This is a genomic window from Methyloversatilis discipulorum (assembly GCF_000527135.1).
Classification (GTDB): Bacteria; Pseudomonadota; Gammaproteobacteria; order Burkholderiales; family Rhodocyclaceae; genus Methyloversatilis; species Methyloversatilis discipulorum.
In genome coordinates this window covers 685,888-743,558 of sequence record NZ_AZUP01000001.1, presented here as the reverse complement: position 1 = coordinate 743,558, position 57,671 = coordinate 685,888, and the positions used below count along the sequence as shown (strand labels likewise).

Sequence of the window (57,671 nt, the reverse complement as noted above, 5' to 3'; positions counted from 1 at the left end):
ACGCGCCGCGCATCCGAGACAGCAGGCTCGCGCAGTTGCGCCCGGCCGTAGACACCCAGAGAGAGACCTCCAATGACAACCGTGCTCCGTCACACCCCGATCGCCCTCGCGCTTGCGCTGATGGGCCAGGCCGCACTGGCCGCTCCGCCCATCCTCGCTCCGACCGTGGTCATCACCGGTACTCGCGTCGAGCAGAATTCGTTCGACCTGCCGATGGCCATCGATTCGATCGACGCCGCAACCATCCAGGAACAGCGCGCGACGGTGAACCTGTCCGAGGTGATCAACCGCGTGCCGGGCGTGGCCGCTGCGGGCAAGGAGAACTACACGCAGGAACAGTCGCTGACAATCCGCGGCTTCGGCGCGCGTTCCCAGTTCGGCGTGCGCGGCGTCAAGCTGTTTGCCGACGGCATCCCGGCCAGCACGCCGGACGGCCAGGGCGGTACCGGTCTGTTCGATCTGGCATCGGCCAGCCGCATCGAAGTGCTGCGCGGCCCGTTCTCTGCGCTGTACGGCAACCACTCGGGTGGTGTGGTACAGGTGTTCACGGAAGATGGTCCTGACCGGTTCACGATCACACCGAGCTTTCAGGCGGGCAGCTATGGTACGACTCGCTATGGCCTGAAGTTCGGCGACACCGTCGGCAACTTTAACTACACGGCCAGCGTTTCGCGATTCGACACAGACGGCTATCGCGACTACAGCCGCTCGCAGAAGGAACAGGCCAACTTCAAGGGGCGCGTTCAACTGAACGATCAAAGCTCGCTCACCATGGTCGGCAACTATATGCGCCAGGAAGGCCAGGATCCGCTCGGACTGACATTGGACCAATTGAACTCCGATCGCCGCCAGCAGGGCCAGGCCGCGCTGTCGGGGGCGAATGGTCTGCGCACCGCTGAGTTCTTTGGCGCGCGCCGTACGCTCGAAAACACGCAGGGCGGCTTCGTTTTCGAAACGGCCCTCAGTCAGCGGGACAGCCTGCGAGCGATGTTCTTCCTCGGCAATCGGAACAACGCGCAGTACCTCGCGCTGAATGCCGTCACGCAGAGCAACGCCACTGCGGCTGGCGGCCTGTCAACGTTTGATCGCAACTATTGGGGAACCAATATTCGCTGGACACGCCGACTCGACACTGTGACGCTTACGACCGGTGCGGAGTACGAGCGCGCCAACGAGGATCGCCGCGGGTACCGCAATGGCAGCACGATTGCTAATGACAACGCCTCTACAAGTAGCAACTATGGCTTCCGGGGCGCACTAAAGCGTGATGAGCGCAACGTCGCCGAACAGACCGCCGCGTTCTTCCAGGGCGAATGGGCCGTACAGCCGGACTTCTCGCTCTCCGGCGGCATTCGCTACACGCGTGTGGATTTCAGCACCGATGACAATTTCATCTGCGCCAGTAACTGTTCAGGCGCAGCAGGTGGAGCGCAGCTCGCGCGCGCCAACGGCGACGACAGCGGTTCGACACATCACGGCGCCTGGACGACCGCTTTTGGCGCGTTGTGGAAGGTGAGTCCGGCAACCAATCTGTACGCCAACCTCGGTCGCAGCTTCGAAGCGCCAACGCTGATCGAGCTCGCCTATCGCCCCGATGGCGGCAGTGGCCTGAATCTCGGTCTCAAGCCGTCCACCAGCATGCAGTACGAGATCGGCGTGAAGACCTTCCTGAACGACAGAACTCGCCTTGATGCTGCCGTGTTCTACATCGACACGGAGGACGAAGTCGTCGTAGGTACCAATAGCGGCGGCCGCGTGTCGTATCAGAACGCAGGAGACACCAGCCGCAAGGGCATCGAGCTGGCGATTGATTCGCGCATCACGCAGTCGATCGGCGCGTATGCGTCACTGACCCTGCTGGATGCCAAGTTCGAGGACAGTTTCCGTACCTGCGGTGCCCCGCCCTGCACCACGCCGAACATACTGGTGGCGGAAGGCAACAAGCTCGCCAGTGTGGCGAACAAAAGCCTGTATGGCGAAGTGACCTATCGCCATGCAGCGAGCGGCTTCCTCGGCGCCGTCGAATATCGCGCCACCGGACGCATGTTCGCCGATGACACGAACGAAGCGCGCGCCGGCGGTTATGGCATTGCCAGCCTTCGCGGCGGCTTCACGCAGAAAAGCAGCAACTGGACCTTCAACCAGTTCGCACGCATCGACAATCTGTTCGACAAGGAATATGTCGGTTCGATCTACGTCAACGACGCGAATGGCCGCTACTACGCCCCCGCCGCCGAACGCACCTGGTTGATCGGCCTGTCCGCGTCCTACTCGATGTAAGTCGCCGCCAGCCGGGGCAGCACGCGCAGCGCGTTCGCCCCGGTCGCGGCGACCAGTTCTTCGGTCGCGATGCCCCGGACGCCGGCGATCACCTGTGCGATGCGCGGGAGATTGGCCGGTTCGTTGCGTTCACCGGCGGCGAATTCCGGCGGGATATCCGGTGCGTCGGTTTCGAGCACGATGGATTCAAGCGGCAGTTCGGTCACGAGGCGACGAAGGTTCAGTGCGCGCTGCCAGGTGACCGCGCCACCAAAGCCGAGCGCGAATCCGAGCTTGATGAATTCGTCGGCCTGCTGACGGCTGCCGTTGAAGGCATGGGCGATGCCGCCCGGCCCGTTGCGGCCGAATACGGCACGCAAGTGCTTGAGTATCCGGTCCTGACTGCGCCTGACGTGCAGCAGCACCGGCAGGCCGCGCTCGCGCGCAAGCTTGAGCTGGGCGACGAAGTACCACTCCTGCAGTTCGGGATCGATGTCGGTGACGAAGAAATCGAGGCCGATTTCGCCGACAGCAAGGACGTCGTGCGCATCCAGTTCCATGGCCAGCCGGTCCAGGTCGTCAGGCTGCGCCGCCGGCACGAAGAGCGGGTGGATGCCGAGCGCGAAGCGCATGTCCGTCTGCCCCTCGCACAGCGCCCTCACCCGCCCGAAACTGTCACGATCGACCGCCGGCAGCACCATGCAGCCGACGCCGGCACTGCGTGCGCGCGCGATCATGTCGACGCGGTCGGCGTCGAATTCGAAGGCATCGAGATGACAGTGGGTGTCGACGAGCATGATCGTTTCCGGGGTCGGAAGCGCACAGCATAGCGCCGCTTCGGGGCCGCACAGAACGACGAAGGGCCGGTGGCGCACGATTGCACCACCGGCCCCGGCGTCGCGTCATCGACGCACTCAGCGCTTTTTCTTGCCCATTTCGTTACCGATGGCGCCGCCGACGATGGCACCACCCACCGTACCGACCGTGCTGCCACCGGTCAGTACCGAGCCGGCTACACCGCCGGCAGCGGCGCCGATCATCGCGTTGCTCTCGCTGCGGCTCATACCGGCACAGCCAGTCGTCAGTGCAGCCAGCACGGCCACGATGGATACGGTCTTCAGGGTGTGGATAGGCGTTTTCATCGCGTGTCTCCGCAGTCATTGATCGGTCAGCGCGCGGCATTGGTCGCTCGCGGCTTGATCTGAAGTCTAGGGAGAGGCGCTCCATCCCGCGGTAGGCCGGCAGCGAAGCGCGTTGTCGGTGGAATCCGACGGCTGGCGGGCGGTGTGCGCGGCGGAGGTCAAGCCGGCGGAGCGCAACGGCCGTGTCGCGGTCAGAAGACCGCTCCCACAATGGGAGCGCGCTCGATCAGCGACCTGAGGAAGGCCCGGTTTCTGTGGGAGGGGTCTTCTGACCCCGACAGCAGCCTGTATCGAAGCCGGCGGAGCGCAACGGCCGCATCGCGGCCAAGGCCGCTCCCACAGGGAGATCCACGACCGGAGCCGGTTGCTCCTGCATTGGTGCCCGGAGCGGGGATCGAACCCGCACGACTTGCGTCGAGGGATTTTAAGTCCCTTGTGTCTACCAGTTTCACCATCCGGGCGGACGGAACGGCGGCGAGTATGCCACCGATGTGACGAAAATCAGCCGGCGCGCACGACCGGCGCTGCACTGCGATCACCGACGCGACCGACCACGGCGGCGGCATCGAAGCCGTGACGACGGAAGGTGGCGAGCACTGCGTCGAGCGCATCCGGCATGCAGGACACGAGCAGGCCGCCGCTGGTCTGCGGGTCGGTAAGCAGCGCGCGGTCTTCCGGCGCGAAGCCGTCGGCCAGCACGACGCGTTCGCCGTAGCCTGCCCAGTTGCGGCTCGACGCACCGGTGACGAAGCCCTGCGCGGCGAGTTCGCGCGTGCCGGCATGCAGCGGCACTGCCGACCAGTCGATGATCACGTCGCAGCCCGAGCCGCGCGACAGTTCGAGCGCGTGGCCGGCGAGGCCAAAGCCGGTCACGTCGGTCAGCGCGTGCACGCCGGGCAGCGCCGCCAGATCCGGCCCCGGCGTATTGAGCTTGGTCGTGCTGGCAATCATCCGTGCATAGCCGGCGTCGTCGAGCGCGCCCTTCTTCAGCGCGGCCGACATGACGCCGACGCCGAGCGGCTTGCCCAGCACCAGCACATCGCCCGGCTGTGCGTCGGCATTGCGGCGGATGCGCTCCGGGTGGGCGATGCCGAGTGCCACCAGTCCGTAGATCGCCTCTACCGAATCGATGGTGTGGCCGCCCGCGACGACGATGCCGGCATCGCGGCAGACCGAGGCACCACCTTCCAGGATGCGGCCTATGGTGGTCGTCGACAGCACGTTGATCGGCATGCCGACCAGCGCCAGCGCGAGGATGGGCCGGCCGCCCATCGCATAGACGTCGCTGATCGCATTGGTCGCGGCGATGCGGCCGAAGTCGAACGGATCGTCGACGATGGGCATGAAGAAATCGGTGGTCGCGATCAGCGCCTGTTCGTCGTTGAGGCGATAGACCGCCGCGTCGTCCGACGTTTCGATGCCCACCATCAGTTCCGGCGGCACCGGCATCGCCGCCGTGTGCTTCAGGATGTCCGACAGCACGCCGGGCGCAATCTTGCAGCCACAGCCGCCGCCGTGCGAGAGGGAAGTCAGTCGGGGTTCGCTGTTCGCTGCCTGCGCTTCGTTCATCTGTCGATCCAGTTCTTGCGGGGTTGTCATGCGGTCGCGGCGTCGCGGCGCGGGCCGAAGGATGCCAGACATCCATCGACCAGCGCAGCCAGCGCCGCACTTTCTCGTTCCGGCGCGAACAGTGGCGCACGCGCGGCGCACTGGCGGTCGAGCCGGGCCAGCCAGCCGGCGTCGTCACGTGCGCGGGCGATGCAGGCGGCCAGCGCCGCAGCGGCGTCCACCTCGAAATAGCCGTCGTAGCCCTCGCCGAGCAGGCCGACGTTGCCATCGATGCGCGACGCGATCACCGGCACGCCGCAGCGCACCGCCTCGATCACCGTGTGCGCGCCGCCTTCCATGCGACTCGGATGCACCAGCACGCTGGCGCGTGCCAGCCGGCGCAGCGTCTCGCCGTGCGCCAGGCCGCCCAGCCAGCGGTAATGCGGGCACTCCTGCATCAGCGCGCGCGCCTGTTCGCCGAGCACGGGATCCAGCGCACCGCCGATGTGGTCGACGCGGATGTCGGCGCGCGCGCGCAACTTGCGCACCGCGTCGAACAGGGTATCAGGCGCCTTCTCGGTGCGCAGGTGACCTATCATCAGCACGCGCAGGTGACGCGTCGGCGGCACGCCGCGACGGCGTGCGGGCGTTGATTGCAGGACCATGCTGCAGCGTGCGCGCAGCGTCGGTGGCAGCGCACGAGCACCCAGCGCGTTCAGCGTGATCAGCTGATCGGCCATCATCAGCGAGTGCCGTGCCGACGCGTCGAAGTCGATGTCACGGTAGAGGTCGGTACCGGTCAGCGCGAGCAGCAGCGGACGCGACGGATGGGCCTGCCGCCAGGCGGCCACGGCGGCGGCCGAACGACGGGCGTGCAGCGCGATCATCAGCGCCTCGTCGCCGTCCTGCCAGCCGGACGTCAGCCGCACCTCGTAGCGCGGGCGCAGCATGGCGGCCCAGCGACGGGCGGTGCGCCAGTTGCCGTTGTTGGCGTCGGCCAGCGCTGGCGTAACGATGACGATGGATGGACGGGACATGGACGTGTGTTCGATGGAGGCCTCAGATCAATCGGCGGGCGCCCGCCGCGGCGACCGCGGGGCTCTCGCGGCAGCGCTGCGCGCGAGCCGCGACGACACGCTGGCCCGTTTCGCCGACTATCGGCGCGCCTGCCCGACACTGCGCATTCCGTTCCACGAAACGCTGAATCCGCCGCTGTGGGAGCTGGGCCATATCGGATGGTTCCAGGAATGGTGGACGCTGCGCAATCCGCTTTATCTGAAGGGCGTGCGTGCCGACCCCGATGTCGCGCGCACGCCGCCGCTGCGGGCGAACGCCGACGCGCTGTACGACTCCAGCCACGTGCCCCACGCCAGCCGCCCCACCCTGCCGCTGCCGGACGCCGACGCGACGCTGGACGACCTCGCGCGACAACTGGAGGGCACGCTTTTGCTGCTGGCCGGCGTACCGGACGACAGCGACGACGCGCTCTATTTCTTCCGCCTGTCGCTGCTGCACGAGGACATGCACCACGAAGCCGCGCTCTACATGGCGCAGCAGCTCGACATCGCGGTCGATGACGCACGCTGGCAGCCGGCAGCCATCGGCGCACGCGACACGCTGTCGCTGCCGGCGGCCCGCCATCTGCTGGGCAGCAGCGGAGACGGCTTCGCCTTCGACAACGAACTGGGCGCGCACGACGTGAGCGTGCCGGCGCTGGACATCGACAGTGCGGTGGTGAACTGGCGCGACTATCTTCCGTTCGTGGACGCCGGCGGCTACGACGACCCGCGCTGGTGGAGCAGCGAAGGCTGGCGCTGGCGCACGGCGCGGGGGCGCACGCAGCCGCGCTATCTGAGACGCGCCGGCAGCGGCTGGGAACGCCGGGTGTATGGCCACTGGCAGACGCTGGACGCGGACACCGCGGCCTGCCATCTGAGCGCCTACGAAGCTGAAGCCTGGTGCCGCTGGGCCGGTCGCCGGCTGCCGACCGAAGCAGAGTGGGAGCGTGCGGCACTGAGCGCGGCGGACCGCTTCTGCTGGGGCGCCGTATGGGAATGGACGGCCAGCGACTTCCTGCCCTACCCCGGCTTCACGCCCCACCCCTACCGCGACTACTCGGCGCCGTGGTTCGGCGACCGCCGCGTGCTGCGCGGCGCCTCCTTCATGACGCAGCCGCGCATGCGCCACCTGCGCTACCGCAATTTCTTCCAGCCCGAGCGCAACGACGTGCCGGCCGGCTTCCGTAGCTGCGCGATCGACTGAACGGCCTCTCATCAGGCGCACGCGAGGAAGACGGCGAAGCCGTCGCGCGTGTCGGTCCAGCAGGTGATGTCATCGAAACCGGCTTCGCGCAGCAAGGCGTCGAAGCGCTCGCGCGTCCATTTCCATGAGTGCTCGGTCAGGATGCGCTCGCCAACGGCAAAGCGGCGCTCGCCGCCCGGCCAGCGCACGGTGAGCGACTGGCGCGCCTCCAGGTGCATTTCAATGCGCGAATTTGCAGGGTCGAAGAAGGCGACGTGACGCCAGTCGGCGATGCTGAAATCGGTGCCGGCGATGCGGTTCAGGTGACGCAGCAGATTGAGGTTGAAGGCGGCGGTGACGCCCAGCGCGTCGTCGTAAGCGGCGTCCAGCACCGCCTTGTCCTTGACCAGATCGACGCCGATCAGCAGCGCGCCGCCGCGGGCAGCCGCACGCGTCTCGCGCAGCAGACGCAGCGCTTCGTCCGGCGCGAAGTTGCCGATGCTTGAGCCAGGAAAGAAGACCAGCGCCGGACCTTCGTACAGCGTCGCCGGCAGCGCGAGGGCGGCGGAAAAGTCGAGGCCGACACCCACCATGTCCATGTCGGGATGGGCGCGCTGCAGGCATTCGATCGAGTGCTTGAGGAAGTCGACCGATATGTCGACCGCGACGTAGCGACGTGGCGCGAATTGCGGAAACAGCTTCGCCGCCTTGGCGCAGTTGCCTGCGCCGAGGTCGATCAGGTCATGGGCGGGCCCCACGTACGCGCACAAGCGCGCCGCCATGTCGGCGGCGTGGGCGTCAAAAATGGCGGCCTCGGTGCGCGTCGGGTAGTACTCGTCCAGTTCGGTGATCGCTTCGAACAGCCGCGAACCCAGCGCGTCGTAGAAATACTTTGGCGACACCCGCGCCACCGGCGCCTGCAGACCGGCCCACAGCGCCGGCATCTGCCGCGCGTCGTCGACCGCTTGCAGCTGGATGAAACGCGGCGTGCGCACCATGGTCCATTCCCCTCGTATTCTGTGTACTGCGCGGGCGGCCGATTGCCCGCAGTGGATCCCGCCGGCGCGACCGGCCACCTGCCAAGGATGATACGTGCCCGCCAGACCGCGTACCGGCCTGCTGTTCGCCTACGACTGGGATCGCATCGGCTTCGCCCGTTCGGGCGCGGACCACGCCTTCGACCACGCCGGCTTCGATCTGTTTTCGTTTCCATCCAATCTGCGGCTGATCGGCTTCGATCTCGAACGCTTCGCCGAGCGCACCGCGGCGCGCGGCCGGCGGCGCGACTGGTCGGCGGTGATCTCGCATCACGAAGCTTTCGGCGCGCTGGCGGCGGCGCTGGTGGCCGAGCGGCTCGGGCTGCCCTGTGCGCCGCCCGAAGCCATTCTGGCCGCACAGCACAAGCTGCACGCGCGGCGCGTGCTGGAGGCGGTCGCGCCAGAGGCCTGCCTGCGCTTCGCCGCGTTGGACATGGTGTGCGGCGACGACGTGCCGGCACGGCTGCCGGCCGGCTTTGCCTACCCGGTCTACGCAAAGCCGATCAAGGCGGCCTTTTCGGTGCTGGCGCGCGAGGTCGACAGCCGCGATGCGCTGCAGGCGCACACCCGTTTTGATCTTGCCGAGCGCCGGATCATCCGCCGCCTGATCGAACCGTTCGACCGCGTCTGTCGCGCACGGCTGCCCGAGGCCGGCAGTGCGCATCGCATGCTGCTGGAGGAGCCGGTCGATCCGGCGACGCCGCAGTTCAATCTCGACGGCTGGGTGTTCGACGGGCAGGTTCATGCACTGGGCGTGGTCGACGCCATCATGCATCCGGGTACCCAGGCCTTCATGCGCTGGGAACTGCCCAGCCGGCTGCCGGCGTCGGTACAGGCGCGCGCGCTCGACGTGGCGCGCCGCTTCCTCGGCGCCATCGGCTACGACCACGGCTTCTTCAATCTCGAATTCTTCTACGACGACGCGCGTGACCGGCTCACCGTGATCGAGTGCAATCCGCGTCTGGCGTCGCAGTTTTCCGACCTCTACCTGCGCGTGCACGGCATCGATGCGCACGCCTGGTCGCTGGCGCTGGCGCACGGCGAGGACCCGCGTCTGCTGCGTCGCGAGGCACCACGAGCCCGCGTCGCGGCCAGCCTGGTCTATCGCGCCTTCGATGAGGACGAGGTGCCGGCGATGCCGGACGCGGCGCTGTGCGCGCGCTTCGCCGAGGCCTTTCCGGATGCGCTGCTGTTCGCTTTCGGCCGGCGCGGCCGGGCCTTGCGGCGCGATCTGAAATGGACCGGCAGTCACCGCTACGGCATCGTTCATCTGGATGCGGCCGATGCCGCCGGGCTGCGTGCTCGCGCAGAGACGGCCAGCGACCTGCTTGGCTGGCGCGCCCCCTACCGCGACAAGGCCGCGCCAGTCGTGCCCGCCGCGCTCGACGTCGCCTGAGCCGTCACCCTTCCGTGCGTCGTTGCAGCGCCGAGTTGCGCGGTCGGCAGATCGCCAAAGGCGCGCAGCATCACGGCGGTCAGGTCGTGCAGTCCTCCGACGGGCGTGCGCGGCGGCGCCAGCCCCGGCTGGAAGCCCTGAGCGACGAAGCGCGCCAGCAGTTCCGGGTCGCGCGACACGATGTGCACCGGCACGTCCCATGACGCGCCTTCGCCGCTGACACCGGCCACCGGCTGGTGGTCGCCGGCCAGCACGTACAGCGTGTCGCGCGCCGGCGCCCGTCGCAGGTGGTCGCCCAGCCAGCGCAAGGTGTATTCGATGGTGCCGATGTAGTCCGGGAACATGTTCAGCCAGTCCGGCCTCGTCGCCAGCGCGCGCGCCGCATCGGCCGGATCGAAGGGCGTGTCGCCGAGCAGGCGGTCGATGTCGGGCTGGAAAGGCGGCACCGGCGAGAACGGCAGATGGCTGGTGATGGTCGGGAAGAACACGAAGCGCGGGGGCTCGCCAGGCGTGCGCGGATGCAGCTGTTCGAAGCGTTCGGCCGAATACTGATCAGGAATCTTCCAGTAGCCCATGTCGGGTCCCGGGTAGCGCAGGTCGCGGCCGTCGATGAACACGTCGTAGCCGTAGAACACACGCTCCGGCCACTCCCAGAACAGCGCCGGATAGAAGCCGTAAGTGCGGTAGCCGTTGCGGCGGAACAGCGTGATCAGCGTCGGTCGCTCGGTAGTGACCAGCAGGTCGTGCCGACGCGGGTCGCTCAGATCGAGACCGGACAGCATGCCCAGCTGGGCGAGGTCGGACGCGCCGCCGAAGGTGGGCGAGCGCATGAAGGCCGACACCACCTGCCAGCCACCGGCGGCGAGGTCCTGCGCCAGACGGTCGCGCGCTGGCTGCAGCTGACGCGCCGCCTCGGCATTGTCATAGACCACCGCGCCGTAGGATTCGAGCGGCATCAGATAGACGTCGCGGCCGCGCAGCGCGCTCAGCGCGCGGCCGGGCGGCAACGCCAGCGCGTCGTCCAGCGCCGGCATCTGCGGCAGCGCGCGCGCCACCGCCTCCGGCGACATCAGCGTGGAAAGCAAAGTGGCCTGCCGCCAGTAGGTCGGCGTGATCGGCCGCGACACGACCGGCCAGGTTGCCTCGACGCCGGCCAGATTGGCCGCCACCAGCAGCGTCGCCAGTACGGTCGCGACGCGCGACCAGCGGTGACGCAGCGCGTACGGAACGGCGCGGTGCGCGATCTGCCCGACCAGCGCGCGCGCGCCACGCCACAGCGCCCAGCCGAGCAGCGCTGTCCCAACCAGCGCACCGACGCTCACCCACCAGGGCAGGCCCTGCGCGGTCACCCAGAGGAAGCGCGGCACCTGCTGGCCGTCCCAGAACAGATTGACCGGCCGGCCGAACAGACCGGGCACGGTCACGTCGGCGTAGCGGCCGATCGCGAACAGCAGGAACAGCGCGGTAAAGACCGTGAGTGCGCGGGCCGGCAGGCGGCCATAGCGGGCAACCACCACCATCAGCGCCAGCCACAGCCCGACGAATTCGGGCGACAGCCGATGATCCGGCACGATGAAGGGCGTGGGCCACAGATTGTTGGCGCTGAGCAGCGCGTTGCCGAGCAGCAGCGCAGCCAGCGCGGCGATGGCCTGCTTCGGGCCCGACGCGGGTCGGTCGGTCATTCCGGCAGGCGGCCGCGGGCCAGATAGCCCATGCCGTACTGGGTGGGCGTGATCGACCAGTCGACCAGATGCGGCGCGATGCGGTCCCACGGCGTGCGCAGGTCGCCCGGCGCGCCGTTGTAGCCGTGGTTCTTCAGATAGACCCAGAGATTGAGCGGCGCCAGCCAGCCCGGGAAATACTTGATGCCGGCGATCGCCACCACGGCACCCGGTCGTGCGCAGGCCAGCAGGCTGTCGACCGCGCTGCGCGAACGCAGGATGTCGTGGGTGTAGTGGAACAGCAGCGCGTCCACCGGATGCGGCAGGCGCAGGCCCTGGGCTGCGGTTTCGAACAGATCGACGTTGTCCCAGCCGGCTTCGCTCACGCGCTGGCGCGCCTGCGCCAGCATTTCGGGGCTCTGGTCGAAGCCATAGACCCGCCCGGCGTCACCGACCGCTGCTCGCAGCAGCGGCAGGCTGAGGCCGGTGCCGCAGCCGACGTCGAGTACCGACTGACCGGGCTGCAGACCGAGCATCGCGACCGCGCGTTCGCGGATCGGCCAGGTCGGCCCGCAGGTGGCGTCGTAGCCGGCGGCGCGCTTGCGGTACTTCTCGATCGACGCGGCGCGGACCGCGTCATCGTCGTCTGCAGAAGGCTGGGCGCTCATCGCGGCTCCGGCGTCGGTGGGAGGAGGGGCCGGGCGTGTCGAGCGCGCCCGGCCTGTCGCTCAGCTCAGACGTCCGGCGCGGCGCAGGGTTTCGACGATCTGCTCGACCATCTCTTCGGCCGCCCCCGCCGCCAGTGCCAAGCGGGTGCCGCTGGCGTCCAGCGCGGCCTGCGCGGCAGCGGCGTCGATCTTCAGTTCGACGTGCTCGCCAGCCGGCAGTGCGGCGACCAGGCTGTCCGGCTGCGCCGAGTCAGCGTCGATCACCACCACCAGACCGGCGTCGAGCAGGATGCCGGCGATGCGCGGCAGATCTGCAGTGGCAGCTGGCAGCGTGATGGTGTGGCGGCCGAGCGACATCAGCTTCTGTTCCAGCTTGTCGGCGGCGATGCCCTCGCCGGCCCACAGCAGCAGCGGTGACTGCTGCTTCAGTGCGGCGCGCGCGGCTCGGCCGGCTTCCAGACGGGTCCAGCTCAGGTCGCGCGGACGGCTGCGGGCGGCGTGCAGCAGACCGGCGCCGACCGTGTTGTTGGTGAGCCGGTCGATCAGGATGAAGCTGCCGGTGTCGCGCACCGATTCGTAGGCGTCGAAAGCGAGCAGACGGTCGGTCAGCAGCGACACGCGGCCGATCTCGTTCAGACCGAGCGCCGTCGCCGGCGAGCGCTCCAGCGTGTTGACGTTCACCCGGTGCTCGACCGCATTGACCGTTGCCCCGACCGTGCGCGTCGCGCACTTCATCAGATAGCTGCGGCCGGTGGCCATCGCCTCGTCGCTCATCCAGACCAGCGTCGCGTCGAAGCTGTCACCGATCAGCGCCGGCGTGTCGGCGGCGACGATCACGTCGCCGCGCGAACAGTCGATCTCGTCGGCGAAGGTGACGGTGACCGACTGGCCAGCCACCGCTTCTTTCATGTCCTGCGTCGACAGCACGATGCGCTCGACCGTGGTGTCGCGGCCGGACGGCTGCACGCGCACGCGGTCGCCCGGGCGCACGGTGCCGGAGGCGATCTGGCCGGAGAAGCCGCGGAAGTCGAGATTGGGGCGGTTCACCCACTGCACCGGCAGGCGGAACGGCCGCGCCTGCAGGTCATCCTCGATCTGCACGGTTTCCAGGTGGTCCATCAGCGCCGGACCGGCATACCACGGCGTGGCAGCGCTCTTCTCGATGATGTTGTCGCCCTTCAGCGCCGACATCGGGATGCACAGGATGTCGGAGAGACCGATCTGCGCTGCGAACTCGCGGTAGTCCTTCTCGATGCGCTCGTAAACGTCCTTCGAGTAGCCGACCAGATCCATCTTGTTGATGGCGACGACGACGCGCTTGATGCCGATCAGCGACACCAGGAAGCTGTGGCGGCGGGTCTGCGTCTGCACGCCGTGGCGCGCGTCGACCAGGATGATGGCGAGGTCAGCGGTCGAGGCGCCGGTGACCATGTTGCGTGTGTACTGCTCGTGGCCCGGCGTGTCGGCGACGATGAACTTGCGCCGGTCGGTCGAGAAGAAGCGGTAGGCGACGTCGATCGTGATGCCCTGCTCGCGCTCTGCGGCCAGGCCGTCGACCAGCAGCGCGAAGTCGAGGTCGCCGCCCTGGGTGCCCACCTTCTTAGAGTCGGCTTCGAGCGCGGCCAGCTGGTCCTCGAACAGCATTTTCGATTCGTACAGCAGGCGGCCGATCAGCGTGCTCTTGCCGTCGTCGACGCTGCCGCAGGTGATGAAGCGCAGCAGGCTCTTGTGCTCGTGCTGGCGCAGATAGGCCTCGATGTCCTGCGCGATGAGGTCGGAAACGTGTGCCATCAGAAATACCCTTCCTGCTTCTTCTTTTCCATCGAACCGGCGGAATCGTGGTCGATCACGCGGCCCTGGCGCTCCGACGTCGTGGTCAGCAGCATTTCCTGAATGATGTCGGTCAGCGTGGCGGCGGTCGATTCGACCGCGCCGGTCAGCGGGTAGCAGCCCAGCGTGCGGAAGCGAACGCTCTTCATCTGCGGCGTTTCGCCCGGGCGCAGCGGCATGCGCTCGTCGTCCACCATGATGAGCGTGCCGTCGCGCTCGACCACCGGTCGCGGTGCCGCGAAGTACAGCGGCACGATGGGGATGTTCTCCAGGTGGATGTATTGCCAGATGTCGAGCTCGGTCCAGTTCGAGATCGGGAACACGCGGATCGATTCGCCCGGATGCTTGCGCGCGTTGTACAGCTTCCACAGTTCCGGCCGCTGGCTCTTCGGGTCCCACCGGTGCTGCGCGGTGCGGAAGGAGAAGATGCGCTCCTTGGCGCGCGACTTTTCCTCGTCGCGGCGGGCGCCACCGAAAGCGGCGTCGAACTTGTACTTGTCCAGCGCCTGCTTCAGGCCTTCGGTCTTCCACATGTCGGTGTGCAGCGCCGAACCGTGGTCGAACGGATTGATGTTGCGTGCCTTGGCGTCCGGATTGATGTGCACCAGCAGGTCCATGCCGAGCTTGCGCGCCATCGCGTCGCGGAACTCGTACATCGCCTTGAACTTCCAGGTGGTGTCGACGTGCAGCAGCGGAAAGGGCGGGACCGACGGATAGAAGGCCTTGGCGGCGAGGTGCAGCATGACGGCGCTGTCCTTGCCGACCGAATAGAGCATGACCGGGTTTTCGGCCTCGGCCACCACTTCGCGCATGATGTGGATGCTCTCGGCTTCCAGCCGTTGCAGGTGCGTCAATGTACTCATCGTGTTGGGGAACCGGAAGGTGCGGAAATAGCGGGCCGCACGGCGTCGGACAGGCCGCCCGTGCGAAAGGGACGGGATTTTACCGCGCCGCGGGGGTTCCCGGCGAATGCCGTGCAGCGCCGCCGCCGGCAAGCGCCGTAATGATCCGGATTGCGCTGCGCGGCGCGGCGTTCAGGCGCTCTGCGAACGGCTGCGCGCAATCATGCCGCGGCGGTCGGGAAAATTGATCACGACCGACCGGTGACGCCGGTCGGCAAACAGCACGTTGCCGCTGCTCAATGCCTCGGTCAGCGCCGGCGCCTGCTGCACCACCGAATCGCAAGCCAGATCGACCAGCTCGTTCTGCACCTGCGACAGGATGTGGTACGACTGCCGCGCGTGCTCCGCCATCTCTTCGAGCAAGGCGCCGTAAAGCTGCGGCAACTGCCACAGCGCGGACATTGCCTCGGCGACCGTCTGCGGCTGCTCGATGGCCCGCATCTGGGTGGTCAACGCAGAACTGACCGACTCGGCCTGCAGCTTGAGCAGGCGTTCACCGCCGTCGGCAAGGATGTTGACCAGACGCTGCGGCACGTCTGCAGTCACGGTCTCCTGAGCGTCGTACGCAATCTTCACTGTAACCCCCTGACTCGATCTGCCGTGCTGCCATGAAGCGGGACTTCCCCCGGCAGCACCCACTGCGCACATCATAGGCCGCTCGCGTCCGGATGCATAACCTCGCGCACCGAGCGGGCGGTGCCGAGCAGATCGCCCAGCGTGTGCAGCAGCAGTTCAGCCGGCACCGGCTTGTAGAGCACGGGCAGTCCGCTGTACCGCGCCTGCTGCACGCGATCGGGTGCGGTGTCACCGGTGATCAGTACTGCGGGCACCGCACGCTGGAGTGCGGCTCGCAGGCTGGCGACGACCGAAACGCCGTCCTCGTCGTTGCGCAGACGGAAATCGCACACGACGACGTCGATGCGCGCGCCCTCCTCCGCTTCCAGCCGGCAAGCGATGTCGGTCGCCGTGGCCGCACCGTCTGCCAGATGAACCTCGACGCCCGCGGTGCGCAGCACGGCCGCGGTCGAGGCACGGACCGCCTCTTCGTCATCGATCACCAGCACGCGGGCCGACTGCAGCACCGGCCATGCACGCGCTGGCGCCTGTTGCGGGGGTGCGGGTTCCGCCACCGGCAGAGCTGCGGGCGCCAGGACGCGGAAAACGGTGCCCCGGCCCGGTCGGGAATCGACCTCGACCTGCAGCTGCAGCAGCGCCGCCAACCGGCGCACGATGGCAAGCCCCATGCCCAGCCCTTGCGCACGATCGCGCTCGCGGTTGCCGACCTGGTAGAACTCCTCGAATACGCGCGGCAACTCGGCCGCCTCGATGCCGCGACCGCTGTCCCACACCTCGATCGACACCTGTCCGCCGCGCCGCCGCGCGCCGATCACGACACCACCCCGGGCGGTGAACTTCAGCGCGTTGTGCACCAGATTGCCGAGCAGCCGTTCGAGCAGTTGCGGATCGGTACGCACCCAGTGCCGTCGTGCGCGCAGTCGCAGGGCGAGGCCGCGCCCCTCGGCTTCAGCGGCAAAACTGCGGTCGAGCGCGCGGAACACGTCGGCCAGCGCCACCGGGCGCATGCGTGCCTGCACCACACCGGCATCCAGTCGCGACACGTCGAGCATTTCGTTGAACGACGATTCGAGCGCAGTCACGCAGGACATCAGGTTGCGGGCCAGCGCCTCCTCCGGCCCGCCTCGCAGCCGCGCCGCCAGCGCGCTGCCGAACAGCCCGAGCGAATGCAGCGGCTGCCGCAGGTCGTGGCTGGCGGCAGCAAAGAAACGCGTGCGCTCGGCACTCGCACGCTCGGCAATATCGATCTGCTCGCGCAGCCGTCGCGCCAGCGCCTCCTTCTCGTAGCGGCTGCGCAGCGCCTCGGTCAGCAGGCGGTGCTGCTGCAGCCCGAAGGCGAGGTTCACGTACAGATAGATCAGCGCTGCCGCGCCCATGAACAGGTGCACCGCATCGCCCTGCCACAGCATGCGGCTCGACAGGCCAACGATGGCGGGAATCGGGAAACTCAGCAGCGCCCGCCGGTGCGGCGCCAACGAAGCGATCGAGCCGGTGCTCATGCCGAGGATGACCAGCATCATCAGCGCGCTCACCAGAGGATCGTTCTCGGGCAGGAACATCCACGGCGCCAGTCCCCAGATCGTCGCATTGACGACCAGCGCATTGCTGTAGTCGATGCCAGCCTGCCGTGGGTCACGCGCCGCGTCGGGCGCGCGCAGGTAGCGCTGGTAACCGAGGTAACGCCACAGCTGACACCCGTGCAGCAGAACCGCCCATAGCAGCGCACCGCGATGCCCGGTCTGATACCAGGCGAACATCCAGAAACCAAGCCCGATGAAGAAGGCACCGATCGCCGCGCTGCGGCTGGTGCGCATCATCGAATCGACCTGTTCGCGCAGGATGCGCGCCTCGACCTCGGGTGAGGACAGTGCGCCCGCGTCCATCAATGCGGTCGCCTGCTGCGGCATCAGCGGAACAGGCTGATCAGATGCAGACGGGAGTGGGCGTCGAGCTTGAGCATGACGGACGACACTGAATTCTTGACCGTCCCGAGCGCCAGCCCGAGGGCATCGGCGATCTGCTGGTTGCTGTTGCCGGCGAGTACCAGTTCAAGCACGCGCAACTGCGTCGGATTGAGGGACTCGGTGCCCGGTGTCACGTCATAGTCCGCATTCGGCTGACGGCACACGTGCGGCAAAGCGCCGCCTCGCAGCAGCGTGAGCACCATGTCGAGGATGTCCGCCGAGCGGGCGCTTTTCGGCACATAACCAAGCGCGCCCAAGGCCCGCGCCTGCTCGATGACGACCGGGTCCTCGGTCGCCGAGAAGACGGCCACACGTGCCTCGGGCGCCTCGGCCAGAAAGCGTCTCAGCCCCTGCAGGCCCAGGCTGTCGGGCAGCTTCAGATCGAGCAGGACCAGATCGGGACGATGAGCCGCAAAAGCGGCCAGCGCGCCGCTCAGCGTGCCGGCATCGAGCCAGTCGACCTCGCCCAGTCCTGTCGCCTGCGCACAGGCACGCAACCCGACGCGGGTCATTTCATGGTCGTCGACGACGAGAACGGTGTGCTTCATCCGGGCCGGCCCCCTGTCTGCCGGAGGCCGTGACCGACAGACCGCAATGACGGATTCACGTGCGCATCATGCAATATCGATGAGGTTCGAGTGTGCGAGGCCGACCGCCGCGCGTCAATGCGGAGGCAGAAAAAGAAAAAGCCGATTGCAGGGCAATCGGCTTTTCCGGATGTGTCGGTGGTGGAGAGGAGGAGGATCGAACTCCCGACCTTCGCATTGCGAACGCGACGCTCTCCCAGCTGAGCTACCCCCCCAACGGCTGCGGATTATAGGGCCTCGGATGCCGCTTGTGAAGGAACATCGATCAGAATCGCGCGGTCGCAGCATCACGATCGGAACGGACTCCAGACACGATGAAAAAGGAAATCGACGGAATGGATCGCAGGCGCTTCATCGGTGGCAGCGCCGCCGGGGCACTGCTGGTGGCGTCACCGCTGTGGCTGTCTGGCTGCGCGACAGCGCGGCAGTACGAGCAGGCCGAGCACATGGCGGCGCAGCTCGCGACCGGCGACGAGTGGGAGTACGAAGAACTGAATGGCTACAACCGCGAACGTCAGGCCGGGATACGCTACGTCGTCGAGCAGGCGGACCCGCCACGGCTGCGCGTGGAGGTCGATGGCAAGCCGCTGAGCAGCCTGCGCAGCGGTCAGTTCGAAGAATATGCGGCGCCCTGGGTGGTCAGCCGCGACACCGTGTATGACCGCGACAACCGCTACGAGGCGCCGCTGCCGGTGCTGCCGGCGCTGCTCGAACCCAGCGTGCGCGAGTCGTGGCAGTCGATGGTGACCACCGATCCGAAAGAGCGGCCGCGCCGCTGGCACGTGCAGATCGACACGCTCGGCTACGAGCGCGTGACCGTACCGGCGGGTGAATTCGAAGCCTTGCGCGTGCGTCGGCTGATCAAGTTCGAACATCCGGATTTCTTCCGCACGCAGTCGGAACGCGTCGAACACCTGTGGTTCGTGCCGGAGGTGAAACGCTGGGTGAAGCGCGAGTGGCGCGGCCAGTACATGCCCAAGCTGCGCAGCCGGCATCCGCTGCTGCGTGAGGACTGGATCGTGTGGGAGCTGACCCGCTTTACTGTGGCGTAATGCCAGCGCCGGCGAGCGCGCGTCCGAGGCGGTCGTTGACTGCGGCCCACTCTGGCGTTTCCGGAATGGCTTCAATCACGATCATCGAACCTCCGACCGCATCCGCCTCGCGCATCGCGGCGTAGAGACCCCGCGCGTAACCGGCCGGTTCGGCCGGCAGCATGAACCAGCGATGCGGGCAATCGGACAGCGGCGGCTGACTGTGTGCGATCACCGCGCAATGTCGCCCGCTGTGACGGAAGGCGTTCAGGAAGTCGCGAAGCCGTGCCGGCGCGATCTTGCGCATCGCGCTGCGCGGCGCGTAATGCGCGGCGAGCGCACCCGACACCCGCGGTGAGTTCTCATCGCCCTTGCCCGCGGGCATGCGACCGATCACGTCCGCGATCTGCCCGGCACTGATGGCACCCGGCCTGAGGATGCGCGGCGTGTCTCCGGACAGGTCGAGTATGGTCGATTCGATGCCGACCTCGCACGGCCCGCCGTCGAGCACCGTGACCGAGTCACCGAACTCGTCGCGCACATGCTGCGCCGTGGTCGGGCTGATGCGACCGAAGCGGTTGGCCGACGGCGCCGCCACGCCGCCGCCGAAGGCGCGCAGCAGCTTGAGCGCGACCGGATGCCCCGGCACGCGCAGCCCGACCGTGTCCTGACCGCCGGTCACCTCGAGCGGCACGTCGTCTTCGCGCTTCAGGATGAGGGTCAGCGGTCCGGGCCAGAAGGCTTTCGCCAGCGCGATCGCCTCGCGCGGAATGTCGCGCGCCCAGACGGTCATCTGTTCGGCGTCGGGCAGATGCACGATGAGCGGATGGTCGGCCGGCCGCCCCTTGGCTTCGAAGATGCGGCGAACCGCCGCCGGGTTCATCGCGTCGGCACCCAGCCCGTAGACGGTTTCCGTCGGCAGCGCGACCAGTTCGCCGGCGCGCAGCCGGCGCGCAGCGTCAGCGATATCGGCGTCCGACGCGCTCATCGGGTCAGCCGGCGATGCCGATGGCGCCGCGCGCGTTCATCGCGGTGTCGATGACCGGATCGCCGCTCTCGCCCAACACCGTGAAGTGGCCCATCTTGCGGCCGGGGCGTGCGTGATGCTTCTGATAGAGGTGCAGCTTGAGCCCCGGATGGCGCAGCAGGCGCGACCAGTCGGGTTCGTGCGCGTGGTGGGCGTCCTGCTGATACCACAGGTCACCGAGCAGATTCACCATGACCGCGCGCGAATGCTGACGCGCGTCGCCCAGCGGCAGGCCGCACAGGATGCGCACCTGTTGTTCGAATTGATTGGTGACACAAGCATCGATCGTGTAATGGCCGCTGTTGTGCGGCCGCGGCGCCATTTCATTGACCATCAAACGGCCACCGGCGATGAAGAACTCGACGCCGAGCACGCCGACGTAGCCCAGTTCGGCCGCAATGCCGGCCGCCATTTCGGTCGCCTCGGCCGCCAGGGCACCGCTGATCCGCGCAGGCGCAATGGTCACGTCGAGAATGCCGTTGCTGTGACTGTTCTCGGCCACCGGAAACGGCGCGACACGGCCGGCAGCGTCGCGGGCCAGCACCACCGACACCTCGAGCTCGAGCGCCAGCATCTGCTCCAGCACGCAGGCTTCGCGCTTGAAGCTTTCGAAGGCCGCCTTCGCCTCCGCCACATTGCTCACCCTCGCCTGCCCCTTGCCGTCGTAACCGAAGCGCGCCACCTTGAGCACCGCGGGGAACAGCGACGGATCGGCCGCCTCGATGTCGGCCGCGCTGCGGATCGCCGCGAAGGGGCCGACCGAGAAACCGCGGTCGGACAGGAAGGTCTTTTCCGCAATGCGGTTCTGCGCGATCGACACGCAGGCCGCGTTGGGTCGGGTCGGGATGAATTTGGACAGGTGATCCAGCGTATCCGCCGGCACGTTCTCGAACTCGGTGGTCACCGCAGCGCAGGTCTGCGCCAGTCGCTCCAGCGCCTGCATGTCGTCGTAGGCGGCGCACAGATGCTCGTCGGCCGCCTTGCCGGCCGGGCTGTTGCGGTCCGGGTCGAGCACGACGACGCGATAGCCCATTTCATGCGCGGCGAGCACGAAGAAGCGGCCGAGTTGGCCGCCACCGAGCATGCCGAGGGTTGCGGGAGGGAGAATCATCAGCAAAGGCTCCGAAAGATCCGGCTCAACTTCTCGTGACCGCGGACGGATGCGGATGTGGCGGATGAACGCGGATTAAAACCTGAAAATGGATGCAGCGGACGGCAGACGCAGCGACGGCGGTCAGCCTTCGAGCTTCATGTCCAGCACGGTCTGCGCCTGCCGGGCGCGGAAGTCTTCGAGCGCCTGCGCAAGCGATGCATCTTCGCCCGCCAGCAAGGCCACCGCAAACAGTCCGGCGTTGGCTGCACCGGCCTCGCCGATGGCGAAGGTGGCGACCGGAATGCCCTTGGGCATCTGCACGATGGACAGCAGCGAATCCATGCCATTGAGCGCCCGCGACTGCACCGGCACGCCGAGCACCGGCACCGTGGTCTTGGCCGCCAGCATGCCCGGCAGATGGGCAGCGCCACCGGCACCGGCGATGATGGCGCGCAGACCGCGGTTGCGCGCCTCTTCTGCGTACGAGAACAGCAGGTCGGGCGTGCGGTGCGCCGACACGACGCGCGCCTCGAACGGCACGCCGAACTGTTCCAGCATGGCGCAGGCGGCGCGCATGGTGTCCCAGTCCGAGTTCGATCCCATCACGACGCCAACCAGCGGCGTGCGGGCGTGGTCTTCAGCACTCATCGGCTTCATCCTCCGCCGGCCTCGTCGGCCCGGAAAAAGGCGCGGATTCTACACCCGTGCGCAAGTGATTTGACCGATACGGATAAATTGGCGCGTAAAAGCCCGGCGTGAGGCAGGAGGAAATGGCTCATCGGCATCGTCACACCCGTTGGTGCAGCCACGCTGCCGACGCCCTGCCCTGAAGCCCCTGGCTACGCTGCGGGCGCGTCAGCGTGCCTTTCGCTGGGCGGAGACCGACCCTCCGGCGGGACGCAAGGCCTCAGGTCGTTTCGCTGGCTGTCGCTCGCGTCGGTCCAGCGCACCGGAAACTGCCGCCCGGAGCAGCTTCTGGAACGAGAGGCACTCGCTGTGGCTCGGCGCCGGACAGACGGCCGCGTGACGCAGCCCTTCGATCATGGATTTCAGTCGTCGAACCAGCTTTTCAAGTTCGTCCGCCTTTGCGACGAGCAGGTCACGGTCGATGTCGGCCTTGCCGTCCGGCGTGAACATGAGACGGATCTCGTCAAGCGAAAAGCCGGCCGCCTGACCCAGTGCAATCAACGCCAGCTGATCCAGTACGGCCGGCGCGAAACGTCGACGCATACCCGTGTCCGTCAGCGAGCGGATCAGTCCGCGCCGCTCGTAGTAGCGCAGAGCTGAAGCAGGCACACCCGAACGTTTTGCTACTTCAGCGATGTCCATGACGGGGCTTGACTTGAAGTTGACTTCAACTTTTATCGTGCCATCCAGGCTCTTTCGCCGTCAATCCTGGAGGTTTCGAAATGTTCCATCCCGAAGTCCCGGCACGGGTCCTGCTCATCGGACTCGGCGCAACCATCATCATGGACATCTGGCTGCTCTCGCAGAAATACCTGGGCCAGCCATTCGCCGGATTCGGCCTGATCGGCCGCTGGGTGGGCCATATGCGGCACGGCCGCTTCATGCACGCGTCCATTGCCCGGGCCGAAAGCGTACCTGGCGAATCGGCACTGGGCTGGTGCACCCACTACGCGGTCGGCGTCGGTTACGCCGTGCTTCTGGTGCTGGTGCTTGGCCGGGAATGGCTGCATCAGCCGACGCTGCTGCCTGCACTGATGTTCGGCCTGCTCACCGTTGCCGCACCGTTCTTCGTGATGCAGCCCGCTATGGGTGCAGGACTCGCGGCCTCGAAGACGTCGACACCTAACATCAACCGTCTGCGCAGCATCACCAACCACATCGTTTTCGGCGCAGGCCTCCATGTCAGCGCGCTCATTCTGGAAAGGACTGCATCATGAAGAGAGTCGCTATCGTCCACCATAGCGCCCATGGTCACACTGAACACATCGCCCGACAGATCCGCGCAGGCTGCGACGAAGTAAACGGCGTCGTCGCAACGCTGCTGCGCGCGGAAGAACTCGCAGCCAACCCCGCCCCACTGAGCGACTTCGACGGGATCGTGCTCGGATCCCCGACCTACCTCGGTGGCGTGTCGGGACCATTCAAGTGCTTCATGGACGCCACGGGCGGCATGTGGCGTCGGCAGTCGCTCAAGGGAAAGCTGGCCGCAGGTTTCACGGTGTCCTCACTACCGGCTGGCGACAAGCAGTCCACGCTGCTATCGCTGTTCGTGTTCTCGATGCAGCACGGCATGCTCTGGATCGGCAATCCGATACTGCCGGAACAGCACCTCGGCGTGCCTTACGATGAGGCCGCCAATCGCCTGGGCTCGTGGTCCGGACTGATGGCGCAGGCCGACCATGCCTCACCTGCAGATGCGTTTGCGCCGGGTGACGCGAAAACCGCCCGGCTGTTCGGCCAAAATTTCGCGCACGCCCTGCTGCGGTTGTCTGCGGAGAGACGCAGCCTCACGGCCGTAGCGGACAGCGCGGAGGTGTCGGAATGAAACTGCCTCGTCACCTGGCGCCGCCCCTTTTCGGGCTCATCCTCTCCGGGCTGATGTCCTTGCTCGTATCGGGCATCGCCACTGTGCGCTCGGTCGGTGTCGTTCAGGCGCTTCCGAGCGTCTGGGTCGGTGCCTGGCTGTCGTCTTGGCTGGTGGCGTTCCCGGTGGTGCTGATCATGGCGCCGCTCACGCGCAGGCTGGTTGCACGCATCACGGCAGACTGACCGCCCCCGAACCGGGCAGGTATGCAGGAGGAAATGAAAAAAGGCGCCGGAGAACCGGCGCCTTTTTCAATTGAATGCGTCAGCGCGTGGATCAGTCCGCTCGACGCGCGCGGTCGCTGCGGCCGGAACTGTTGCCACGCCAGCCGCCTTCGCTGCGCGGCGCACCGCCACCCGGACGACGCGGGCCGTTGCCCGGCTTGTTGCCCCAGCTGCCCGGACGACCGGTGCCGGTGCGCGGGCCGCGCGGAGCGGACGTGCGCGGCTGCACGCGCGGCTCCAGACCCGGAATGGTATGCACCGGGATGGTGTGACGGATGAAGCGTTCGATCGTCTTGACGCGACGCACGTCGTCGCCGGACGCCAGGCTGACCGCGATGCCGCTGCGGCCGGCACGACCGGTACGGCCGATGCGGTGCACATAGTCTTCCGCCGACTTCGGCAGATCGAAGTTGATCACGTGGCTGATGCCGGCCACGTCGATGCCGCGGGCGGCAACGTCGGTGGCGACCAGCACGCGCAGCGCGCCGCGGCGCAGGTGGCCCAGCGTGCGATTGCGTTCGCCCTGGTGCATGTCACCGTGCAGTGCCGCAGCCAGGAAGCCGTTCTCGCCGAGCTGCTCGGCGATCTGATCGGCGTCGCGCTTGGTGGCGGTGAACACGATGGCTTGTTCGACGCCCTCGTCACGCAGCAGGTGGTCGAGCAGGCGCTGCTTGTGGCCCATGCCGTCGGCGAACAGCAGGCGCTGTTCGATGTTCTCGTGCTGGGCGGCGGTTGCCTGGATTTCGATGCGCTGTGCGTCCTTGGTCAGGCGCTCGGCCAGACGGCAGACGCGCGGCTCGAAGGTGGCCGAGAACAGCAGGGTCTGACGGCTCTGCGGCAGGCGGTCGACGATGGCTTCGATGTCCTCGATGAAACCCATGTCCAGCATGCGGTCGGCTTCGTCGAGCACCAGCATTTCCAGACGGCCGAAATCGATGCGGCCGCTGTCCATCTGGTCGATCAGACGACCCGGCGTGGCGACCAGCACTTCATAGGGCTGGGCCAGCAGCTTGTTCTGCATCACGTAGGAGGTACCACCGACCACGCTGACCGCCTTGGCGTAGCGCAGGCCACGGCCATACTTGCGGCAGGCGTCGGTGACCTGGATGGCCAGTTCGCGCGTCGGCGTCAGCACCAGGATGCGCGGGCCGCGGGCCTTGACGGCCGAGTCCTGCGTCAGGCGGTTCAGCGCCGGCCACATGAAGGCCGCGGTCTTGCCCGAACCGGTCTGCGAGGACACCATCAGGTCACGACCGGCCAGAGCGGCGGGGACGGCCTTTTCCTGCACGGCGGTGGGATTGGGGTAACCGGCCTCGACGATTGCGCCAAGAAGGGATTCGTTAAGACCGAGTTCTGAGAATTCCATGTATTTTTTCCACACAATGGCTACCCGCCGCGCTGCGACGAGCAGTGCGGAAGGAGCGGGTTGGTCGGGCGAAATCCCGACGTTCTATCGGCACTAACCGATCAACCACGCTTGACCAAACAGGCGGGAGAAAAAGACAGGCCAGGGACGATAACTTTCTCGTGCCAGCGCCGGACCAAACCGGGAATGCGTCGCCAGGAGCAGACGCGGGGAAAGCACGAAGGCGCGAACTTTACAGACGGGCATGTATGTTTGCAAGCTCTTTTTCGCATTGCAACAATCGACCTCCAACCCGGCATCGAAAAAAATCGCGTCCGACTGCATCCGTGTGGGCGACTCGGGGGTAAGCCGTGAGAAGCTGGCGCCGGCTCACGGCAGCGGTGCTCGGCGATCCTTCACCCGTTCAAGGCAGAACCATGACAAGCACCACGGACGATTTCGATTTCGAGGCGGCGCTCGGCGCCTGTGCCGCCGGCGAGCGCAGCGCCCTGCGCCGCATATACGAGCGTGAGGGCGGCCGCCTGATGGGCGTGGCCCTGCGCATCGTGCGCCGTCGCGACGTCGCCGAGGACGTCGTGCACGATGCCTTCGTGCGCATCTGGGAAAAGGCGTCCAGTTTCGACGCCAGCCGCGGCAGCGCGCGCGGCTGGATCTACAGCATCGTGCGCCACGGCGCGCTGAACCACATTCGCGACCACGCGCGCGAGGTGCCGGCCGACGAATCGCTGACCGACAACTTCGAGCACGAAACCTCCTCCAGCGTGCCGGACCCTTACCAGCAGGTACTGCTGTCCTCGGAGGCCGGCATGCTCTACGACTGCCTTGGACGGCTCGACGCCGCGAAGCGCTCCAGCATCCTGCTCGCCTACCTCGAAGGCTGCACCCATACCGAAATCGCCGACCGGCTGGCCACGCCGCTCGGCACGATCAAAGCCTGGATACGCCGCGGCCTGCAGGCACTGAAGGAGTGCCTCGCATGATCCAGACCCCCGAAGACATCGCCGGCCTCTATGTGCTGGGCCTGCTCGACGCGGCCCGCCGCAATGAGGTCGAGCGCGACATGGAGAACGACACCACGCTGCAGGCACGCGTCGCCGATTGGGAGGAGCGGCTTCTGCCGCTGACACGCATGGTCGAACCGGAACCGCTGCCACCCGGGCTGTGGTCGCGCATCGAACGCAGCCTGTGGCCGGCGCCGCGCGCGAGCGCGGCATCGGCGCCCTCCTCTCTTTTCAGCCGGCTGTGGGACAGCCTCGCGTTCTGGCGCTCGCTGGCCGCCACCGGCTTCGCCGCCGCCATGCTGCTCGCCGTCGTGGGTCTGCCCGGCACGCAGCAGGCCGGCGAACCCAAGTTCATGGTGGTTCTGGTGGCGCCGGACGACAAGGCGCCGGGCTGGGTGGTGCAGGCCAGCACCGAACAGTCGCTCAAGCTCATCCCGCTTGGCGTGACCGAGGTGCCGCAGGCCAAGGCGCTGCAGTTCTGGACCAAGGGCGACAAATGGAAGGGGCCGGTCTCGCTGGGCCTGGTGCAGCCGGGCCGCCCGCTCGACGTGCAGATGAAGGAACTGCCGCCGCTGGAGCCCAATCAGCTGTTCGAAATCACGCTCGAACCCGAATACGGCTCGCCGATCGGTCGCCCGACCGGTCCTATCCTGTACATCGGGCGCGCGGTGAAGGTGATGTGACCCTGCTTTGTGACCGACCTGCTGGCACGTCTGCAGGTTGATGTGACGGGTCGCGACGGTGCAGCGCCTGCGCCGGCGAGGCCATCCGCATCAGTCTGAGGCGAGGACGGTGGCCCGAGCTGGGCCGGGATTCTGTGGGAGGGGTCCTCTGACCCCGATAGCGGCCTGAGTCGAAGCTTTCGGCATCACAGGCCCTGTCGCGGCCAAGTCCGCTCCCACAGAGGGGACGTCGGAGTTGCGGCCGGAGCTGGAGTCAGGATTCTGTGGGAGGGGTCTTGACCCCGACGACAGCTTGGATCGAAGCCGGCGGACTGCAGCGGCCCTGTCGCGGCCAAAGCCGCTCCCACAGGGGGGCGCTCCATCGTCGCCGGCGCTCGCTTCCGTCAGTGTCCCTTGGCGTGAACCTCGCGCGCGCGCTCGACCAGGGCGTCGAGGCCGAACTTCTTCAGCTTGAGGTAGAGCGTGCTCTTGGCGATGCCGAGCGAACGCGCGGCCAGTGCCATATTGCCGTGGCTGCCATCGATGGCACCAAGGATGGCGTCGCGCTCGGCTTCTTCGAGCCGCCGGTTCTCGCGCGTTTCGCCGCCGAAGACCATGCCGTGATCGGTGGCCATCGGCGCGTCGAACAGCTGGATGCCACGCGGCGCTTCGGGTGTCATCAGCGCACGCGGACGCTCGCCGGTCAGCAGCATCGATTCGAGGATGTTGCGCAGTTCGCGCACATTGCCCGGCCACGAGTAGGAAGACAGCTCGCTGATTTCGGATTCGGTGAGCTGCGGCACCGGCACGCCGTGGTGCGCCGCCAGCTTCTCCATCAGCGCGCGCGACAGCACCGGGATGTCACCCAGCCGCTCGCGGAGCGGCGGGATGCGCACGCTGGTCACCGCGACCCGGTAGTAGAGGTCCATGCGGAAGCGGCCATCGGTGACTTCCTTGCGCAGATCGCGATTGGTCGCCGCGATCAGCCGGAATTTCACCTTGCGCGGCGTGTTCTCGCCGAGGCGGTAGATCTCGCCCTCCTCCAGCACGCGCAGCAGGTGCGGTTGCATGTCGAGCGGCATTTCGCCCAGTTCGTCGAGGAATAGCGTGCCGCCGTTGGCCGCTTCGATCTTGCCCATCATGCCGCCGCGCCGCGCACCGGTGAATGAGCCCTCGGCGTAGCCGAACAGCTCGGTCGCCAGCAGCTCGCGCGACAGGCCGCCGCAATTCACCGCGACAAAGGGCGCCGCCTTCGCACTGCCGCAGTCATGGATGCCCTTGGCGAACACCTCCTTGCCGACGCCGGTCTCGCCGAGCAGCAGCACCGGCACGTTGGAACGCGACAGGTGACGGGCGCGTTCGACCGCTTCCATCAGCACCGGGTCCTTGCCGACCACGCAGTCGAGCTTGCTCGGCTCGTGCGCTGCGCTGGTGGCGCCGACCGGCATCGTCGTGCCCTGCACCGAACGCGGCTTGAAGATCGGAATCGTGAGCAGGGTGCCGATGCGCTGTCCGTTGTCCAGAACCGGTTCCAGCCATTCCGGCGCAATCCAGCCCTGCAGGCCGGCCGGCAGCCCGTCGTCGGTGGCGTGACCCAGCGTAAGCGATGCGATGTCGAGTTTGCGCGAACCGATGCGGCCCTCGGACAGCTGGTTCAGCGCCTGTTCGGCGCGCTCGTTGGCCTTGACCGGATTGCCGCGGCGGTCGAACACGATGACGCCGTCCGAGGTCGAGTGGGTGAGCCGGTGCATGCAGCGCTCGAGCAGGCGGAAGCGGATGCCCATCTCGTGCTTGGCCAGACGACCTTCGATCTTGCTGGCGGTGGCGACCACCAGCGCCAGGCTGTGCTTGTTGTACGTCTGCTGCAGGCCCGACACGTCTATCGCGCCGAGCACGCTGTTGTCGTAGGGGTCAAGGATGACGGTGGACGAACAGGTCCAGCGCTTGATGCCGGCACAGTAGTGTTCGGCGGAATGGATCTGCACCGGGTGGCGCACCGCGATGGCGGTGCCTATCGCGTTGGTGCCGCAGGCCGTCTCGCTCCAGCTCGCCCCCGGCATCATGTTCATCATCGCGCCTTCGTCGCGCGTGGCCGGGTCGCCTTCGAGGCTGAGTATGGTGCCGCTGTGGTCGGTCAGCACCATGATGGTTCCGGTTTCGGCGAGGAAGTCGCGCGCCATCGCCATCACCGGCGTGCTGGCGGTGAGCAGGTCTCCGTGCTTCTGCTGCAGCGAATAGAGCGAGTTCTCGCTCAGTGGCGGCGGCGCCTGGTACTTGCCGGGATCGACGTGGGCGTTGAGGCAGCGGCGCCACGAGTCGTCAATCAGGCGGCGCAGGGCGTCGGAACTGCATTCCTCGCCGTTGAGCAGCCGCTCCCAGTGGTTCATCACGTCCCGGTCTCGCTCCGGGCGCGAAAACATCTGGCTTTGATCGTCGTCCCGCAATTCCATGGCCACCTCCTGTTTGTAGTGGAGGTAGACAGGCTGCGAGGCACCACGGACGTGATGCATGCAGCACCCGACTCCTCCGATACCGGCGTAGCGATCCGCTTCGAGGCGCATCGTCTCGCAGGCTTGTTTGAAAACCATGTTGCACCGGCAGCCGCGGAATGTCAGCCGCCGGGTGAATCTTCAAGGCGCAGGCCGGGCGCCACCCGGCCAATCAAATCAGGTTAGCTCAATTCTCGTACAACTCCAGTGCGATCGCAGTGGCTTCGCCGCCACCGATGCACAGGCTGGCGATGCCGCGCCGGCCGCCGCTGCGTCGCAGCGCGCCGATCAGCGTCACCAGCAGCCGCGCGCCGGTGGCGCCGATCGGGTGACCGAGCGCACAGGCGCCGCCATGGACATTCACCGTATCCGGATCGAGGCCGAGGTCACGGATCGCGGCCAGCGTCACGACGGCGAAGGCTTCGTTGATCTCATACAGGTCGACATCGGCTTTCGACCAACCGGCGCGTTCCAGCACCTTGCGGATCGAATCGACCGGTGCCATCGGAAAGCGCGCCGGTGCGCCGGCGTGACCGGCGTGGGCGACTATCGTGGCCAGCGGCGTCAGGCCGCGCGACCTGGCGGTGGATGTACGCATCAGCACCAGCGCCGCGGCACCGTCGGAAATCGAACTCGAGTTGGCGGCCGTGACCGTGCCGTCCTTGCGGAAGGCGGGCTTCAGGGACGGAATCTTCTCCGGCTTCGCCGTCTGCGGCTGCTCGTCGCGCACCACGCTGGCGCGTGAGTCGCCGCGACCGATCACTTCGACCGGCGCGATCTCCCAGTCGAAGGCGCCACTCGCATCGGCTTCCAGCGAGCGGTTCAGCGAGCGCAGCGCCCAGGCGTCCTGGTCGGCGCGGCTGAAACCATATTCCTCGGCGCAGCGCTCGGCGAAAACGCCCATCAGCGTGCCGCGCTCGTCGTAGGCGTCTTCCAGCCCATCGAGAAACATGTGGTCGATCACGCGGTCGTGACCGAGTCGGTAGCCGGCCCGGGCACGGGCCAGCAGATAGGGGGCGTTGCTCATCGATTCCATGCCGCCCGCGACGACGATGCCGGCCGAGCCTGCGCGCACTGCGTCGTGCGCCAGCATGACCGCCTTCATGCCCGAGCCGCACACCTTGCTGACGGTGGTACAGGCGGTGGATGCCGGCAGGCCGCCGCGGAGGGCTGCCTGTCGGGCCGGCGCCTGACCGATGCCGGCCGGCAGCACGCAGCCCATATAGGCCTCATCGATGTCGTGGGCACTGATGCCGGCACGCTGCACGGCGGCGGCGATTGCCGTTGCGCCGAGCTGAGGCGCGGTCAGCGCCGAAAGGTTGCCGAGAAATCCGCCCAGCGGAGTGCGGCTGACCGACACGACGACTACGGGATCTGACACTTGATTCACTCGATGCTCCTTCGCGGAAGGCGGCAACCGTCGGGCCGCTGCGCGTCCGCGTGTCACGTAATTGCAATTAGCGGGCCAGTTTCGATGAATTGAAAAACGTCTTTTTTTCAATCACCTGACTCGATTTCTTGAGAGTCGACGACATGGGGCGTCCGAAAGCCGTACGGCGCGTACTGCGACCGTCCGGCTTTCGGACGTCCGATCGTCCGACCTTCAGACGCGGGCGGCGCGCAGGCCGATCACCTCGTCGATCGAACGCGGGTTCTCCATCGACGACAGGTCGCCCATCGGTCGCCCGATGTAGGCGTTGCGCACGACGCGGCGCAGGATCTTGCCGTTGCGCGTCTTCGGGATCTGCGTCAGCGCGTGAATGCGGGCCGGGCGCAACGGCTTGCCGAGCAGCCGGGCGACGTGGTCCGACAACTCGGTCTCCCACACGCTCCAGCCCTCCTGCCCGCTGCGCTTGTCGTGCAGCGTGACGAAGCACACCACCGCCTCGCCCTTGATCGGGTCGGGAACACCGACCGCCACCGCCTCAGCCACCAGCGGGTGCGACACCAGCGCCGACTCGAACTCGGTTGGACCGAGCCGCTTGCCCGCCACCTTGATGGTGTCGTCGCTGCGGCCGTGCACGAACCAGTAGCCGTCGCTGTCTATGCTGGCCCAGTCGCCATGTACCCACAGTCCGGGCAGCGCCGACCAGTAGGTGTCCTCGTAGCGCTCGGGGTCGTTCCAGAAGCCCTGGGTCATGCCGGGCCAGGGCTGGCGCAGCACCAGCTCGCCGACGCTGCCGCGCACCGGCTTGCCTTCGGCGTCGACGACGTCCGCCGCCATGCCGGGGATCGGTCCGTTGAAGCCGCAGGCGGTCTGCGGCAGACCGGGGAAACAGGCGAGGATGCCGCCGCCGATCTCGGTCCCCCCCGAGTAATTGACGATGGGCCGGCGGCTCTGGCCGACCGTTTCGAACAGCCACAGCCACGGCGTCTCGTTCCACGCCTCGCCGGTCGAGCCGAACACGCGCACGGTGTCGAGCGATCCGGACTGCGGCACGGCGTCGCGGCTGCCCATCAGCAGGCGCACCAGCGTCGGCGACAGGCCGAGGTGGGTGACGCCGTGCCGGTGCACGATGCGCCACAGCCGGCCGGCGTCCGGGTAGTCGGGCGTGCCTTCGCACAGCACGATGGTGGCGCCCAGAAGCAGCGCGCCGAACACCATCCACGGCCCCATCAGCCAGCCCATGTCGGTCACCCACATCAGGGTGTCGTCCTCGCGCAGATCGAAGGCCATCACCATGTCCTGCGCCGCCTTGAGCGGGAAGCCGCCGTGCGTGTGCACCACGCCCTTGGGCTTGCCGGTGGTACCCGAGGTGTACACCAGCATCAACGGGTCGGAGGCACCGAATGACTCAGTCGCGGACGGGTCTGCCGGGGTGGCCGCCAGCGTTGCGTAGTCGCACAGATCGTAGTGGCCGCCATGCTCGCTGCCAGCGTAGGGTCCGTTGCCCAGGCGGTCGACCACCACCACGTGTTGCACCGATTCGCAGGCGTCGGCCGCGGCCAGCGCGTCGGCCAGCATGCGTACCGGTTTGCCGCGGCGGAAGTAGCCGTTCGCGCACACCAGCACGGTGGCGGCGGCGTCCTGCACGCGCTGCACGACCGAGTCGGCCGAGTAGCCCGAGAACATCGGCACCGAAATGGCCCCGATCTTCGCTGCGGCGAGCAGGATGACGGCGGCCTCCGGCACCATGGGTAGATAGATGGCGATGCGGCTGCCCTCGCCTGCGCCCAGCGCACGCAGCCCCGCCGCCACGCCGTCGACTTCGCGAGCCAGCTCCGCGTAGGTGATGCGTCGCTCTTCTCCGGCGTCGCCTTCCCAACGGACCGCCACCTTGTCCGGGTGACGGCGCGCGTGCTTGCCGACGATGTTGTCGACCAGATCGAGCCGGCCGCCGACGAACCAGCGCGGCCACATGATGCCGTCGCTCATGTCCAGTGTCTGCGTATAGGGCGTACTCCATTCGAGCCCCACCTCGGCCACGACGCGGTCCCAGAAGACCGGCGCATCGCGCTCGGCGTCCTCCTGCAGCTGGTCGAGCGAACCGTAGCCATGACGTTCAATGAAACGGGCAAGCCGCGTGCCCTTCCACTCGTATCCAGATGGCGTGAATACCTTCATGATCGAATCCTGTTCTCTTTATGCCGGCCCGCTCCGCGCCCGGTTTCCGCGGCGAAAAAAGCCCGACCCCGCGCTGCACAGGGTCGGGCGAACATGCCGGGAGGAGGTTCCAGCAATGCGTTCAACTGCGCTTACTTGCCCGTACCCGTTGCCACTTCTTCGAGCACGTTCAGCGATACGTCGGTTTCCTTGACGCCCTTCGGGTTGGACTTCATGTTCGACGACCAGTTGGTGGCGTGGCCGCGCTTGACGTCGATGATGTGACCGATGACGGGCATGACCGCCTTGTAGCCGTCGTCGCCGATGTCAGGCCGGTTCTGGAAGATGAACATCTTCCAGAACTCGCCCTTGCGGTCTTCCGCATAGCCGAGGTAGGGACGCGGGAAGTCCACTTCCATGTACACCACCTTCTTGCTGTACGGATGCTCATCCGGCGGGATGCCCTCGACCACGTACACTTCGCGCGGCTCCCAGCCGATGTCCTTGGCCGGGTTGAAGTGCGGCGCCTCGCTCATGTTGATGCGCGGGAAGCGCTTCTGCGGCTCGGTGTAGGGCTGCGACACGTCCACGCTCATTTCCGGGCTGTGCGCGATGGCCAGCACCCAGCGCTTCTCGATCAGCTTGTTCGACTTGTACTTGGTGGGCGCGGCGTCCCAGATGTCCCAGTCGTCGTACAGCTGGTCGGTACCGCCGATCGGATCCATCCACGCGCCACCGGACAGACGGCGTACGCGGCGCACCGACTTCAGGTAGGCGTAGGAGTCGTCCGGCTTCTTGGAATCAGCCTGGTTGTAACGGACCGAGAAGGTACCCAGACCACGAATGTCCTGCGGGTAGTGGGCGACGAAGTAGGTCTTCTGCGCGATGGTGCCGTCGCCGACCGTGATCGGACCGCCATCCAGTCGCCCTTCCATGTAGTAGCGGCGGGACTGGAAGGCCTGCACGCGCTCATAGCCCTTCTTCGCGTCGAGGAAGGCCCAGGCGATGTCGCGCAGGTCCATCGTCGCGCCATAGGTGGCGGCACGCAGGTTCCAGATCACCTTGTCGCCGGCGTGCGGATCGTCCATCTTGATCGTTTCCGGCGGGAACATCATGCCGGCCTGCCAGCCCGACACGGTGCGGTCCGCCGGATTGAACTTGACGGTGCCGACGTTCTTCTTCGACCACTCGACGTACTTCGGATCCATCTCGATCTTCTTCGAGTTGGCGAGCTTGATGGTCAGGTTGTAGTTCTTGATCATCCACTCCAGCTTCTCCGGCACCATCGAGGCGATCGTCTTCTTCTCGAAGGTGTCGTTCTTGATGCTGTCGTAGTTGCTCTTGTCGATGATGAAGCCGGCTTCCAGCTCCTTGGCGTTGATCTGACCGGCGGCCAGACCGAGCACCAGTGCGAGCGCACCGGCGACACCCGTGCGTCGCGCGCGACCGGCCGGGATATGTGTGTTGAGCGTGTACATCTGTCTTCCTCCTTTGATCAGAACTGCCGGGTCAAGCGAAACACCAGCTGGCTTGCGCGACTGAAGTAGCCGAACAGCTGGGATTCACCATTGCTGAACTGGGTCCTGTTGCTCTTGCCGCCGTCCCAGAAAATGTCCGCTTCGACCTTCGCCAGCCACTTGTCGGAGAAGGTCATCGCCACGCTCGGGATCGCGAAGCCACCACCGTTCGACAGATCGAAGCCCACGGCCAGGCCGGGATTGATCGTGTCGTTCTTGTAGTTGAGCGTCGTGAACATGGTCAGGATGGTGCTGTGCTCGTTCAGCTTGGTGCCGTAGGCGAACAGGCGAACGAGGTCCTCACGGCCGTCGTAGTCCAGCACCTGGGTGTTGAACAGCTGGACCGACGAGAAGGACGGACGCGAGGTGCCGAAGATGCCTTCGAGGCTCAGGTCCTTGTCGATGCGGATCATGGTCCGCAGCGTGTCCTTCTTCTTGATGCCGTTCAGACCGATGCCGGGGTTGGCGGCATTACCCGGATTGAAGGCGCCGCTGCCGACGTTGTAAGGCTGGTCCTTGGTGAAGGCGACTTCCGCGCTGATCACGGCGTCCAGCGTTTCGCTGTAGCCGCTGACCGTGGCGCCAAGCACGTCGATCTTCGGATGGATCAGGTCGAACACGGCACCGGTGACCGGTACCCCCTGGTGCGGCCTGAAGACGGAACTGGCCACCGGATCAGCGGCAAAGGTCGTCAGGTAGGCGATCGAGTAGTTCAGACCGTAGGCTTCACCGGACCAGCGGATACCGCCGGTCACGTCGTCCATGTCGCCGTCCTTGTGATCGCAGTTCTTGTCCGTCACCTGCGTCAAGTCGAAGCCGCGGTAGGGCTGGAAGAACCAGCGGCCGCCACGGATATCGTAGGTGTTGCCGATGTCCTCGCAGCGGTCCCAGCCCGGACGCACGAAGGCGGCGATCATGCCCTTGGCTTCGGGAATGCGGATCTTGGTCGACACCATGATCAGCGGCTTGCGCCATTCCTCGTTCTCGCCCTCGAAGAACAGGCGCCAGCTGTAGTCGTAGCCATGAACCAGGTCCATCGCCTGGAAGAAGTCCGACTCGCCCCACACCAGCTGCTGCTTGCCGGCCTTGACCGTGATGCGGTCACCAATCGGAATCTCCGCCCAGAACTCGCGGATGTCGCCGTTGTTGTAGTTCTCGGTGATGCTCTTGCCGCCGGCCGTGCCGTTGGTGGCACGCAGGTCTTCGAGATCTTCGAGGTAGTTCGTCTTGTACTCGCGGTCGAGGCGACCGATCACCTTCCACTTGACCGGGCCGGTCTTCGCGTCGGCGTCGAGCAGCACGGAGCCACGCAACATCGACAGCTTGCCGGCGCTGTCCTTGCCGACTGCGCTCAGTTCCGGTTGATCCTCGAGATTGAACGAGGCCCAGGCACGCGCGTAACCCGACAGCTGGAAACTGAAATCGTCCGTACCCGCCCAGTTGCCACCCTCTTTCGCCGCCTCCTCGGCGCCCTGCGCGACGGGCATGCCCATCATCGCCAGTGCCGCCGCCACCGCCAGACCGGTGCCGGTCCGCCTGAAGGTTCTGCTTCTTCTCATGTCTCCACTCCCTCCTGTTTGGGACTACCCATGAGCCGCCTGCACACGCCCGTCGCCGTCGGCTGACACCGACGGGCGCGACGGGCTGCCCTCACACAACGACTGCAGGTTCTTCGGCGCGCTCGATCGGGCGCTGTTTGCTGCCCACGATGAACGCGGGGCGGAACACATAGACGATGGCCGGCATGATGAAGAGCGCACTGAAGGCCGAGATGAAGAGCCACAGAGCGATCAGCAGACCCATGTCGGCCTGCAGGCGCAGAGACGAGAAGCTCCACAGACCGACGCTGGTGATCAGCGTCAGTGCGGTCACCAGTACGCCGCGACCGGCGCTGGACAGCGCCTTGACGATGGCGCGTTCCACGTTGGGGTTGTGGTGCAGTTCCTCGCGGATGCCATCGACGATGTAGAAGGTGTAATCAACCCCCAGACCGATACCCAGGGCGACCACCGGCAGCGTGTTGATGTTCATGCCGATGCCCTGCCATGCCATGTAGCTGAAGGTGATGGTGTTGGACAGCATCACCGGGATCATGAAGAACACCCCGGCCACGGTGGAGCGGTAGGTCACCGTGCAGCAGACCACCAGCACCAGCAGCGCGAGCGCGATCGCCTCGATCTGGCCGGCGAGGATGACCTCGTTGACCGCGGCCAGCACGCCGACCAGGCCGCCGGCCAGCAGGTAGTCCGCCTTCTCGATCGGGTTCTGCGCCACGTAGTCCTGCACGCGGGCCACCGCGGTACGGATGGTTTCGCCCTGGTGGTCGCGGAAGAACAGCGTGACCGCGCCGTTCTTCGCGTCGGCGTCGGCGTAGCGGTCCATGTCGCCCGGATCGGAACCCGAGACGAACATATAGGTCAGCTCCGAGTTTTCGCCGGCGTCGTTGCCCAGTTCGGCGTACATCGGATTGCCCTCGCGCAGCACGCGGCGCACCTGCGGCAGGATGTCGGCCAGCGAAATGCTGCCGCCGACCTCGGGCTGGGCTTCCATGTAGCGCTGGAAGTTGGCCATGCTCTGCAGCACTTCCGGCTCGCGCAGCGCGCCCTTCTCCTTGCCGGCGACCACGACGAACATGCGGTCGGAACCTTGGAACTGGCGGTTGATGTCGGACGCATCCTGGTTGTACGACGAGTCCGGCCACAGGATGGGAGAACCCGGGTTGGCGTCACCCACCTTCAGGTTGAAGGCATACCAGCCGGACACCACGAACACGATGCCGGTGATGGCCAGCACGACGTAGCGCAGGCGCGTGGTGACGACACCTGCACAGGCACGCAGGATGGTTTCGAGCACCGGGCGAATGTTCAGCGGATGCACGAACCCCTGTCCCGGCTTGAAGAAGGACAGCATGACCGGGGTCATGATCAGCGCACTGACGAAGATCGAGAAGATCCACACCGTGCCGATGTAGGAAATCTTTTCCAGCATCGGTATCGGGGTCAGCGCCACCACCAGCACGCAGCCCGCGTCGGCGACGATGGCCAGCATCGAAGGCTTGAACAGATTCTTCGCGCTCGCCACCGCGGCCGCGGCCGACGTCGTCGCGCCGTGCGCGATCTCGTCGTCGTAGCGCGAAATCAGCTGCACCGAGTTGGAGATCGCCTGCGCCGTAATGAGGAAGGCCACCACGATCACCAGTGGATCGAGGTGGAAGCCCATCAGTTTGGCTGCGCCCAGCGCCCAGATCGCACTGATGACACCTGCCAGCAGCGGCAGCACCGTGCCGTGCCAGGTGCGCGTGATCAGCATCAGGATGATGACCAGCGAGGCGATGGCAGCAAAGAAGATCTGTATCGTTTCGTCGAGGTAGTAATTGACCCAGCCGTAGAGCACCGGCTCGCCGACCACGCGCACCATCACGCCGTCGCCGTCGGCCTCCTTGACCAGACCCATGATCTGCTCGAAGGCCTTGCTGTAATTGATGTCACCGTCGAGGAAGTCGGCGGTGATCAGCGTGGCCTTCAGGTCCATCGACACGTAGGGGCCGTAGATCAGCGGATTGTTGAGCACCGCCTCCTTCAGCACCGCCATCTCGGCCGGCCCCTTGGGCAGTTCCGGCCACATGATCGGCCGCGACTCGACGCCCTCGGTCGAGGCGCGCACCTCCTTGATCTTCTTCGATGCGATCGAGATGATCTGGTAGGTGTCGACGCTGTCGACCTGCTGCAGACCGACGGTGATCTTCTGCACCTTGGCCAGCACCGAGGGCTTGAAGATGTCGCCTTCCTTCACCTCGATCATGATGCTGACCATGTTCGAACCACCGAACGTGGACTTGAACTGCTGGTTCACCGCGACGTACGGGTGGTTCTTCGGCAGCAGGTCGCTGAACACCGTCTTCACTTCGACGTGGCTTGCGAGATACCCCATGACGGCGGTCAGCAGCGCCACTGCCAGCACCACCCAGGTGCGATGGCGGATCAGCGTCGCGAACGTGTGTTCGACCTTGCTGAAAGTTTCGTTTTTCACAGCACTCTCCCCCTGCGCTTCTTATCGACCGACGATGGTCAGCTTGCCGCCCTCGAGCACGCCCAGATTGGCGCCCGATACGTAGTAGCGATTGCCGGCACGCGCGATCTGCGTGCGCCAGGACACGTCACCCTCTGAGATGCGACCGAGCTTCCATTCGGAGGCTGCGGCGTCCGATGTGACCATCACGCCCTTGTCGCCGACGGCGACCCAGCGGTTCTCGTCCCATGCGATGTCAAGCAGGTGTTCGCGGGTCAGGCGCGGCACTTCGCGCCAGCTGGCGCCACCATCGCTGGTCACCAGCAGGGTCCCGGTCAGGCCCACGGCAACGCCGTTCTGGTCGTCGCGGAAATCGACGCCCATCAGGCTCACCTTGTTTTCGAGTTCGTTCTCGGTCCAGGTCGCGCCGCCGTCGGTGGTGCGCATGACGGTGCCGAACTCGCCGACCAGCCAGCCGTTCTGGCCGCGGAAGTAGATGTCGTTCCAGGCGCGGTCCTTCTCTTCCATCGCCCGCGTCCAGGTCGCGCCCTTGTCGTCCGAACGCAGCAGCGAACCGAATTCGCCGACCGCCCAGGCCACGCCGTCAAAGATGTGCACCCGGAACAGCTTGTTGGGGTTGTCCGACTTCGGCACCTGCCCGGCTTTCCAGGAACTGCCGCCATCGGCGGTGTAGAGAATGACGCCGTGATTGCCCGCCACCACCGCGTGCTGCGCATCCCAGGCGGCGATGCCCTGCAGATTTTCGTAGGTGGGTGCCACCTGGCGGTGCCAGGTCTTGCCGCCGTCGTCGCTGCGCACGATCTTGCCGCCGGTACCGGCAGCCCAGGCGATCTGCTCGCTCGGTGCGGTGACGCTGAAGAAGTTGTCGCGCCGCTCGACCGCCTTCGGCTCGACCTTGTTGATGACGGCTTCCGCCTTCACGAAGAAGCCCGCATAGAGCAGGCCGCCGATGATGGCGATGGGAAGCGTCGAGGTAATCACATTGACCACGGCGCGTGCGCCGCTGCCAAACCGCTTGAGCGAATGAAGCATCTCAGTCTCCTTCTGGCGCCGTTCCGTGCTTGTCGCGCGTGACGCTTTTCATGACCTGAAAGGAACGCGGGCGTGAGCTGCCCCCTGCAGCCGCGCAGGCCGCATGACGCAGTGCCGTTTCCGTGTTCAGGGTGTGTCGCGCCGAGCGGCCGGCGGTGACCGGCCGCTCGCGCTGCAACCGGCCTCCCCCGGCCGGTTTCACCGGGGCGCCTTGTGGGCGCCCCGGTGCTGCATCACGACGCCCGTTCGGGCACCGGAAGGCCGACCCACTCCTTGTAGAAGGCTTCGATGTCCGGCTCGAAGTCGTGGATCACCGGGTACCACGGAGTCGGTGCCTCGACGTCGTGCAGCGTGCCGCAGGTCGGGCAGTAGTACTCGCGGTACACCTGCCAGTTGGTATCCGGCGCCATCAGCTTCGGATAAACCTCGGTCATCGCCTCTTCCGTGTCACGCACGTAGATGTGCGCGTGCATCTTCCAGTTGTCGGTGTAGTCGCAGAACTCGTGACCACAATCGCACTTGATGACCCACTGCTTCTTCGCGGTCTGCACGATGTACATGTGCGGGGCCAGCGGCAGCACGATCTTGTCCTTGAAGGTCACTTTCTTCTGCAGCGCCTCGACGTACTGCTTGAAGCGGCTGTTGTCCTTCGGCATGGACAGCATGCGGAAAGTGGTTTCCCAGTCCAGCGTGCCCTCGGCCAGGTGAGCGACCTGCTCGTTGGTGTAAGTCGACATTTATTGCTCCTTGATTCGCGTGATCGGTCTGTTGGAGGTCACTCTTCGACCTGGACGACAGTGGTGACGTCAGGCATCAGCGACAGGTCCATGCGGTGCTTGGAACCGTAGGACGGAACGCCCAGTTCGGTCTCCAGCAGTTGCCAGTCGGCCGGCAGGCTCCAGAAGTCCTTGAAGTGCTTGGTGAACTTCTCGGACAGCGCGAAGCTGGTGGCGAACATGTGCTGGACGGCCTGCGACGCGTGCTTGTTGATGATGCGTTCGCGCTCTTCCTTCATCCATTCGCGCACCGGCACCGCACGGGCCAGACGTTCCTTGCGCATCTCGGCGCGACGGGCCTGGGTCTTCGCCACATCGATGACATACGCACCCTTGGCGTTCTGGGTGAAGACGGCGCCGTACACCTTCTGGGCATACTCGGGCAGCAGGAACTTCTCGTTCAGGTCCTTCTCGATCGCCTTCGGCTCGCGGTCGATCGGGTCACCGAAGCCGGGGCCACCACGCAGGTAGTTCAGGTACAGATCGTGGTTGTCGTAGCAGTCCTCGGTGGTCATGCACTGCTTGTCGCGCTTGATCCGTGCCGTGGCGTCGATGTTGTGCTCGTAGGTCGGCGAGGTCGGATCGATGTCACCACCCAGCGGCAGGCTTTCGCCGTTGGCGATGCGGCGCTCCAGGCCCGTCTTGTGGGCTTCGAAGCGATAGCCGGTGGCAGCCGGGTAACCACCCATCATGCCCCAGTCGCTGTTCATGAAGCCGTTGCCCATGAAGAACATCGTCCAGTCCTGGGCGTTCCACACCATGCGCAGCGTCTCGAAACCGCAGCCGCCACGGTACTTGCCGTAGCCGCCGGAGTTGGCCTTCACGTTGCGGCCCATGTAGAGCAGCGGTTCGGCCATTTCCCAGATTTCGATGTCGCCCATGTCGCCTTCCGGATTCCAGATGGCGGCGGCGTGGTTCAGGCCGTCCTTGACGGCGCAGGCACCGGTACCGCACGACGAGGCTTCGAAGCTGTTCACCGCGTGGATCTCGCCGTCCTGGTTGATACCGCCACCCTGCAGCCAGTTCGAGGTGTTGGCGTTACCGGCGTTCACCTCTTCGAGGTAACCGCGGCTGAAGTAGGACTGCGACAGGCCGCGCCACAGCGCTGCCCAACCGGACACCAGGAAGTGCCATGCGTAGGCGTGACCGGTGCGGCGGTCGTCCGGGTTGCACCAGGTGCCCTTGGGCAGGTGGAACTCGGTGGCGAAGTAGGCGCCGTCGTTGATGCGCTGCGTCGGCACCAGCGTCTGGCACATCATCACCCAGATGCCCGAGGTGAACGCCACCTGGTGGGCGTTGAAGGTGTGCCAGCCCCAGCGGCTCGCACCTTCGAAGTCGAGGCGCCACTTGCCGTCCGGCTTGATCGTCATTTCGCACGGCGAGTGCATGATCGAGTCGAGCTTGGCGAAGGCGGACGACACCTGCACGTCCTCGTGCTTGTACGGCACATCGACGAAGGACACCTTGCGGTACTTGCCCGGCAGCGTCATCGCCTTGATGCGGCTCATCAGGCCACGACGGCCTTCTTCGATGACTTCGTAGGCGAACTTCTCGTAGGCCTCGATGCCGTCGGCACGAATCACTTCCTCGACCAGTTCGCGGATCATGTGGCAACCGGCGATACGGGTCTTCTCGTCGAGAATCCAGTACTTCGGCGTACGCACCGAACGCTGCGATTCATGCAGCCAGTCGCGCAGCGGCGTGTCATTCACACCGGTCTTGCGGCAGGTGATCATGTAGCCGTCGCCGAAGCGCTGCACCTGACCGGTCGACATCGAACCCGGGGTCACTGCGCCGGTGTCAATCACGTGCGTCACACCACCCACCCAGCCGATCAGACGGCCTTCCCAGAAGATCGGGACGATGGTGGCGATGTCGCACGGGTGCACGTTGCCGATCGAGCAGTCGTTGTTCGTGAACATGTCACCGGGATTGATGCCGGGGTTGGCTTCCCAGTTGTTCTCGATCATGTACTTGATCGCAGCGCCCATCGTGCCGACGTGGATGATGATGCCGGTCGAGGTGAGCACGCAGTCGCCGACCGCGTTGTACAGCGTGAAGCACAGTTCGCCTTCCTGCTCGACGATCGGGCTGGCGGCGATCTTCTTCGCCGTTTCGCGGGCATGCACCAGGCCGCCGCGCAGCTTGGAGAACAGCTTTTCGTAGCCGATCGGATCGGCGTCGCGCAGTTCCAGCTTTTCCAGGCCGTTGTAGTGGCCGGACGCCTTGGTCCGTTCAATGATGCCGTCGCGGAACTGCTTCAGCGTCTGGCCGTTCTTCAGGAGATCGGCGAAGCCGGTCTCGTTGTTGCTCAACATGTTCATTCAGTCTCTCCTTTGGAGTTTTTTCCGGATCGCTGTGCTGTCGACCCCGGATGGGTGCCGACAGCCCTTCAGGACACCGGCGCTTACTTGACTTCCTTCAGGTGGAACAGGCGGTGCTTATCGACGAAGGTCTCGAAGCCGTCCGGCACGACGAAGGTGGTGGCATCGGATTCGATGATGGCCGGGCCGACGATGTGGTTGCCCGACTTCAGCGCTTCCATCTTCCAGATCACCGCATCGACCCACTTCTTGTGGCGATAGAACGGACGGGTACCGATGCGCGCTTCCGGCGGCGGCGTGGGGCCGCAGTCCGGGTCTTCCGGCAGCACCGGCTTCTGCGTCACCACGGTGCCGCGCATGATTGCGCCGGTGGCCGAGAAGCCCAGTTCGGGCGAACGTGCGGAGCTCGCATAGACGCGGCCGTAGGTGTTCTCGAAGGCTTCGACGATCTTGTCCCAGTCGGACGCGGTCGCAGCGGTCGACACCGGCGAGATGATTTCCAGGTCGTTCAGCTGACCCATGTACTGCATCTTGTAGCCGGGGATGAGCATCACGTCTTCCGGCTTGAAGCCGTTGATGACGAACTCCTCGATCACCTTGCCCGCCAGCTCCGTCCAGGCCGCCTGCAGGGTCTGGCATGCGGCCGCCTTGTCGGCGTCGCTGGCCAGCTGGGCGACACCGAGGTCGACCGACTTGTCGTAGCGATATTCGAAGTCAGCGCAGGCGCAGCCGAAGGCCGAGAAGCCGGCCGCCCAGGCCGGTACGACGACGTCCTTGAAGCCGACGCCTTCGGTGTAGCCGTAGGTGTGAACCGGGCCCGCACCGCCGTAGGAGAAGCAGGTGAATTCAGCCGGGTTGTAGCCCTTGGCGCTGATGTTGGCGCGCAGGTACTCGGACAGCGTCAGGTCGAGCAGCTCGATCACGCCGGCGGCGGCGTCTTCCACCGACAGGCCCAGCGGGTCGGCGATCTGCGCCTTGATGTGGTCACGCGCACGCTGCACGTCGAGCTTGATCGCACCGCCGAGGAAGTTGTTCGGGTTCAGGTAACCCAGCACGACGTGGCAGTCGGACACCGACACGGTATCCAGACCGGATTCCGGCCAGCAGGTGCCGACACGGTAGCCGGCGCTGTCCGGGCCCAGCTTCAGCGACTTCGAGTACGGATCCAGGCGCACGAAGGAACCTGCGCCGGCGCCGACGGAGTCCATCGCCACCAGCGGCAGCGACAGCACCAGGCGCGCCATGTCCGGATCGGACTTGATGGCGAACGAGCCCTTGGTGATCAGTGCCACGTCGAACGAGGTACCGCCGATGTCCGAGCAGGCGATGTTCTCGTCACCCAGCGCTTCGCCCAGCAGCTTGGAGCCGATCACGCCGCCGATCGGGCCGGACACGATGGTGCGGGCCAGTTCCTTGGCCTTCCAGCTGATGGTGCCGCCGTGTGTGGCCATCACGCGCAGATCGAACTTGCCGCCGTGCTTCTTGAAGCGGTCGCTCACCTTCTTCAGCGTTTCGCGCGACGGTTCCGCGCCATAGGCTTCGAGAATGGTGGTGTTCATGCGGTGGCTTTCCTTGCGCTGCGGGTAGTAGTCCACCGAGGCAAAGACCGGGATATTGACGTTCAGCTTCTTCAGCTCTTCCTTGACGATGTCGCGGGCGCGCTGTTCGCTGGTGCCGTTCTTGTGCGACTGCAGGAAGCAGATGACGATGGCTTGCGAGCCGGCATCGACCAGCTCCTTCACCGCGGTGCGCACTTCGGCTTCGCGCAGCGGGATGACGACCTTGCCCTGCACATCGGTACGCTCGGTCACGCCACGGGTACGCGACACCGGAACCAGCGGCTCGTCATAGCGATGCGTGTTCAGGTGGATGCGGTCTTCCAGTGCGTAACCCAGGTAGCTCTGCAGCGCGCGGCCCATCGAATGCACCTGCTCGAAGCCGCGGTTGCAGATGAGGCCGACGTCGAGGCCCTTGCGCATCAGAACGCGGTTCAGCATCGCGGTACCGGAGTACACGCAGGTCACCAGCTCCGGGTACACGTCATCGACCTCACGGCCCCAGTGCGCCAGTGCATCGACCGACGAGTTGTAGATCGCCAGGGACTCGTCCCCGGGATTGCTCTGTGCCTTGCCGACCACGAAGCGGCCGTCCGCACGGACAAAGAAGGTGTCGGTCATGGTGCCGCCTGCATCAATCCCCAGCACCTGAACCGACGAGTTATCGATCGTCATCTCCACGTCTCCATTTGAATAGTCCAACTGCTCTTCGCCTCCGACCCCCGTGGGCCGGTGTTTCCTGATCGATCTGGCCGCGATCGAACGAAGCTCAAAGTGCAAGGACGGTGCCAGTGCGGATTCCGGCACGCAGCAATCTCGCAAGCGGTTGATTTTTCAACGGATAAATTTCTTCGCCCGGAGGGGGACAACATGCCGACGGGCATCGGACGGATGGAATTCGGACGGCATCGTATGAGGCGACCGTAGTGCGATCGGACAGTCCGGAAACCCGCGTCGGACGGTCGTTTCGGACGGTTTCGACATGCTGCGTCGCAGCAACTTCCGGGCGGCACCAACGCGCCTGGTCGCGCGGTGTGGCAGGACGACTAGGGGAGCGCGCTTGCTCGCGAGATTGCCGCCTTGATCGAAGCCGGCGGCCGGCCAAAGCCGTGTCGCGGCCAGGGCCGCTCCCACAGGAAATGCGCACGACACGCGGGTCGACGCGGGGCTTCTTGTGGGAGGGGTCTTCTGACCCCGACAGCGACCGTGGGCAGTGCGCGGCGCTCGGTTCAGGTCTCGGCGTTAGCCAGGGCCGCTCCCACAGGAAATGCGTACGACGCGCGGTCGAAGCGGGGCTTCTTGTTGGAGGGGTCTTCTGACCCCGACAGCGACCGTGGGCGGTGCGCGGCGCTTGGTTCAGGCCCAGGCGTTCGTCACGACCACTTCCCGCGGAGCGTCCTCGCGCGCTTACTGGAGCGAAGCCTTTGGGAGCGAGCTTGCTCGCGATCGCGTCCTTGCTCGAAGCCAGCGGCCAGCAACAGCCGCGTCGCGGCCAAGGTCGCTCGCCCGCTCAACGCAGCAGGATGGACTTCACCTTCCACACATGCTCGGCCGGCCGTTCGAGCGACGGTGACGGCAGCGCGCGCAAGCCACGCAGTGTGGCGTCGCGCGCGGCGATGCGCTGCAGCCAGCGCGCCAGCGCGTTGAAGCGATGCATGTCCACGTCGGACCAGGCATGCATGCGCATCCAGGCCCAGTGTGCGATGTCCGCAATGCTGAACGTGCCGGCAAGGTAATCGGCACCCTGCAGGTGGTGATCGAACAGCGCGAACAGACGAAGCATCTCCGCCCGTGCAGCCTTCGCGTCACCCGTCTTCGCCGCGTCGGCGGCATCGACCGGCAGCATGAGCCACTGCATCACACGCGAACGACCGATGGCGTCGCTCGGCATCAGCTGGCCGCTGCGTTCGGCGAGATAGACCAGAACCGGGCCGGCATCGCTGACCGAAAAACCCGCTGCGTCGTGATCGACGATGGTCGGCGAACAGGCGCAGGCGCTGACGCGCAGGAAGTCGGGCGCCAGACGTTCGCCGCTGCAGGCGTCCATCGGGTGCACGGCATAGGGGATGCGCAGCTCTTCGAGCGCAATCGAAACCTTCCAGCCATCAGGTGTCGGTGCAGAGTAAAGGTCGATCATTCGCGCATCCCCCGATGCAGTGCTCTGTCGCCTCGATGCGATCCGGATGCGCGCGCCACGCTGCCCTGCAGCGTGTCGCCACTCACCGGGCTTCGCATGTCGGCAATCCTCAGGCGCGCGCGCTCGGGCGCGCGCTCACGTCCTTGTGCCAGCGCAGGAGATTGCTGCAGTCGGCCGGAATGCCGATGTCCGACCAGCCGGCGAACTCGATGCTGCAGAAGGTGGTGCAGTCGGCCACCGAGAAGGTCTCGCCGGCAACGTAGCGGTGCTTGCCGAGTTGCTGGTCGAACTTGCGGAAGAAGTGACCGAGCCGCTCGCGGCCGCGTTCGACCAGGGCCGGAATCTGCGCCACCGGCGACGCGAAGCCCGGCAGGCCGCGGTCGCGGAAGGCGTCGGCGGTATTTCGGAACACTTCGCCGGCGGCCATCATGCCTTCGTCGAAGGCACGCCTTTCCCACATGTCGACGATGGCGCGCTCGTAGGCGTTGCGGCCGAGCAGCGGCGGCGCCGGATGCAGTTCTTCGAGGTAACGGCAGATCGCCATCGACTCGCCGATCTGGCGACCGTCCGGCAGTTCCAGCATGGGCACCATGGCCTGCGGAAACTTCTCGATGTAGTCGGCGCGCAGGCGCAGGTTCTCGCCCGACACTTCGACGATGTTCAGGTCCAGGTCCTTCTCGACCAGAAACATGCGAACCCGCTTCGGGTTCGGGGCTGCGTGCCAGTCATACAGTTTCATGTGTCCGTTCTCCCAGGGTGCCATCACAGCATGTCCGAATGTTCGGCGAGGTAGCTCGCCACGCCGCGGTCGGTCGGCGTCATGCCAGCCTTGCCCTTCTGCCATCCGGCAGGGCAGACCTCGCCGTGCAGTTCCGTGTGCTGAAGCGCGTCGATCACGCGCAGCAGTTCGTCGATGTCGCGGCCCAGCGCGAGGTTGTTCACGATCTGGTGCTGCACCACGCCAGAACGATCGATCAGGAAGGTGCCGCGCAGCGAAATGCCCATCGGCCCTTCGACGCCGTAAGCGCGCGACACGGCGTGCGTCATGTCTGAAATCAGCGGATAGCTGAGCGGGCCAACACCGCCTTCGGCATACGAGGTCTTCTTCCACGCCAGGTGGGTGTAGGCCGAGTCGATGGAACAGCCGACGACATCGACGTTGCGACGGGCGAACTCGGGCATGCGCCGCTCGAAGGCGATCAGCTCCGACGGACAGACGAAGGTGAAATCCAGCGGATAGAAGAACAGCACGGTGTAGCGCCCGCGACCGTCCGACAGCGTGTAGGGGCGGAATTCGTTGTCGCCCCACACCGCGTTCTCGGTGAAGTCCGGCGCCGTCTGGCCAACCAGGATGCTCATGTCGATTCCTTTGAAGAGACGATTTCCGGGCGGAAGTGCCGGGCACGGAAAGGCTTGCGCTGACGTCCGGCCGGCGGCGGGTCGTAGCCCTCGGGTTGCCGCCAGGCCATCAGGCGCTGGTAGCTGGCGAGCAGCTTCATGAAGTTGGGCAGTGCGCGACGGGCCGGCGACGCTTCGTCGTACAGGTCCATCAGCTCGCGCAGTTCGCGCAGCGTGAAGCCGAGCTGCACGGCGGCCGCGGCGATGATGAGCCGGTCGTCGTCCTCACAGGTGTAGCGGTCGGCGCCGGCAGCGTCGATGATGCCGAGCTCCTCGAAGGCGGAAATCCGCGCCAGCGGGATGCCGTAACCCTGCACCAGTTGCTGTAGCGTGATCACGTTGGCGCGCGCGCTGCGACGCGCGGCGGCGGCAGGCGCCGCACCGCCCGGCGTCAGCACAGCACCACCGGCGCAGTGAGCACCGGCGCACCGGTCTTTTCGAGCACCTCGTCGATGCTCACGCCGGGCGCCAGTTCGCGCAGTTCGAGACCGTCCGGCGTCACTGCCAGCACGCACAGGTCGGTGATGATGAGGCTCACCACGCCGACCCCGGTCAGCGGCAGGTCGCACTGCTTCAGTATCTTGTGTTCGCCGCTGCGGCTGCAGTGCTCCATCATGACGATGACACGGCGCACCCCGGCCACCAGATCCATCGCGCCGCCCATGCCCTTGACCAGCTTGCCCGGAATCATCCAGTTCGCCAGATCGCCGCGCTCGCTCACCTGCATCGCGCCGAGGATGGCGAGGTCGATGTGACCGCCGCGGATCATCGCGAACGAATCGGCACTGCTGAAGAAGCTGCTGCCGGGCAGCGTGCTTACTGTCTGCTTGCCGGCATTGATCAGGTCGGCGTCGACCTCGTCCTCGGTCGGAAAGGGGCCGATGCCGAGCAGGCCGTTCTCCGACTGCAGCCACACGTCCATGCCGTCGGGAATGTGGTTGGCCACCAGCGTCGGCATGCCGATGCCGAGGTTCACGTAGTAGCCGTCGCGCAGTTCGCGCGCCGCGCGGCGCGCCATGTCATCTCGTGTCCAGGCCATGTCAGGCAGTCCTCGTCGTGCGTTTTTCGATGTGCTTCGAAGGGGTGCGATTGACGATCACGCGCTGCACGAAAATGCCCGGCGTATGGATCTGGTCCGGGTCGAGCTGGCCGGTCGGCACGATTTCCTCGACCTCGGCGATCGTCGTGCGCCCGGCAGTCGCGATCATCGGATTGAAGTTGCGCGCGGTCTTGCGAAAGACCAGATTGCCTGCGCCGTCGGCCTTCCACGCCTTGACCAGTGCCACGTCAGCCAGCAGTGCGTGCTCGAGCAGATAGCGATGACCGCCGAAATCGCGCGTTTCCTTGCCGTCGGCCACCGGCGTGCCGACGCCGGTACGCGTGTAGAAGGCCGGAATGCCGGCGCCGCCAGCGCGCAGCTTTTCAGCCAGCGTGCCCTGCGGCGTCAGTTCGACCTCCAGTTCGCCCGACAGCAGCTGTCGTTCGAATTCCTCGTTCTCGCCGACGTAGGACGCGATCATCCGGCGCACCTGACGATTGGCCAGCAGCTTGCCGAGGCCGATGCCATCGACGCCGGCGTTGTTGCTGATCACCGTGAGGTCATGCGTGCCGCTGTCGGCCACCGCGTCGATCAGCTGCTCGGGTATGCCGCACAGCCCAAAGCCGCCGACCGCCAGCGTCTGTCCGTCCTTGAGCAAACCCTTGAGCGCGCTCTTGGCGTCCGGGTAGAGCTTTTTCATCTGCCTCCTCCTTGTTGCATCGGTGTTTCGCGACGTCGCCGCGAGTTGTCCGGAGGAGATTCAGCAAAGCCTGTGCCGGGCCATGGCTTGTGCGATGCGCAATGAAACGAATCGCTTGCTCAGGCTGGAAGTGAAGACGGGAGAACAGGAAAACGCTGCATTGCACCAAGACGCAAGTCCGAAAATCGGCCGCCCCGCGCCGACCGGCGGTCCGACTTTCAGGCGACGCCTGCATGGACGATGTCACCCGCGGCGCCACTGCCGGCCGCTCGCGCATCCCGGCGCATGGAAAGGTCTGCGACATTCCCGACAAGGCGTGCTGAGGATGTCGGTGGCCGGAGCATTGCCTGCGTGCCGTGCCGCCGAACGCCGCAGTCCGGAAATCGACCGACGGACGCCGCCGGCAGTTCGACTTTCAGCCTGCGTCATGCCTGCGTGCCGAGGCGGTACGGAGTCCGCCAGACGACGCGCCGGCGCCGTCTGCGGCGGGGGGACAGCGCGACGCGTGGCCGGCGGCTGGCCATGGCACGCTCCGTGCGCTGGAAGCGTCGGGTCAATCCTGACCGGCCATTCCGGAGTCCCGCATGTACACCACCCAGTTTCACGCCGACGATCTGAGCTGGCAGGCCAGCGGCATCGACGGCGTGCACTACAAGGTACTCAACGGCAACCCTGCCGAAGGCCCCTCCGTCGTCGTCTATCGCTTCGACCCCGGATCGGCGGTGCAGAACCATCTGCACACCGAAGCCGACGAGGTCGCCTATGTGCTCGAAGGCGAGTTCATTGAGAACGGTCGCCGCTACGGTCCGGGCGCCGTATTCGCCGCGCCGGCCGGCACCGCGCACGGGCCACACGAGACGGACACCGGCTGTACCGTCATGTTCATGCTGTCGAGGACACTGGACTTCGTCGCCGTCTGAGCGGTGCCGGCAGAGGCGCCGCTCCGGCGAGGCTGCTGTCGGAGCGTCCTGGGCCACCACACGGCCGCTGCAGTTCGCGGGCTTCGATACACGCTGCTGTCGGGGTCGGAAGACCCCTCCCACAGCCCCCGGCCCCGGCGCAGGTCCTGGAGCGGTCGAACTACCCACAACGCTGTGGGAGCCGTCGTCTGGCCGCGACGGGGTCGCCGCTCGGGAGCGCCGTCAGCGGACGCCGCGTCGCCGTCGTTCAGAACAGCTGCGCGACGATCTGGAAGTGCACGTAGTAGTTGCGCGGATCCTGCACGCGGTCGCGAATGGGCAGGCCCAGCGTGAGGCGGGCCGACACGCGGTCGTTGATGTTGGCGTTCACGCCCCAGCCGTAGCTGGCCAGCGTGTCGGTACCGCGCGTCGAACCGACCGGACGGAAAGGCTGGGTCGCGCCGTAGTCGAGGAAGAGGAAGCCGGCCGTGCGCACCGGCGCCACCGGCGGCTGCGGCAGCGGGTGATGCAGTTCGATCGACGCGGCGAGGCCCTTGTCGCCGCTGAACAGGCCGGTCTGGTAGCCGCGTACGCTGTTGTCGCCACCGATCAGGAACTGCTCGCTCGACGTGAGGTTCTCGTCGCGCGTGTACTGGAAGGCAAGGTTGCTCTGTACCGACCAGCCGTCCGACAGGTCCTGAACGCGGCGCAGTGACCCACGCCAGATCGAGAACGATGTGCTGACGATGTCGTCGATCGGGTCGGCCTTGCCGTTCGAGTAGGTCAGCGAACCGGTCCAGATGCGGTCCTTCTCCCACCACTGGCCATCGACGCCGAGCGACAGATCGTCGATGTCGGTCGATTGGAACAGCCGCCCGGAAATCCAGCTCTCGGTCTTGCGCTTCTTCGCACCGCCGAGCAGATCGAGCTGGTAGTTGCCGCCAATCAGCACCGGATGCCGCAACAGCGCAGTCCACGCCGTCGATTCGCCGCGGATACGCAACGGCCGGAAGGGGCCGTCGATGATGCGCGTGTGGTCGTTGAACCACGACAGTGTGAGCCGCGTGCCCAGCGTACCAAGTGGAAAGCTGTACGAGATCGCCCTGCCCTCGTGCCCGTCGGCACCGACCAGCGTGACGCCCAGCGCATCACGGAAACCGAGCAGGCTGCGGTTCTGATAGAAGGCGCCGACCCGATAGACGCCGGTCGCCTGGCTGCCGCTGCTGTCGGCGAACAGCCGCATTTCGTGCTTCGGCGGTTCCTTCACCGACAGTGCGAAATCGGTTTCGCCGAACTTGGCGCCCGGCTTCAGCTCGGCGCGCAGTTGCACGTCCTGCGTGCGGTTGAAGCGCACCATGCTGCGCTCGAGCGCTGCGACGTCCGCCAGTTCGCCCGGTTTCTGACCGAGACGTTCGCGGATGAAGGCCTCCGAGGTGCTGTCGTTGCCGCTCATCACCACCTTGCCGACGCGGCCCTCGACCAGCTTGATGGTGATCGCGCCATCGGCCACCTCCTGCGCCGGCAGCACCGCCTGCGCGGTCGGCACGCCCCGTTCGCGGTACAGCGCGTTGATGCGGTCGACCAGTTCCTGCACCTCGCCCAGCGTGACCTCGCGCCCTTCGAGTCCGGCCGCCAGCCCGCGCAGCATGGACTCATCCAGCAGCTCAGAGCGCGTGAAATCGATGCGCCGGAGCATGAAGCGCGCACCGGCGCCCGGCTTGACCGGCGCCGGTTTCAGCGCGTCGTCGTCGATGGTGGGCGTGTCGTCTGGCCGTCGTTCGCGCTCCTCGCGCAGTCGTCGTTCGATGTCGCGCGAGCGTTCCTGGATCACGCCCGGATCGGCGGCTGCCGGAATCTGCGGCACCGCCTGCGCGCCCGCCTGCTGCGACAGCAGCAGGCAGCACGCCGAAACCAGTGCGCACGCAGCGCCCTGCCCCATCTTCGTCCGACGCTGAGCACGACTCACTCGACAACCTCCTCTTCGGCCCGGCGACGGGCCTCGGCTTCTTCTTCGCTCTCTTCCTCACCGGAATTGACGGCCGGAATGTCGAGCGGCACGTTGATCGATACCGACGCGATCTGCGGCACCTGACCGGCTGCCGACTGCTTGTCCGGCGTATTGACGCGGGTGACGATGAGCTCTCGCGACTGCTCGCGGCCACTGTAGTCGAGCACCGTGTTCATCACCACCTCGTGCAGCGGATCGCGCATCACGACATAGGGGTCGGTCACCAGCAGCCAGTCGTCGAGCAGCATGTTGCCGAAGGTCTTGCCCGGATGATGCAGTTGCACGTCGGCCGGTTCGACCACCGTGGTCAGGTTGTCCATATAGATGTTGCTGACCGGGTTGATGAAGCGTGCGCGGTTCTCGATGCGGCCCTGGTCGATGCGCAGGAAGCCGCGCTCCATCGTCACTTCGGCGTCGAGCGCGCTGAAGCGGTCGAAGCGCACGCCGACCTCGCTGTTGATGGTCAGATCGACCCAACGCGCCGGCACGCCACCACGCCCGACCGCGCGCATGGCCAGCGGCGCGTCGTTGCGGGTGTGCAGGATGCGCGCGGTGACCGACTCCGAATTGAAGAACAGCGAGCGGCCGACGCTCAGCGTGCCGAGATTCAGATCCTTCTTCGCCGACAGCGACAGGATGTCGCCGGTGATGCGCGACACGCTGACGCTGCCGTTGTTCGACTCCAGCGTCACGCCGTTGCCGGCGGTGACCGCGTCCATCAGGATGTCGTCCTCGGCGATCACGGTCGTGCTGCCCAGATCGGCGGTTGCGTCGAGCACCGTCACCTTGCCGCCGGACAGCAGGTCGATATTGCCGTGCGAGGCGTACACCGTGCCGTTGTCGATGTCACCCGCCGCACGTATCCACGCGTCCTGCCGCACCTCGACGCTGCCGATCTCGACGTCGTCGCGCTCGTCGATGTGCACGCCACCCGCGGTGCTGATGGCGTCGATCTTCGCGATATCGGTTTCCAGCGCGTCGGCGATCGCGCGCGGCGCGCCGTTGTTCCAGCTCGCATTGCCGACGCCGCCGGCGGCGTCGAGCGTGACGCCGGCCCCCGGCGTGGCGGCGACCAGATCGTAAGTGCCGATGTCGCCCCCGTCGAGGATGCGACTGTCCGTAGTGATACGGATGGCGTCGGCCGTGGCGTTGTTCGTCGCCTCGATGCGGCCGACCACGACGTCGCCGGTGGCGTCGATCGCGATGGTGCCGCTGTCGGCGCGCAGCACGCTGCCGTCGTCCATCAGGTAGCGCCCGGCCTGCACCGCGATATCGCCCGCTGCTTCGGCGTCGCCGGTCTGATGCAGATCGCCGACGGGTGCGGCGAGCGACATCGAACCACCGGCACTGACGTTACCGACGGTCAGCGCCGGCGACAGGCCCGGCTCGACCGCCCGCGTACCGGACAGATGCACGTCGCCGCTGGCCTGCGCATTGACCAGCCCGCCCGCACCCTGTGCGATCAGCAACGGCTCGCCGTCGGCACCGATGCTGCCGCCGAGCGCCACCAGATCGATGTCACCGGCGCTCGTCTGCATGGCGACCGCGCGCTGCGGGCCACTGGCGCTCAGGATGCTGCCGGCGCTCGTCAGATGGATGCCGCCGCTGCCAGAGAACATCTCGGCCACCCGCATCGGGCCGTTCGTTTCGTTCAGCCAGATCCCGGTCGAGGCGCGCGCCGTCAGTGTCGCCGCTTCGCCCAGGTCGAGTGTGATCGGCTTGGCCGCGCTGCCTATGCTGCCGTTGCCCGCTTCGATGATGGTGCTGCCACCGCGCAGATTGGGCGCATTCGTCGTGCTGGCGTCGACGATGCCGCCGGACACCTTGAGCCGTATCGTTTTGCTGAAATCGACGCCGCCGCCGGTCGCATCGAGCGACACGAGGTTGATGTCGCCCGGCAGCACGGTGCCGTTGCGGTCGTAATCGTCGGCGCCGAGGAAGACATGGCCGCGCGCATTGACGGTGACCGAACCGCCGGCCGTGGTGGCGATGTCGACGTCGTCGCGCTTGAGCACGGTGGCGGTCTTGGCCACCGTATCAATCGCCACGTCGTCCGCTTCCGCCGCCGACAGCGCGCGGCGCTGTTCCGGAGTGAGCGCGGTCAGGCTGGCGATGCTCACCGTGAACTGGCCCTCGTCGCGGCCGACGCCGCCGTTCGCGCTGTTGGCGTTCAGCACGATGTGGCGACCGACCACGTTGGGCTGTTCGACGCGCGTTTCCGTGTCCGACGTCGACTTGTTGTAGATCGCCGCGCTGACGCCGTAGCGCACCTGGTTGTCCGTCCACACGTGGGTACCGTCGGACATGCCGGCGATGACGCTGTCGGTCGCCGCCGATCCGACGTAGCTGAAGCTGCTGTCGTAGCTGGCACCGGTGCTGCCGAGCGAGATGCCAAGTCCGCTCAGCTTGTCGTGCAGCGTACGCAGCCGCGTCGACGCGGTAGCCGCGTTGTAGCTGTCGGCGCGATAGACGAAGCTGCCGGCGTTCTGCGGGTCCTCGATCAGTTCGACGTTGCGCAGCGACCAATACTCCTGGTACTCGCGGCTGATCTGCGAGCGGTGGCCCTTCAGCGCGTCGGCCAGACTGTCGGCCGCGCCGTCGGATTCGCGCAGGCGCAGGTCGTTCCACAGCGCGTCGAGTTCGGCCTCGGCGCGCGTGTCGCGCGTTTCGTTGCGGTTGCCGTCGGTGATGCGACCGCCGAGCGCGGTCAGCGTCACGTCGCCGGACTGCGACTCGATCTTGTCCAGTTGCATGTCGCCATCAGGCTGCATCAGGTGGATGTCACCGCTTGCGCTGGCCTTCAGCCCGCCCTGCGCGGTGGCCTGGGTCTGCACCACCAGCGCCTGCGCGTCGGTGCCGATCTGGCCGGAGCTGGACAGCAGCTCAACGCCGCCGCCCTGCACGCGCACCGCATTGCCGCTGCCGGCCGACACGATGTCGCGATCGGCCTGCAGGAATACGCGGCCGTTGTTGTCGGTGCGCACCTCGCTCACCCGCATGTCACCGCTCATTTCGCGCAAACCGACGTCGCCGTGCGCGCTGATGGCGGTCACCGCGCCATTGCCCAGCATGTCGATCTGCAACGGTGTCAGCGTGTTGCCGATGCCCTCGGCGGCGCGCAGCGTCAGGTTCTGCGCGGTAATCACGCCGCGCACGCTTTCCGCCGTGATGGCGCCGCCCGGCAGGCCGTTGCCGGCGGTAGCGTCCACCGTGGTCGTGCCGGTGCGGTTGGTCAGGCTGCCAGCGAAGATGATGTCCGCGCGACTGCGGATGTCGACCTGGCCGCTGTCGTAGCCGATGAACTTGATCGGGATCGAATGATCGGCCTTCACCGTGTGCGTGTTGTAGCGCTTGGAGCCGGTTTCGGTCCACACCTCGTAGGTGTGCCACTTCCAGATGCAGAGGAAGGCCGAGCACTCGGAATCCTCGCGGTCCCAGGAACGGAAGGCGGTGGTCACGTCGCGCCGCTGGTAGCGGTAGGTCGTGTTGCCCATGCCGGTGTCGATCTTCGTGTACTCGCCTTCGGACAGCGGCGTCGGATCGTCCCAGCTCCGGTAGGCAGTGCGGTCCGCCAGCGACCAGCTGCCGGGGAAGAACCAGAACTTGGTTTCCTTCTCGTACCGCGAGTAGGTGTTGGTCGTGTTGCGCTGACCGGTCACCCAGGTATAGGTCTGTCCGTTCACCGGCGCGTAACCGGTGTCGCGTCCGGCGACGTCGTCGTAGCGCTTGACCTCGACCTCCTTCAGCTTGTTCTGGGCGTCGGTGGTGGTGATGAGATCGCGCGTCTTGACGTCATTGCCCAGACGGGTGACCTCGCGCGTCACCGGCGTCAGGCTGTTGTAATAGGCGAGCGTCTGCGTGCTGGATTGCGACGAGTTGGTGACGATGGCGCCCTGGCCGCCGTTGGCCAGCGGATCCCAGCGACGCAGGTAGTCTGTGATGCGCACCTTGCCTTCGATGTCGTTGCCGGTATCGAGGCCGGTGATCACGATGTCGTAACCGCTGCGGTTGTCGATGTTGAAGCGCCCGTAACCGTCCATCGCGGCAATGCGGCCGCCGCCGGTGTTCAGGATTTCGCCCAGCAGTTCGAGCTTGCCCCCCTCGACCTTCACCGGCTCGAGCTCGACGCGATTCAGCTCTGCATTGAAGAAGGCCACGATGTTGCCTTCGGTGTTGCTGATGCGGAAGCGCGGATCGGAGGGCTTCATGCCCGCCGCCACCAGCGCGTCGTAGTTCGATTTCGCCTGTGCCAGCGTGGTTGCGGTCTTGTAGGGGCCGATGTTCAGGTTCACCCGCGCGTCGTCGCCGATGACGATGCTGCGGTCAGGCAGGCCGCTCTGCAGCAGGCCGTTGATGTTCAGATAGCGCGCACTGATGAAGATGTTGTTGCCGGCGATGGTCGGGCCGCCCGTGCCGTCGCGCTGTTCGGTACTGGAGCCGCTCGCTGCGGTGCCGTCTTCGTAGTTGTTGGCCAGGCCGCCGCTGTTGCCGCTCGGCGTGCGCGTGCCGCCCCACATGTCACGCGGGTTGCCGGCCGTGTGATAGAAGGCCGACGGCGAACTGAACACGAAGTCGCGACCGGCGGTGATGTTGATGTCCGCCGCCTGGATGTTCGGCGCAGTGAGCGGGTTCAGCGGATCCTTCGGCTGCACCAGCACGCTGCCGCGTTCGCTTTCCAGCGTGACCGAGCCGAGCAGGTTGCTGATGTTGCCCACCACTTCGATATCCGGCGCGCGCGTGTCGCCATCGGCCGGCACATAGGTGTTGCGCACGGTGATGGACGGCGCCGGCGAATTCGGCGCGATGCCGACGCTGGAGAAGGCGGCGGTGCCGCCCTGGTTGCGATCGTTCAGCGCGGCATTGATCTGTCCGGTGGTCGGATTGCCGCCCGGCGTGTTCAGGATGGCGACGCCATTGAGCGTGAGGCGGCCGGTCGCGTCCTCCGGAATGATCAGTTCATCGGTCCGCAGGAAGGCCGAACTGTTGTTGATGATTTCGATCTTCGCTTCGCCGCGCGCATTGAGGCGACCGTTGCCGGCGAGGTTGTCGCCGATCACGTTGATGTTGCCACCACGCGCATCGACCTCGGGCATCACGATGAAGGCCGCATTGGCGATGGACGCATTGGCGCCACCGGCCGGGAACAGATCGGCCATCTGCTGTTCGAGGAAATTGATTTCCGCGGTCAAGGCCGCCACCGTTTCCGGATTGCTGGCATCGGCACCGGTGCTGGTCGTGCCCTGGTAGTTGCCGCGGATTTCCTTCAGCGCGTTGATGCGTGTGCGCAGGTTGTCCTGCAGGTTTTCGACGCTCAGCGTCGGCAGCTCCATGCCGTCCGAGCGGGTGATCCAGTACTGCTTGGTCACCGTGTCATAGGTGCAGCCAGCGGTACCCGGCGTACGGCACTCGGCCCCCTGCCCCTCGCGCGGCACCTGCACGCTGAGCGTCAGCGTCGGT

The 57,671-nt window shown here is 66.3% G+C and carries 45 protein-coding genes and 2 tRNA genes (1 of these 47 running past the window's edge); 10 read left to right on the top strand and 37 right to left on the bottom strand.

Translation table 11 applies throughout. From position 1 onward, the window contains the following. Positions 1-72: 72 nt before the first annotated feature. Positions 73-2,280 (top strand): TonB-dependent receptor family protein, encoded by a 2,208-nt coding sequence (locus METFAM1_RS0103365; protein WP_019918142.1) that lies wholly within the window; start codon positions 73-75, stop codon positions 2,278-2,280. Here the strand turns inward: METFAM1_RS0103365 and METFAM1_RS0103360 are convergent. The 5 genes from METFAM1_RS0103360 to senB all read right to left on the bottom strand — a co-directional run bounded on the left by METFAM1_RS0103360 (position 2,268) and on the right by senB (position 5,986). Beyond that, positions 2,268-3,056: a TatD family hydrolase gene (locus tag METFAM1_RS0103360; protein WP_019918140.1), complete on the bottom strand. Its 789-nt coding sequence runs from the start codon at positions 3,054-3,056 to the stop codon at positions 2,268-2,270. The genes METFAM1_RS0103365 and METFAM1_RS0103360 overlap by 13 nt on opposite strands. A gap of 117 nt (positions 3,057-3,173) precedes the next feature. Continuing rightward, entirely contained in the window at positions 3,174-3,401 is a 228-nt protein-coding gene (locus METFAM1_RS0103355) for a YMGG-like glycine zipper-containing protein (protein ID WP_019918139.1), read from the bottom strand. 376 nt (positions 3,402-3,777) lie between these two features. Beyond that, positions 3,778-3,862, bottom strand: a tRNA-Leu gene (locus METFAM1_RS0103350). A gap of 40 nt (positions 3,863-3,902) precedes the next feature. After that, a complete protein-coding gene (selD, locus tag METFAM1_RS0103345; protein ID WP_024300421.1) occupies positions 3,903-4,970 on the bottom strand; it encodes a selenide, water dikinase SelD in 1,068 nt (355 codons plus the stop codon). Between the two features lie 26 nt (positions 4,971-4,996). Next, positions 4,997-5,986: a selenoneine biosynthesis selenosugar synthase SenB gene (gene senB, locus METFAM1_RS0103340; RefSeq protein ID WP_019918137.1), complete on the bottom strand. Its 990-nt coding sequence runs from the start codon at positions 5,984-5,986 to the stop codon at positions 4,997-4,999. A gap of 13 nt (positions 5,987-5,999) precedes the next feature. On the opposite strand from senB, the gene senA reads away from it, so the two are divergent. Further along, positions 6,000-7,211: a selenoneine synthase SenA gene (gene senA / locus METFAM1_RS0103335; RefSeq protein WP_232419642.1), complete on the top strand. Its 1,212-nt coding sequence runs from the start codon at positions 6,000-6,002 to the stop codon at positions 7,209-7,211. 11 nt (positions 7,212-7,222) lie between these two features. On the opposite strand, the gene egtD is transcribed toward senA, so the two are convergent. Continuing rightward, complete coding sequence (gene egtD, locus METFAM1_RS0103330) at positions 7,223-8,188, bottom strand: L-histidine N(alpha)-methyltransferase (RefSeq protein ID WP_019918135.1); 966 nt, start codon at positions 8,186-8,188, stop codon at positions 7,223-7,225. A 94-nt stretch (positions 8,189-8,282) separates the two neighbouring features. On the opposite strand from egtD, the gene METFAM1_RS0103325 reads away from it, so the two are divergent. Beyond that, positions 8,283-9,623, top strand: a complete 1,341-nt coding sequence (locus METFAM1_RS0103325) for an ATP-grasp domain-containing protein (protein ID WP_019918134.1) — start codon at positions 8,283-8,285, stop codon at positions 9,621-9,623. On the opposite strand, the gene METFAM1_RS0103320 is transcribed toward METFAM1_RS0103325, so the two are convergent. The 8 genes from METFAM1_RS0103320 to METFAM1_RS0103285 form a co-directional block, all read right to left on the bottom strand. Beyond that, positions 9,572-11,305, bottom strand: a complete 1,734-nt coding sequence (locus METFAM1_RS0103320; RefSeq protein ID WP_019918132.1) for a sulfatase-like hydrolase/transferase — start codon at positions 11,303-11,305, stop codon at positions 9,572-9,574. The two genes, METFAM1_RS0103325 and METFAM1_RS0103320, sit on opposite strands and share 52 nt — an antisense overlap. Then, positions 11,302-11,952, bottom strand: coding sequence for a class I SAM-dependent methyltransferase (locus tag METFAM1_RS0103315; protein WP_019918131.1), 651 nt, complete (start codon positions 11,950-11,952; stop codon positions 11,302-11,304). The genes METFAM1_RS0103320 and METFAM1_RS0103315 overlap by 4 nt, the downstream gene beginning before the upstream one ends. 60 nt (positions 11,953-12,012) lie before the next feature. Then, a complete protein-coding gene (gene cysN / locus METFAM1_RS0103310) occupies positions 12,013-13,743 on the bottom strand; it encodes a sulfate adenylyltransferase subunit CysN (protein ID WP_019918130.1) in 1,731 nt (576 codons plus the stop codon). Next, the gene (gene cysD / locus METFAM1_RS0103305; RefSeq protein ID WP_029644289.1) at positions 13,743-14,645 is read right to left on the bottom strand and encodes a sulfate adenylyltransferase subunit CysD; all 903 of its coding nucleotides are present in this window, start codon (positions 14,643-14,645) and stop codon (positions 13,743-13,745) included. Before cysD ends, cysN begins: the two co-directional genes overlap by 1 nt. Positions 14,646-14,816: 171 nt before the next feature. Continuing rightward, on the bottom strand, positions 14,817-15,230 hold the full coding sequence (locus tag METFAM1_RS0103300; protein WP_232419641.1) for a phasin family protein: 414 nt from the start codon (positions 15,228-15,230) through the stop codon (positions 14,817-14,819). A gap of 101 nt (positions 15,231-15,331) precedes the next feature. Continuing rightward, the gene (locus METFAM1_RS0103295) at positions 15,332-17,143 is read right to left on the bottom strand and encodes a hybrid sensor histidine kinase/response regulator (RefSeq protein ID WP_024300420.1); all 1,812 of its coding nucleotides are present in this window, start codon (positions 17,141-17,143) and stop codon (positions 15,332-15,334) included. Positions 17,144-17,166: 23 nt separating this feature from the next. Further along, positions 17,167-17,772, bottom strand: coding sequence for a response regulator transcription factor (locus METFAM1_RS0103290; protein WP_019918124.1), 606 nt, complete (start codon positions 17,770-17,772; stop codon positions 17,167-17,169). A gap of 178 nt (positions 17,773-17,950) precedes the next feature. Further along, a tRNA-Ala gene (locus METFAM1_RS0103285) sits at positions 17,951-18,026 on the bottom strand. Positions 18,027-18,146: 120 nt separating this feature from the next. Here METFAM1_RS0103285 and METFAM1_RS0103280 point away from each other — a divergent pair. Further along, positions 18,147-18,863 (top strand): DUF3108 domain-containing protein, encoded by a 717-nt coding sequence (locus METFAM1_RS0103280; RefSeq protein WP_051102832.1) that lies wholly within the window; start codon positions 18,147-18,149, stop codon positions 18,861-18,863. Here the strand turns inward: METFAM1_RS0103280 and METFAM1_RS0103275 are convergent. From METFAM1_RS0103275 to METFAM1_RS0103260, 4 genes are all read right to left on the bottom strand, one after another. After that, on the bottom strand, positions 18,850-19,830 hold the full coding sequence (locus tag METFAM1_RS0103275; protein ID WP_019918122.1) for an L-threonylcarbamoyladenylate synthase: 981 nt from the start codon (positions 19,828-19,830) through the stop codon (positions 18,850-18,852). The two genes, METFAM1_RS0103280 and METFAM1_RS0103275, sit on opposite strands and share 14 nt — an antisense overlap. A gap of 4 nt (positions 19,831-19,834) precedes the next feature. Beyond that, the gene (locus METFAM1_RS0103270; protein WP_081627182.1) at positions 19,835-20,980 is read right to left on the bottom strand and encodes a 5-(carboxyamino)imidazole ribonucleotide synthase; all 1,146 of its coding nucleotides are present in this window, start codon (positions 20,978-20,980) and stop codon (positions 19,835-19,837) included. Between the two features lie 123 nt (positions 20,981-21,103). Further along, on the bottom strand, positions 21,104-21,610 hold the full coding sequence (gene purE / locus METFAM1_RS0103265) for a 5-(carboxyamino)imidazole ribonucleotide mutase (protein ID WP_024300419.1): 507 nt from the start codon (positions 21,608-21,610) through the stop codon (positions 21,104-21,106). Positions 21,611-21,817: 207 nt separating this feature from the next. Then, positions 21,818-22,291: a helix-turn-helix domain-containing protein gene (locus tag METFAM1_RS0103260; protein ID WP_019918119.1), complete on the bottom strand. Its 474-nt coding sequence runs from the start codon at positions 22,289-22,291 to the stop codon at positions 21,818-21,820. An 80-nt stretch (positions 22,292-22,371) separates the two neighbouring features. Here METFAM1_RS0103260 and METFAM1_RS0103255 point away from each other — a divergent pair, with 80 nt between their 5' ends. Genes METFAM1_RS0103255 through METFAM1_RS0103245 form a run of 3 tightly spaced genes read left to right on the top strand, consistent with a single transcriptional unit; the run spans position 22,372 to position 23,698 of the window. Beyond that, positions 22,372-22,866, top strand: coding sequence for a DUF2938 domain-containing protein (locus METFAM1_RS0103255; protein WP_019918118.1), 495 nt, complete (start codon positions 22,372-22,374; stop codon positions 22,864-22,866). Beyond that, positions 22,863-23,474, top strand: coding sequence for a flavodoxin family protein (locus METFAM1_RS0103250; RefSeq protein WP_019918116.1), 612 nt, complete (start codon positions 22,863-22,865; stop codon positions 23,472-23,474). The genes METFAM1_RS0103255 and METFAM1_RS0103250 overlap by 4 nt, the downstream gene beginning before the upstream one ends. Next, positions 23,471-23,698, top strand: a complete 228-nt coding sequence (locus METFAM1_RS0103245; protein WP_024300418.1) for a DUF2798 domain-containing protein — start codon at positions 23,471-23,473, stop codon at positions 23,696-23,698. The genes METFAM1_RS0103250 and METFAM1_RS0103245 overlap by 4 nt, the downstream gene beginning before the upstream one ends. Before the next feature lie 91 nt (positions 23,699-23,789). Here the strand turns inward: METFAM1_RS0103245 and METFAM1_RS0103240 are convergent, their stop codons facing one another. Further along, positions 23,790-25,103, bottom strand: a complete 1,314-nt coding sequence (locus tag METFAM1_RS0103240) for a DEAD/DEAH box helicase (protein WP_019918114.1) — start codon at positions 25,101-25,103, stop codon at positions 23,790-23,792. 416 nt (positions 25,104-25,519) lie between these two features. Here METFAM1_RS0103240 and METFAM1_RS0103235 point away from each other — a divergent pair, with 416 nt between their 5' ends. Beyond that, positions 25,520-26,083 (top strand): sigma-70 family RNA polymerase sigma factor, encoded by a 564-nt coding sequence (locus METFAM1_RS0103235; RefSeq protein WP_019918113.1) that lies wholly within the window; start codon positions 25,520-25,522, stop codon positions 26,081-26,083. After that, entirely contained in the window at positions 26,080-26,787 is a 708-nt protein-coding gene (locus tag METFAM1_RS0103230; RefSeq protein ID WP_019918112.1) for an anti-sigma factor, read from the top strand. The genes METFAM1_RS0103235 and METFAM1_RS0103230 overlap by 4 nt, the downstream gene beginning before the upstream one ends. 383 nt (positions 26,788-27,170) lie before the next feature. Here METFAM1_RS0103230 and METFAM1_RS0103225 read toward each other — a convergent pair whose 3' ends face one another. The 16 genes from METFAM1_RS0103225 to METFAM1_RS0103150 all read right to left on the bottom strand — a co-directional run bounded on the left by METFAM1_RS0103225 (position 27,171) and on the right by METFAM1_RS0103150 (position 49,307). Beyond that, a complete protein-coding gene (locus METFAM1_RS0103225; protein WP_024300417.1) occupies positions 27,171-29,216 on the bottom strand; it encodes a sigma-54-dependent Fis family transcriptional regulator in 2,046 nt (681 codons plus the stop codon). A gap of 226 nt (positions 29,217-29,442) precedes the next feature. Further along, entirely contained in the window at positions 29,443-30,645 is a 1,203-nt protein-coding gene (locus tag METFAM1_RS0103220; RefSeq protein ID WP_024300416.1) for an acetyl-CoA C-acyltransferase, read from the bottom strand. Positions 30,646-30,858: 213 nt separating this feature from the next. Next, the gene (locus tag METFAM1_RS0103215; protein ID WP_019918109.1) at positions 30,859-32,820 is read right to left on the bottom strand and encodes an AMP-binding protein; all 1,962 of its coding nucleotides are present in this window, start codon (positions 32,818-32,820) and stop codon (positions 30,859-30,861) included. Between the two features lie 131 nt (positions 32,821-32,951). Continuing rightward, the gene (locus tag METFAM1_RS0103210) at positions 32,952-34,277 is read right to left on the bottom strand and encodes a DUF1329 domain-containing protein (protein WP_019918108.1); all 1,326 of its coding nucleotides are present in this window, start codon (positions 34,275-34,277) and stop codon (positions 32,952-32,954) included. Between the two features lie 17 nt (positions 34,278-34,294). Continuing rightward, positions 34,295-35,875: a DUF1302 family protein gene (locus METFAM1_RS0103205; RefSeq protein ID WP_232419640.1), complete on the bottom strand. Its 1,581-nt coding sequence runs from the start codon at positions 35,873-35,875 to the stop codon at positions 34,295-34,297. A gap of 91 nt (positions 35,876-35,966) precedes the next feature. After that, positions 35,967-38,345 (bottom strand): efflux RND transporter permease subunit, encoded by a 2,379-nt coding sequence (locus tag METFAM1_RS0103200; RefSeq protein ID WP_019918106.1) that lies wholly within the window; start codon positions 38,343-38,345, stop codon positions 35,967-35,969. A 21-nt stretch (positions 38,346-38,366) separates the two neighbouring features. Continuing rightward, positions 38,367-39,377, bottom strand: coding sequence for a WD40/YVTN/BNR-like repeat-containing protein (locus METFAM1_RS0103195; protein WP_019918105.1), 1,011 nt, complete (start codon positions 39,375-39,377; stop codon positions 38,367-38,369). Positions 39,378-39,610: 233 nt separating this feature from the next. Further along, complete coding sequence (locus METFAM1_RS0103190) at positions 39,611-40,114, bottom strand: acetone carboxylase subunit gamma (protein WP_019918104.1); 504 nt, start codon at positions 40,112-40,114, stop codon at positions 39,611-39,613. Positions 40,115-40,152: 38 nt separating this feature from the next. Beyond that, positions 40,153-42,477 carry a hydantoinase B/oxoprolinase family protein gene (locus METFAM1_RS0103185; protein WP_019918103.1) on the bottom strand — a complete coding sequence of 775 codons (2,325 nt, stop codon included), beginning with the start codon at positions 42,475-42,477 and terminating at the stop codon, positions 40,153-40,155. An 83-nt stretch (positions 42,478-42,560) separates the two neighbouring features. After that, positions 42,561-44,708: a hydantoinase/oxoprolinase family protein gene (locus METFAM1_RS0103180; protein WP_019918100.1), complete on the bottom strand. Its 2,148-nt coding sequence runs from the start codon at positions 44,706-44,708 to the stop codon at positions 42,561-42,563. An 835-nt stretch (positions 44,709-45,543) separates the two neighbouring features. Further along, positions 45,544-46,170: a glutathione S-transferase family protein gene (locus METFAM1_RS0103175; protein ID WP_019918099.1), complete on the bottom strand. Its 627-nt coding sequence runs from the start codon at positions 46,168-46,170 to the stop codon at positions 45,544-45,546. A gap of 109 nt (positions 46,171-46,279) precedes the next feature. Further along, positions 46,280-46,909: a glutathione S-transferase family protein gene (locus METFAM1_RS0103170; RefSeq protein ID WP_024300415.1), complete on the bottom strand. Its 630-nt coding sequence runs from the start codon at positions 46,907-46,909 to the stop codon at positions 46,280-46,282. Positions 46,910-46,932: 23 nt separating this feature from the next. Beyond that, positions 46,933-47,529 (bottom strand): peroxiredoxin, encoded by a 597-nt coding sequence (locus tag METFAM1_RS0103165; RefSeq protein ID WP_019918097.1) that lies wholly within the window; start codon positions 47,527-47,529, stop codon positions 46,933-46,935. Further along, positions 47,526-47,966, bottom strand: a complete 441-nt coding sequence (locus METFAM1_RS0103160; protein ID WP_019918096.1) for a MerR family transcriptional regulator — start codon at positions 47,964-47,966, stop codon at positions 47,526-47,528. Before METFAM1_RS0103160 ends, METFAM1_RS0103165 begins: the two co-directional genes overlap by 4 nt. Further along, complete coding sequence (locus METFAM1_RS0103155; protein WP_024300414.1) at positions 47,960-48,607, bottom strand: 3-oxoacid CoA-transferase subunit B; 648 nt, start codon at positions 48,605-48,607, stop codon at positions 47,960-47,962. The genes METFAM1_RS0103160 and METFAM1_RS0103155 overlap by 7 nt, the downstream gene beginning before the upstream one ends. A gap of 1 nt (position 48,608) precedes the next feature. Beyond that, positions 48,609-49,307: a CoA transferase subunit A gene (locus tag METFAM1_RS0103150; protein WP_019918094.1), complete on the bottom strand. Its 699-nt coding sequence runs from the start codon at positions 49,305-49,307 to the stop codon at positions 48,609-48,611. A 584-nt stretch (positions 49,308-49,891) separates the two neighbouring features. Between METFAM1_RS0103150 and METFAM1_RS0103140 the strand changes: the two genes are divergently transcribed. Continuing rightward, positions 49,892-50,227, top strand: a complete 336-nt coding sequence (locus tag METFAM1_RS0103140) for a cupin domain-containing protein (RefSeq protein ID WP_019918093.1) — start codon at positions 49,892-49,894, stop codon at positions 50,225-50,227. A 247-nt stretch (positions 50,228-50,474) separates the two neighbouring features. On the opposite strand, the gene METFAM1_RS0103135 is transcribed toward METFAM1_RS0103140, so the two are convergent. Next, positions 50,475-52,172 carry a ShlB/FhaC/HecB family hemolysin secretion/activation protein gene (locus tag METFAM1_RS0103135; RefSeq protein WP_232419638.1) on the bottom strand — a complete coding sequence of 566 codons (1,698 nt, stop codon included), beginning with the start codon at positions 52,170-52,172 and terminating at the stop codon, positions 50,475-50,477. Then, positions 52,169-57,671: the 3' end of a leukotoxin LktA family filamentous adhesin gene (locus tag METFAM1_RS0103130; protein WP_019918091.1), read on the bottom strand. The gene runs 10,757 nt beyond the window's last position; the window shows 5,503 of its 16,260 coding nt (coding positions 10,758-16,260); its start codon lies off the right edge, out of view; the stop codon is at positions 52,169-52,171. Before METFAM1_RS0103130 ends, METFAM1_RS0103135 begins: the two co-directional genes overlap by 4 nt.

What these genes read in the sequence shown, in the direction of transcription:
- METFAM1_RS0103140 (WP_019918093.1), top strand. Translation starts at nt 49,892, where the DNA reads ATGTACACCACCCAGTTTCACGCCGACGATCTGAGCTGGCAGGCCAGC.
- senA (WP_232419642.1), top strand. Translation starts at nt 6,000, where the DNA reads ATGGAGGCCTCAGATCAATCGGCGGGCGCCCGCCGCGGCGACCGCGGG.
- METFAM1_RS0103180 (WP_019918100.1), bottom strand. Translation starts at nt 44,708, where the DNA reads ATGACGATCGATAACTCGTCGGTTCAGGTGCTGGGGATTGATGCAGGC.
- METFAM1_RS0103245 (WP_024300418.1), top strand. Translation starts at nt 23,471, where the DNA reads ATGAAACTGCCTCGTCACCTGGCGCCGCCCCTTTTCGGGCTCATCCTC.
- METFAM1_RS0103320 (WP_019918132.1), bottom strand. Translation starts at nt 11,305, where the DNA reads ATGACCGACCGACCCGCGTCGGGCCCGAAGCAGGCCATCGCCGCGCTG.
- cysD (WP_029644289.1), bottom strand. Translation starts at nt 14,645, where the DNA reads ATGAGTACATTGACGCACCTGCAACGGCTGGAAGCCGAGAGCATCCAC.
- METFAM1_RS0103280 (WP_051102832.1), top strand. Translation starts at nt 18,147, where the DNA reads ATGGATCGCAGGCGCTTCATCGGTGGCAGCGCCGCCGGGGCACTGCTG.
- METFAM1_RS0103175 (WP_019918099.1), bottom strand. Translation starts at nt 46,170, where the DNA reads ATGATCGACCTTTACTCTGCACCGACACCTGATGGCTGGAAGGTTTCG.
- METFAM1_RS0103290 (WP_019918124.1), bottom strand. Translation starts at nt 17,772, where the DNA reads ATGAAGCACACCGTTCTCGTCGTCGACGACCATGAAATGACCCGCGTC.
- METFAM1_RS0103255 (WP_019918118.1), top strand. Translation starts at nt 22,372, where the DNA reads ATGTTCCATCCCGAAGTCCCGGCACGGGTCCTGCTCATCGGACTCGGC.
- METFAM1_RS0103195 (WP_019918105.1), bottom strand. Translation starts at nt 39,377, where the DNA reads ATGCTTCATTCGCTCAAGCGGTTTGGCAGCGGCGCACGCGCCGTGGTC.
- METFAM1_RS0103355 (WP_019918139.1), bottom strand. Translation starts at nt 3,401, where the DNA reads ATGAAAACGCCTATCCACACCCTGAAGACCGTATCCATCGTGGCCGTG.
- METFAM1_RS0103150 (WP_019918094.1), bottom strand. Translation starts at nt 49,307, where the DNA reads ATGAAAAAGCTCTACCCGGACGCCAAGAGCGCGCTCAAGGGTTTGCTC.
- METFAM1_RS0103215 (WP_019918109.1), bottom strand. Translation starts at nt 32,820, where the DNA reads ATGAAGGTATTCACGCCATCTGGATACGAGTGGAAGGGCACGCGGCTT.
- METFAM1_RS0103295 (WP_024300420.1), bottom strand. Translation starts at nt 17,143, where the DNA reads ATGGACGCGGGCGCACTGTCCTCACCCGAGGTCGAGGCGCGCATCCTG.
- METFAM1_RS0103155 (WP_024300414.1), bottom strand. Translation starts at nt 48,607, where the DNA reads ATGGCCTGGACACGAGATGACATGGCGCGCCGCGCGGCGCGCGAACTG.
- METFAM1_RS0103275 (WP_019918122.1), bottom strand. Translation starts at nt 19,830, where the DNA reads ATGAGCGCGTCGGACGCCGATATCGCTGACGCTGCGCGCCGGCTGCGC.
- METFAM1_RS0103190 (WP_019918104.1), bottom strand. Translation starts at nt 40,114, where the DNA reads ATGTCGACTTACACCAACGAGCAGGTCGCTCACCTGGCCGAGGGCACG.
- METFAM1_RS0103210 (WP_019918108.1), bottom strand. Translation starts at nt 34,277, where the DNA reads ATGTACACGCTCAACACACATATCCCGGCCGGTCGCGCGCGACGCACG.
- egtD (WP_019918135.1), bottom strand. Translation starts at nt 8,188, where the DNA reads ATGGTGCGCACGCCGCGTTTCATCCAGCTGCAAGCGGTCGACGACGCG.
- METFAM1_RS0103270 (WP_081627182.1), bottom strand. Translation starts at nt 20,980, where the DNA reads ATGATTCTCCCTCCCGCAACCCTCGGCATGCTCGGTGGCGGCCAACTC.
- senB (WP_019918137.1), bottom strand. Translation starts at nt 5,986, where the DNA reads ATGTCCCGTCCATCCATCGTCATCGTTACGCCAGCGCTGGCCGACGCC.
- cysN (WP_019918130.1), bottom strand. Translation starts at nt 13,743, where the DNA reads ATGGCACACGTTTCCGACCTCATCGCGCAGGACATCGAGGCCTATCTG.
- METFAM1_RS0103315 (WP_019918131.1), bottom strand. Translation starts at nt 11,952, where the DNA reads ATGAGCGCCCAGCCTTCTGCAGACGACGATGACGCGGTCCGCGCCGCG.
- METFAM1_RS0103365 (WP_019918142.1), top strand. Translation starts at nt 73, where the DNA reads ATGACAACCGTGCTCCGTCACACCCCGATCGCCCTCGCGCTTGCGCTG.
- METFAM1_RS0103260 (WP_019918119.1), bottom strand. Translation starts at nt 22,291, where the DNA reads ATGGACATCGCTGAAGTAGCAAAACGTTCGGGTGTGCCTGCTTCAGCT.
- METFAM1_RS0103225 (WP_024300417.1), bottom strand. Translation starts at nt 29,216, where the DNA reads ATGGAATTGCGGGACGACGATCAAAGCCAGATGTTTTCGCGCCCGGAG.
- METFAM1_RS0103360 (WP_019918140.1), bottom strand. Translation starts at nt 3,056, where the DNA reads ATGCTCGTCGACACCCACTGTCATCTCGATGCCTTCGAATTCGACGCC.
- METFAM1_RS0103250 (WP_019918116.1), top strand. Translation starts at nt 22,863, where the DNA reads ATGAAGAGAGTCGCTATCGTCCACCATAGCGCCCATGGTCACACTGAA.
- METFAM1_RS0103235 (WP_019918113.1), top strand. Translation starts at nt 25,520, where the DNA reads ATGACAAGCACCACGGACGATTTCGATTTCGAGGCGGCGCTCGGCGCC.
- METFAM1_RS0103205 (WP_232419640.1), bottom strand. Translation starts at nt 35,875, where the DNA reads ATGAGAAGAAGCAGAACCTTCAGGCGGACCGGCACCGGTCTGGCGGTG.
- purE (WP_024300419.1), bottom strand. Translation starts at nt 21,610, where the DNA reads ATGAGTGCTGAAGACCACGCCCGCACGCCGCTGGTTGGCGTCGTGATG.
- METFAM1_RS0103240 (WP_019918114.1), bottom strand. Translation starts at nt 25,103, where the DNA reads ATGGAATTCTCAGAACTCGGTCTTAACGAATCCCTTCTTGGCGCAATC.
- METFAM1_RS0103185 (WP_019918103.1), bottom strand. Translation starts at nt 42,477, where the DNA reads ATGAACATGTTGAGCAACAACGAGACCGGCTTCGCCGATCTCCTGAAG.
- METFAM1_RS0103165 (WP_019918097.1), bottom strand. Translation starts at nt 47,529, where the DNA reads ATGAGCATCCTGGTTGGCCAGACGGCGCCGGACTTCACCGAGAACGCG.
- METFAM1_RS0103170 (WP_024300415.1), bottom strand. Translation starts at nt 46,909, where the DNA reads ATGAAACTGTATGACTGGCACGCAGCCCCGAACCCGAAGCGGGTTCGC.
- METFAM1_RS0103230 (WP_019918112.1), top strand. Translation starts at nt 26,080, where the DNA reads ATGATCCAGACCCCCGAAGACATCGCCGGCCTCTATGTGCTGGGCCTG.
- selD (WP_024300421.1), bottom strand. Translation starts at nt 4,970, where the DNA reads ATGAACGAAGCGCAGGCAGCGAACAGCGAACCCCGACTGACTTCCCTC.